General features: G+C 66.5%; 53 protein-coding genes and 1 riboswitch (1 of these 54 only partly in view). Of the genes, 31 read left to right on the forward strand and 22 right to left on the reverse strand.

The window, feature by feature from the left end; all coding sequences use genetic code 11:
• Nucleotides 1–22 precede the first annotated feature (22 nt).
• Entirely contained in the window at nt 23–913 is an 891-nt protein-coding gene (locus AC731_RS15780; protein ID WP_048707470.1) for a LysR substrate-binding domain-containing protein, read from the reverse strand.
• Between the two features lie 119 nt (nt 914–1,032).
• Here AC731_RS15780 and AC731_RS15785 point away from each other — a divergent pair, with 119 nt between their 5' ends.
• The 13 genes from AC731_RS15785 (at nt 1,033) to AC731_RS15845 (ending at nt 13,439) form a co-directional block, all read left to right on the forward strand.
• Nucleotides 1,033–2,205 carry an aromatic ring-hydroxylating oxygenase subunit alpha gene (locus AC731_RS15785; RefSeq protein WP_048707473.1) on the forward strand — a complete coding sequence of 391 codons (1,173 nt, stop codon included), beginning with the start codon at nt 1,033–1,035 and terminating at the stop codon, nt 2,203–2,205.
• Between the two features lie 12 nt (nt 2,206–2,217).
• The gene (locus tag AC731_RS15790; RefSeq protein ID WP_048707477.1) at nt 2,218–3,180 is read left to right on the forward strand and encodes a PDR/VanB family oxidoreductase; all 963 of its coding nucleotides are present in this window, start codon (nt 2,218–2,220) and stop codon (nt 3,178–3,180) included.
• 6 nt (nt 3,181–3,186) lie between these two features.
• Nucleotides 3,187–4,050: an NAD-dependent epimerase/dehydratase family protein gene (locus AC731_RS15795; RefSeq protein ID WP_048707480.1), complete on the forward strand. Its 864-nt coding sequence runs from the start codon at nt 3,187–3,189 to the stop codon at nt 4,048–4,050.
• 21 nt (nt 4,051–4,071) lie between these two features.
• Nucleotides 4,072–4,701: a hypothetical protein gene (locus AC731_RS15800; protein ID WP_205626601.1), complete on the forward strand. Its 630-nt coding sequence runs from the start codon at nt 4,072–4,074 to the stop codon at nt 4,699–4,701.
• Nucleotides 4,688–5,878 (forward strand): oxamate carbamoyltransferase subunit AllG family protein, encoded by a 1,191-nt coding sequence (locus AC731_RS15805; protein WP_048707484.1) that lies wholly within the window; start codon nt 4,688–4,690, stop codon nt 5,876–5,878. Before AC731_RS15800 ends, AC731_RS15805 begins: the two co-directional genes overlap by 14 nt.
• A gap of 10 nt (nt 5,879–5,888) precedes the next feature.
• Nucleotides 5,889–7,190, forward strand: a complete 1,302-nt coding sequence (locus tag AC731_RS15810; protein ID WP_048707488.1) for an amidase — start codon at nt 5,889–5,891, stop codon at nt 7,188–7,190.
• A gap of 149 nt (nt 7,191–7,339) precedes the next feature.
• Entirely contained in the window at nt 7,340–8,368 is a 1,029-nt protein-coding gene (locus AC731_RS15815; RefSeq protein WP_048707492.1) for a TRAP transporter substrate-binding protein, read from the forward strand.
• Nucleotides 8,369–8,370: 2 nt separating this feature from the next.
• Nucleotides 8,371–8,895 carry a TRAP transporter small permease subunit gene (locus AC731_RS15820; protein WP_004291485.1) on the forward strand — a complete coding sequence of 175 codons (525 nt, stop codon included), beginning with the start codon at nt 8,371–8,373 and terminating at the stop codon, nt 8,893–8,895.
• A gap of 10 nt (nt 8,896–8,905) precedes the next feature.
• The gene (locus AC731_RS15825) at nt 8,906–10,216 is read left to right on the forward strand and encodes a TRAP transporter large permease (protein ID WP_048707494.1); all 1,311 of its coding nucleotides are present in this window, start codon (nt 8,906–8,908) and stop codon (nt 10,214–10,216) included.
• A gap of 119 nt (nt 10,217–10,335) precedes the next feature.
• Nucleotides 10,336–11,250 (forward strand): DMT family transporter, encoded by a 915-nt coding sequence (locus AC731_RS15830; protein ID WP_237266546.1) that lies wholly within the window; start codon nt 10,336–10,338, stop codon nt 11,248–11,250.
• On the forward strand, nt 11,247–11,666 hold the full coding sequence (locus AC731_RS15835) for a VOC family protein (protein ID WP_048707499.1): 420 nt from the start codon (nt 11,247–11,249) through the stop codon (nt 11,664–11,666). The genes AC731_RS15830 and AC731_RS15835 overlap by 4 nt, the downstream gene beginning before the upstream one ends.
• A 140-nt stretch (nt 11,667–11,806) precedes the next feature.
• Nucleotides 11,807–12,724, forward strand: a complete 918-nt coding sequence (locus tag AC731_RS15840; protein ID WP_048707501.1) for a LysR family transcriptional regulator — start codon at nt 11,807–11,809, stop codon at nt 12,722–12,724.
• A gap of 106 nt (nt 12,725–12,830) precedes the next feature.
• Nucleotides 12,831–13,439 carry a 2-hydroxychromene-2-carboxylate isomerase gene (locus tag AC731_RS15845; protein ID WP_048707504.1) on the forward strand — a complete coding sequence of 203 codons (609 nt, stop codon included), beginning with the start codon at nt 12,831–12,833 and terminating at the stop codon, nt 13,437–13,439.
• A 71-nt stretch (nt 13,440–13,510) separates the two neighbouring features.
• On the opposite strand, the gene AC731_RS15850 is transcribed toward AC731_RS15845, so the two are convergent.
• Nucleotides 13,511–14,236, reverse strand: a complete 726-nt coding sequence (locus AC731_RS15850; RefSeq protein WP_048707509.1) for a hypothetical protein — start codon at nt 14,234–14,236, stop codon at nt 13,511–13,513.
• Nucleotides 14,237–14,322: 86 nt separating this feature from the next.
• Between AC731_RS15850 and AC731_RS15855 the strand changes: the two genes are divergently transcribed.
• Complete coding sequence (locus AC731_RS15855) at nt 14,323–16,266, forward strand: ATP-binding cassette domain-containing protein (protein ID WP_048710247.1); 1,944 nt, start codon at nt 14,323–14,325, stop codon at nt 16,264–16,266.
• A gap of 32 nt (nt 16,267–16,298) precedes the next feature.
• Here AC731_RS15855 and AC731_RS15860 read toward each other — a convergent pair whose 3' ends face one another.
• Nucleotides 16,299–17,501 carry an HD-GYP domain-containing protein gene (locus AC731_RS15860; protein ID WP_048707511.1) on the reverse strand — a complete coding sequence of 401 codons (1,203 nt, stop codon included), beginning with the start codon at nt 17,499–17,501 and terminating at the stop codon, nt 16,299–16,301.
• Nucleotides 17,502–17,680: 179 nt separating this feature from the next.
• Here AC731_RS15860 and thrH point away from each other — a divergent pair, with 179 nt between their 5' ends.
• From thrH to AC731_RS15875, 3 genes are all read left to right on the forward strand, one after another.
• Nucleotides 17,681–18,292 carry a bifunctional phosphoserine phosphatase/homoserine phosphotransferase ThrH gene (gene thrH / locus AC731_RS15865; RefSeq protein WP_004260169.1) on the forward strand — a complete coding sequence of 204 codons (612 nt, stop codon included), beginning with the start codon at nt 17,681–17,683 and terminating at the stop codon, nt 18,290–18,292.
• 14 nt (nt 18,293–18,306) lie between these two features.
• Entirely contained in the window at nt 18,307–19,182 is an 876-nt protein-coding gene (purU, locus tag AC731_RS15870) for a formyltetrahydrofolate deformylase (protein WP_004260172.1), read from the forward strand.
• A 123-nt stretch (nt 19,183–19,305) separates the two neighbouring features.
• Nucleotides 19,306–20,727 (forward strand): aspartate kinase, encoded by a 1,422-nt coding sequence (locus tag AC731_RS15875; RefSeq protein ID WP_237266547.1) that lies wholly within the window; start codon nt 19,306–19,308, stop codon nt 20,725–20,727.
• 167 nt (nt 20,728–20,894) lie between these two features.
• Here the strand turns inward: AC731_RS15875 and AC731_RS15880 are convergent, their stop codons facing one another.
• Genes AC731_RS15880 through AC731_RS15890 form a run of 3 tightly spaced genes read right to left on the reverse strand, consistent with a single transcriptional unit; the run spans nt 20,895 to nt 23,331 of the window.
• Nucleotides 20,895–22,226, reverse strand: coding sequence for an ammonium transporter (locus tag AC731_RS15880; protein ID WP_004260186.1), 1,332 nt, complete (start codon nt 22,224–22,226; stop codon nt 20,895–20,897).
• Nucleotides 22,227–22,240: 14 nt separating this feature from the next.
• A complete protein-coding gene (glnK, locus tag AC731_RS15885; protein ID WP_004260191.1) occupies nt 22,241–22,579 on the reverse strand; it encodes a P-II family nitrogen regulator in 339 nt (112 codons plus the stop codon).
• Between the two features lie 29 nt (nt 22,580–22,608).
• Nucleotides 22,609–23,331 (reverse strand): TorF family putative porin, encoded by a 723-nt coding sequence (locus AC731_RS15890; RefSeq protein WP_048707515.1) that lies wholly within the window; start codon nt 23,329–23,331, stop codon nt 22,609–22,611.
• A gap of 279 nt (nt 23,332–23,610) precedes the next feature.
• On the opposite strand from AC731_RS15890, the gene AC731_RS15895 reads away from it, so the two are divergent.
• Both AC731_RS15895 and AC731_RS15900 read left to right on the forward strand, forming a co-directional pair.
• Nucleotides 23,611–23,868: an accessory factor UbiK family protein gene (locus AC731_RS15895; RefSeq protein ID WP_004260204.1), complete on the forward strand. Its 258-nt coding sequence runs from the start codon at nt 23,611–23,613 to the stop codon at nt 23,866–23,868.
• A gap of 90 nt (nt 23,869–23,958) precedes the next feature.
• Nucleotides 23,959–25,461 carry a YifB family Mg chelatase-like AAA ATPase gene (locus tag AC731_RS15900; RefSeq protein ID WP_004260207.1) on the forward strand — a complete coding sequence of 501 codons (1,503 nt, stop codon included), beginning with the start codon at nt 23,959–23,961 and terminating at the stop codon, nt 25,459–25,461.
• 48 nt (nt 25,462–25,509) lie between these two features.
• On the opposite strand, the gene AC731_RS15905 is transcribed toward AC731_RS15900, so the two are convergent.
• The 7 genes from AC731_RS15905 to AC731_RS15935 form a co-directional block, all read right to left on the reverse strand.
• Complete coding sequence (locus AC731_RS15905) at nt 25,510–25,902, reverse strand: rhodanese-like domain-containing protein (protein ID WP_004260211.1); 393 nt, start codon at nt 25,900–25,902, stop codon at nt 25,510–25,512.
• A gap of 125 nt (nt 25,903–26,027) precedes the next feature.
• Nucleotides 26,028–26,762 carry an ABC transporter ATP-binding protein gene (locus tag AC731_RS15910; protein ID WP_004260215.1) on the reverse strand — a complete coding sequence of 245 codons (735 nt, stop codon included), beginning with the start codon at nt 26,760–26,762 and terminating at the stop codon, nt 26,028–26,030.
• Nucleotides 26,752–27,525, reverse strand: a complete 774-nt coding sequence (locus AC731_RS15915) for an ABC transporter ATP-binding protein (protein ID WP_048707519.1) — start codon at nt 27,523–27,525, stop codon at nt 26,752–26,754. The genes AC731_RS15910 and AC731_RS15915 overlap by 11 nt, the downstream gene beginning before the upstream one ends.
• On the reverse strand, nt 27,522–28,619 hold the full coding sequence (locus AC731_RS15920; RefSeq protein WP_004260221.1) for an ABC transporter permease subunit: 1,098 nt from the start codon (nt 28,617–28,619) through the stop codon (nt 27,522–27,524). Before AC731_RS15920 ends, AC731_RS15915 begins: the two co-directional genes overlap by 4 nt.
• A 15-nt stretch (nt 28,620–28,634) precedes the next feature.
• Nucleotides 28,635–29,567, reverse strand: a complete 933-nt coding sequence (locus AC731_RS15925; RefSeq protein WP_004260224.1) for a branched-chain amino acid ABC transporter permease — start codon at nt 29,565–29,567, stop codon at nt 28,635–28,637.
• 160 nt (nt 29,568–29,727) lie between these two features.
• On the reverse strand, nt 29,728–30,843 hold the full coding sequence (locus tag AC731_RS15930) for a branched-chain amino acid ABC transporter substrate-binding protein (RefSeq protein WP_048707521.1): 1,116 nt from the start codon (nt 30,841–30,843) through the stop codon (nt 29,728–29,730).
• A 472-nt stretch (nt 30,844–31,315) separates the two neighbouring features.
• Entirely contained in the window at nt 31,316–32,428 is a 1,113-nt protein-coding gene (locus tag AC731_RS15935) for a branched-chain amino acid ABC transporter substrate-binding protein (protein WP_004260273.1), read from the reverse strand.
• 123 nt (nt 32,429–32,551) lie between these two features.
• Between AC731_RS15935 and AC731_RS15940 the strand changes: the two genes are divergently transcribed.
• The 4 genes from AC731_RS15940 (at nt 32,552) to AC731_RS15955 (ending at nt 38,025) form a co-directional block, all read left to right on the forward strand.
• On the forward strand, nt 32,552–33,043 hold the full coding sequence (locus AC731_RS15940; RefSeq protein ID WP_004260277.1) for a hypothetical protein: 492 nt from the start codon (nt 32,552–32,554) through the stop codon (nt 33,041–33,043).
• A gap of 13 nt (nt 33,044–33,056) precedes the next feature.
• Nucleotides 33,057–33,650, forward strand: coding sequence for a hypothetical protein (locus AC731_RS15945; protein ID WP_156480735.1), 594 nt, complete (start codon nt 33,057–33,059; stop codon nt 33,648–33,650).
• A 63-nt stretch (nt 33,651–33,713) separates the two neighbouring features.
• A riboswitch (S-adenosyl-L-homocysteine riboswitch) is annotated at nt 33,714–33,790 on the forward strand.
• A gap of 76 nt (nt 33,791–33,866) precedes the next feature.
• The gene (metH, locus tag AC731_RS15950) at nt 33,867–37,565 is read left to right on the forward strand and encodes a methionine synthase (RefSeq protein WP_048707524.1); all 3,699 of its coding nucleotides are present in this window, start codon (nt 33,867–33,869) and stop codon (nt 37,563–37,565) included.
• Nucleotides 37,566–37,647: 82 nt separating this feature from the next.
• On the forward strand, nt 37,648–38,025 hold the full coding sequence (locus AC731_RS15955) for a thioredoxin family protein (RefSeq protein ID WP_004260287.1): 378 nt from the start codon (nt 37,648–37,650) through the stop codon (nt 38,023–38,025).
• A gap of 18 nt (nt 38,026–38,043) precedes the next feature.
• On the opposite strand, the gene AC731_RS15960 is transcribed toward AC731_RS15955, so the two are convergent.
• Nucleotides 38,044–38,937 (reverse strand): LysR family transcriptional regulator, encoded by an 894-nt coding sequence (locus AC731_RS15960; protein ID WP_048707527.1) that lies wholly within the window; start codon nt 38,935–38,937, stop codon nt 38,044–38,046.
• Between the two features lie 171 nt (nt 38,938–39,108).
• Here AC731_RS15960 and AC731_RS15965 point away from each other — a divergent pair, with 171 nt between their 5' ends.
• Both AC731_RS15965 and AC731_RS15970 read left to right on the forward strand, forming a co-directional pair.
• Nucleotides 39,109–39,516, forward strand: a complete 408-nt coding sequence (locus AC731_RS15965; protein ID WP_004260290.1) for a TerB family tellurite resistance protein — start codon at nt 39,109–39,111, stop codon at nt 39,514–39,516.
• A gap of 64 nt (nt 39,517–39,580) precedes the next feature.
• Entirely contained in the window at nt 39,581–40,054 is a 474-nt protein-coding gene (locus tag AC731_RS15970) for a phosphate-starvation-inducible PsiE family protein (protein WP_004260292.1), read from the forward strand.
• A gap of 33 nt (nt 40,055–40,087) precedes the next feature.
• On the opposite strand, the gene AC731_RS15975 is transcribed toward AC731_RS15970, so the two are convergent.
• From AC731_RS15975 to AC731_RS20170, 3 genes are all read right to left on the reverse strand, one after another.
• Nucleotides 40,088–41,725: a methyl-accepting chemotaxis protein gene (locus AC731_RS15975; protein ID WP_048707529.1), complete on the reverse strand. Its 1,638-nt coding sequence runs from the start codon at nt 41,723–41,725 to the stop codon at nt 40,088–40,090.
• A gap of 209 nt (nt 41,726–41,934) precedes the next feature.
• Nucleotides 41,935–42,879: a ribose-phosphate diphosphokinase gene (locus AC731_RS15980; protein WP_205626602.1), complete on the reverse strand. Its 945-nt coding sequence runs from the start codon at nt 42,877–42,879 to the stop codon at nt 41,935–41,937.
• Nucleotides 42,880–43,072: 193 nt separating this feature from the next.
• Complete coding sequence (locus AC731_RS20170; protein WP_205626603.1) at nt 43,073–44,032, reverse strand: THxN family PEP-CTERM protein; 960 nt, start codon at nt 44,030–44,032, stop codon at nt 43,073–43,075.
• A gap of 365 nt (nt 44,033–44,397) precedes the next feature.
• On the opposite strand from AC731_RS20170, the gene AC731_RS15990 reads away from it, so the two are divergent.
• Both AC731_RS15990 and AC731_RS15995 read left to right on the forward strand, forming a co-directional pair.
• Entirely contained in the window at nt 44,398–45,075 is a 678-nt protein-coding gene (locus AC731_RS15990; protein ID WP_048707535.1) for a PEP-CTERM/exosortase system-associated acyltransferase, read from the forward strand.
• An 84-nt stretch (nt 45,076–45,159) separates the two neighbouring features.
• Nucleotides 45,160–46,584 (forward strand): phenylacetate--CoA ligase family protein, encoded by a 1,425-nt coding sequence (locus AC731_RS15995; RefSeq protein ID WP_048707538.1) that lies wholly within the window; start codon nt 45,160–45,162, stop codon nt 46,582–46,584.
• Nucleotides 46,585–46,630: 46 nt separating this feature from the next.
• Here AC731_RS15995 and AC731_RS16000 read toward each other — a convergent pair whose 3' ends face one another.
• Complete coding sequence (locus AC731_RS16000; RefSeq protein WP_048707541.1) at nt 46,631–47,851, reverse strand: exo-beta-N-acetylmuramidase NamZ family protein; 1,221 nt, start codon at nt 47,849–47,851, stop codon at nt 46,631–46,633.
• Entirely contained in the window at nt 47,851–48,495 is a 645-nt protein-coding gene (locus tag AC731_RS16005; protein WP_048707544.1) for a DOMON-like domain-containing protein, read from the reverse strand. The genes AC731_RS16000 and AC731_RS16005 overlap by 1 nt, the downstream gene beginning before the upstream one ends.
• A gap of 238 nt (nt 48,496–48,733) precedes the next feature.
• Here AC731_RS16005 and AC731_RS16010 point away from each other — a divergent pair, with 238 nt between their 5' ends.
• Entirely contained in the window at nt 48,734–49,936 is a 1,203-nt protein-coding gene (locus AC731_RS16010; RefSeq protein WP_048707548.1) for an MFS transporter, read from the forward strand.
• Between the two features lie 18 nt (nt 49,937–49,954).
• On the opposite strand, the gene AC731_RS16015 is transcribed toward AC731_RS16010, so the two are convergent.
• On the reverse strand, nt 49,955–50,812 hold the full coding sequence (locus tag AC731_RS16015) for a mechanosensitive ion channel family protein (protein WP_004260338.1): 858 nt from the start codon (nt 50,810–50,812) through the stop codon (nt 49,955–49,957).
• 197 nt (nt 50,813–51,009) lie between these two features.
• On the opposite strand from AC731_RS16015, the gene AC731_RS16020 reads away from it, so the two are divergent.
• Together AC731_RS16020 and AC731_RS16025 are read left to right on the forward strand one after the other, a co-directional pair.
• Nucleotides 51,010–51,453, forward strand: a complete 444-nt coding sequence (locus AC731_RS16020; protein ID WP_048707552.1) for a hypothetical protein — start codon at nt 51,010–51,012, stop codon at nt 51,451–51,453.
• 79 nt (nt 51,454–51,532) lie between these two features.
• Nucleotides 51,533–52,840: a tryptophan--tRNA ligase gene (locus tag AC731_RS16025; protein ID WP_048707557.1), complete on the forward strand. Its 1,308-nt coding sequence runs from the start codon at nt 51,533–51,535 to the stop codon at nt 52,838–52,840.
• A 25-nt stretch (nt 52,841–52,865) separates the two neighbouring features.
• Here AC731_RS16025 and AC731_RS16030 read toward each other — a convergent pair whose 3' ends face one another.
• The gene (locus tag AC731_RS16030; RefSeq protein ID WP_048707560.1) at nt 52,866–53,705 is read right to left on the reverse strand and encodes a class I SAM-dependent methyltransferase; all 840 of its coding nucleotides are present in this window, start codon (nt 53,703–53,705) and stop codon (nt 52,866–52,868) included.
• Nucleotides 53,706–53,891: 186 nt separating this feature from the next.
• On the opposite strand from AC731_RS16030, the gene AC731_RS16035 reads away from it, so the two are divergent.
• On the forward strand, nt 53,892–54,959 hold the full coding sequence (locus AC731_RS16035; RefSeq protein ID WP_082794358.1) for an AraC family transcriptional regulator: 1,068 nt from the start codon (nt 53,892–53,894) through the stop codon (nt 54,957–54,959).
• Here the strand turns inward: AC731_RS16035 and AC731_RS16040 are convergent.
• On the reverse strand, nt 54,881–55,636 hold the 3' portion of the coding sequence (locus tag AC731_RS16040; protein ID WP_048707564.1) for a CysB family HTH-type transcriptional regulator. Its footprint extends 174 nt past the window's final position; 756 of the gene's 930 nt are visible here — the last part of the coding sequence; its start codon lies off the right edge, out of view; it ends in the stop codon at nt 54,881–54,883. The two genes, AC731_RS16035 and AC731_RS16040, sit on opposite strands and share 79 nt — an antisense overlap.

The raw sequence follows: 55,636 nt of genomic DNA on the forward strand, positions 1-55,636 counted from the left end.
CGGTTTAATCGAACAAGAGGCTTCAGCCCGAAGGCGGGAGCTGTGCGGCAAGCGCGAACAGGGCCGCGCTCAGGGGCGGCTGCGGATCGCGCGCCAGGGTGACGAGTCCGGTCCGCCATTCGACGCAGGGTGAGACCAGGCGCAGCGCGTGAAGGCCTTCCGAGGCGCCGATGAGGGAGAGCACGCTGCGCGGCAGGATGCCGTTCCACGGGCCGGCGCGGACGTGGGCGAGGATGCTGGTCAGGGAGTTGGTCTCGAGCCCCACGCGCGGCGCGCACCCCAGTTCGGCGAACACGCGGTCGACCGTCTGCCGGTGGTGCATGTCGCGCGACAGCAGGCAGAGCGGCTCGGCGGCGGCGTCGCGCCAGGCGATGTCGTCCGCTGCCGCCCGCGGGCCGCCGCTGCGGGTGATGAACACCAGGTCTTCCGCCCACAGCGGCAGGCAATGCAGGTCGGGCGAGGTGGCCGACTCGGTGTAGAGGACGCCGGCCTCGAGCTGGAAGTCGCGCAAGGCCCCGAGGATGGCCTGGGTGCTGGCCGAACGCACGTCGATGTCCACCCGTGGGTGCCGCAGCGCGAAGGGCGAGGTGAGCGAGGACACCACTGCGAGTGCCGTCGGGATCACGCCCAGGCGCAGCTGGCCGCCCAGGCCGCCGCGCAAGGCGTCCAGCGCCTGGTGCAGTTCTCCGGCGCCGGCAGCCGCGCGGCGGGCGTGCGCGAGCACGCATTCGCCTTCGGCGGTGAGGCGCACGAAGGATTTGCCACGCTCCACCAGGACAACCCCCAGCTCCTGCTCCAGCTCGCGAATCGCCGTGGACAAGGTGGAGGGCGACACGTGGCAAGCCGTTGCCGCGCGGCCGAAGTGGCGTTCATCGGCGAGCGAAATCAGGTAGAGATATTTGCGGGAAATCATGACGGGAAGGGGGGCGAAGGATTTTTCTAAGCGGCGCTCGAAAAACTGTAATGGCCCGATCGGATGCGAGTCCCTAGATTACGTCTCGCTCTCGAAACATTTTCATTACAGGAGACGACATGAGCAAGCGGGCGAGTATTCCAATTCAGATCTTCGATGCGAGCACGACCCAGTCGAATGCGACGGTCGCTTTGCCGCCAAAGGTTTTCAACGACCCGGAATTCTTCGATTTCGAAATGGATGCCGTTTGGGGCCACGAATGGTTCTGTATTGGCCATGTCAATGATATTCCGAATCCGGGCGATTACTACACGTTGTCGGTCGGCAAGGATCCGCTGATGATCGTCCGTCAGCAGGATGGTTCGGTGAAGGTGCTGGCGAACGTATGCCAGCACCGTGGCCTGCTGCTGGCCGAAGGCCGCGGCAATGTGCGCCGTATCCGCTGCCCCATGCATTCCTGGGTGTATGACCTGAGCGGAGCGCTGACTTCGGCGCCCGGGCTGAATGAAGATCCGACTTTCGACAAGAAGGAAGCCTGTCTGCCGGTCATTCGTTCCGAAATCTGGGAAGGTTTCCTGTTCATTACCTTCGACGAAAGCATCGCACCGCTGGCGCCCCGTCTGGAAAAGCTCAAGGGTCAATTGACGAATTACCAGATGTCCACCCTCCATGCCGCAGAGCCGCTGAACATGGAATTCAACGAGTGGAACTGGAAGCAGTACATGGACGAGTGCTATCACTGCCTCCATCTGCACGGCCAATCCTGGGGCAGCATGCACAAGATTTCTGCCGAGCGCCTGGACGAGGATGCAATCTACAACGATCCGCAGAACGGCATCATTGCTTACGACCTGGTGTCCGAGTTTCCTGATGCCAGCCCCACCAAATCGGGCAAGGCCGCGCATCCGATTCTTCCGTTGCTGACCGAAGAGCAGCGTTCGCGCCTGGCCTACATCACGGTGGCGCCCAATCTGCTGATCGTCGCGATGCCGGACAAGGTCAAGTATTTCCTCTGGTTGCCGCATTCGGCCAAGCAGTCCTGGTACAGCGCAACCTGGCTGTATCCGCAAGCGACCCTGGAGGATCCCGAATTCAAGGAACGCTGGCTGCGCGAGCGCGAGGAACTCTATCCGGTGATGGTCGAGGACTATTCCGCGTGGCGCCGTTATCAGGTCGGAGGGGAGTCCCGCTTCGCGCCGCGTGGCCGCCTCAGTGCGCATGAGCGTGTCATCGGGCGTTATCAGGACTGGCTTGTGGACAAGTATCGCAAGGCGGACGCCGCAAACGTCTGATCGGGGCTCTTGATGCAAGCACATCAGAACGCAATTGAAGTCGAGATTGCGGCCAGGACGGTCACCGGCGGGCGAAACGTCGCCTTCGATCTGGTGGCCGTCGATGGGGGCGATCTGCCCCCCTGGACCGCAGGATCGCATATCGAACTGCGGTGGACCGCCGATGGGCAGGAATACATTCGTCAGTATTCGTTGTGCGGCGAATCCTTTTCCGGACCCAGGTGGCGCATTACCGTGCTGCGGGAAAAGAAAAGCCGGGGCGGATCGGCTTTCCTGTGCGATCGCGCCGAGGTCGGCATGCGTCTGCAGGTCCGCGGGCCGCGCAACAACTTTCCGTTCGTACCCGACCAGCGTGTCACGCTGATCGGGGCCGGTATCGGCATCACGCCCATCCTGCCGATGGCATTCGAGGCCGAGGCGCAGGGTTGCGACTGGCGGCTGATCTATCTCGTCTGCGAGCGCCAGGATGTGAGTCTGCGCGAAACCCTGAACAAGCTGCCGCAGGAGCGGGTGTTTTACCGCTATGCAGCCGAGACGGGGCGCATGAATCTCGAGGAGTGGGCGAGCACGCTGGGGGCGGGCGATTCCGTGTTCGCCTGCGGTCCGCTGCGTCTGCTGGATGACCTGGTAGCCATCCATGAGGCCCGGCCGGCCTGGAAGCTGCACCTGGAGCGCTTCGAGAACCCGAACAAGACGGTGGGTGAAGCCGAGGCCTTCGATCTGGTCCTGGCGCGCAGCGGCAAGCAGTTCCGTGTCGAACCGGGCGAGACGATCCTCGAAGTGCTGCGCCGCGACGGCATGAACCTCGAATGGTCGTGCTGCGACGGCGTGTGCGGCACCTGCGAGCAAGTGGTGCTGGAGGGCGTGCCCGACCACCGGGACGCGGTCCTGTCGCCCGAGGAGCGGCAGGCGAACAGCCACATGATGATCTGTGTTTCGCGCGCATTGACGCCTTCATTAACTCTGGATCTCTGAAAGACCATGGCGACGATTAGAAAAGTGGTGGTGACCGGTGGCTCGGGCCGCGTCGGAACCTATGTGTTGCGCGAGCTGATGGCGCAATTCGATGTGACCAACGCCGATCTCGTGGCGGGTCGGGTGGATACCCGATACGTGCAGGCGGACGTGATGAATCTCGATTCCCTGCGTCAGGCCTTCAAGGGCGCGGATGCCGTGGTGCACCTGGCTGCCATCGACTTCGACTGGAAAGCCGCGCCCGAGAAGTACATCGACGTCAACGTGCGCGGTACCTGGCACGTGCTGCAGGCCGCTGCGGAAACAGGCGTCAGCAAGGTGGTGCTGTGTTCGAGCATTTCAGCCTGTGGCCTGTCCGAGATGCGCCCCGACTGGCGGCCGCAGAGCCTGCAGGTCGACGAGCGCCACGAATGCCGTCCGGTGCAGGCCTACAGCGTGAGCAAGCTGGTGATGGAGCAGATGGGCCTGAGCTTCGTCCATGGCAGCAACATGGACGTGATCTGCCTGCGGCCGCTGGCGGTCGTCATGCCGGAGAGCTTTGCCGAGTACGTGAAGTTCGTCGAAGCGCCCGACCGCAACTGGCTGTTCTACTACGTCACCGCCGCCGATGTGGCGCGCGGCTTTCGTGCCGCGCTCGAGGTCGAGGGGCTGCGCTACGGCACCTTCTTCCTCAGCGCCGACGACACCAGCCGTCCCGAGCCGACCCTGGAGTGGTATCGCAGCCGCTTCGGCGAGCTGCCCGAGCTCAACAACCCGCGTGTGTTCAAGCAGCAGCCGCGTGCCTCGATCTTCTCGTCGGCCAAGGCCCGGGATCTTCTGGGCTGGACACCGACGTCCGACTATCTGGAACTGCGCAAGACCTGGCTTTGACCTTTCTCGGGAGCACGAATCATGATCACAACCGTTAAACCCGGCGCGGTGGATTGGACCGGAGACAATCCGTTCGTCTACCTCAAGACCGACCCCGAAGGCGACTGGTGTGCCCTGGCGCTCTACTTCCGCATCGCACTGTCGCCGCATGGCGTCGGTCAGGCGATGCTGGTGCTCGAGGCGCCTTACCAGCCCGAGTACCCCAAGGCGCGACGCCTGATGCTGACCGACAACCCGGTCATGGCCCGCTACCTGGTCGATGACTTCGTCAAGCACTTCGGACTGTTCCGTCCCTGCACCGCGCTGCTCGACAGCGTCAGCATCGTCGGCGGTGCGCAGTTCTCCTGCCACGACGAGGGCAAGGGCCTGCACATCCAGCGCGCGACGCATGCGCAGGAAGGCCTGAGCCTGGAAATGCACTGGGAGGGCCTGCAGCGCCCCTTCATGGCAGCGGTGCCGGCCGACAAGACCCAGACCGGCGTGCACGAGATGTTCTCCGTCTTCCAGCCGGCCACGAGCGGCTGGGTGGCGGTCAATGGCGAGCGTCTGCCGGGCGCGACCGTGGAGCGGGACTTCTTCGGCAGCCGTGCGGCGTCTGCGGCGCTGGCCTTCAGCGAAACCTGGGTGCAGGCGTCCCATGGACAGGCTTGAGCATTCGGCGGCGGCCGCCGACACCCTCGCCGCAGAAAAGGTCATGGCCGTGCGTCCGCAGTGCATCGGCGTGCGCCGCCTGCGTGACGTGATCGCCGACTGTGCGCAGCGCATCTTCCATGCCGGCCCGGATTATCGGTCGCCACAGGAGATTCCCGCGCCGGTGCTGCATTCGGCGGCGCAGGCCGCGGTGTTCGAGGGCTGGAGCGCATCGGTCGACGAGGCGATCGCGGCCCTGCGCGCGGGGCGCATCCGCACCGCCTCGGCCCAGGCGCACCGGCTGCTGGTGCCCTTGTCGGGCGTGCTGAGCGCCTCGATGACGGTGTTCGAGATTGCCGATCCGGCGCAGGCGCTGGCGCCGGTGTGGGTTGCGCTCAACGAAGGGCAGACCCACGCCACCCGCCTGGGACGTCTCGACGACGGCCTGGTGCCGCATCTGCGCTGGCTCAACGGCGCGTTCGCCGACTGGCTGACGGGCGGCTTCGAGACGCCTCTCGATCTGCTGCCCTTGCTGGCCGAGGCGCGCGCGCAAGGCGATGACTGCCATGCCCGCACCGTGGTGGGCTCGCAGTTGGTGAGCGCGGCGCTGCTGCGACGCAGCCCCCCGGTCAGCGAGGATGTCCGCGCCTTCCTGTCCGAGTCGCCGGCCTTTGCGCTCAATGTGTGGATGGGGGCGACTGCCCTGGCGGCCAGTGCGGCAGAAGGGGTGGAAGGCGCCTCCATCGTCACCCGGGCGGGTGGCAACGGGGTCGAGTTCGGCATCCAGCTCGCGTCCCGTCCGGGGCAGTGGGTCTGCGTCCCGGCACCCGTTCCGCAAGGGACGATCGAGCCGGCACACCAGGGGCGGCAGGCCGTGGGCGCCCTGGGCGACAGCGCGGTGGTGGATTTCGCCGGCCTGGGCGGGCAGTCGCTGCAGTTTGCGCCGCTGGTCGCGCAAGGGGTGGCGGGGTCGCTGCCGGCCGATGCGGCACAGCGCGCCGTGCAGGTGCTGGCCAGCAAGGCGCCACCGCTGGTCCGGGGCCTGTGCGCGACGGCGGCGGCATCCTGTGTTGCGGCCGGCGTCGGACCGCTGGTGCTGATCGGCATGATCGACGCCCAGGGCGTGGCCGGACGGATCGGCGGGGGCGTGGTCGATGTACCCGCCACGCTGTTCGAACGCGCGCTGCAGGCACACTGAGGAGCGCCGCATGTCATCCCTGTACCGACTCGGCCTGACCGCAATGCGCGACGCGATCGCGCGTGGCGAGTGCTCGGCGGACGATGTCTGGCTCAGCTGCCGCGGACAGATCGAGCGTCATGAGCCCGCCGTGCGTGCCTGGCGGCAACTGTGGCCCGAAGCCGGGTTCGAGGCAGAAGTCAGGAAGGGCGCACTGCGCGGTCTCCCGATCGGCGTCAAGGACACCATCGACGTGTGCGGCCTGCGCGCCGAACGGGGCTCGGCGATCTGGCAGGGGCGCACGCCGCAGGCGGATGCGGCGTGTGTCAGCGCGCTGAAGCAGCTGGGTGCGCGGGTGATGGGCAAGACGGTCACCACCGAGTTTGCCTATTTCACGCCCGGCGCGACCGCCAATCCCCACCGCCTGACGCACACCCCGGGTGGCTCGTCCAGTGGCTCGGCGGCCGCCGTGGCGGCGGGCATGGTGCCACTGGCCCTGGGTTCGCAGACCGCGGCCTCGGTGATCCGGCCGGCCGCCTACTGTGGCGTGGTCGGCTACGTGGCTACCGTGGGCAACCACGCTTCGCGCGGCATCATGCCGCTGGCGCACAGTCTGGATTCGCTGGGTTTTCTTGCCCGCGACGTGGCGGACGTGCAGTACGTCCAGGCCTTGCTGGGCCGTGCCGCAAGCACGGCAGAACCGCCGAAACGTCCGCCACAAGCGGTGCTGGCGATCGACGGCAGCGCGTTTGGCACGGTCGCCCCCGAGATGCTGGCGCTGCATCAACGTGCGGTCGACACGCTGCGTGCCTGCGGCGTGCAGGTCGAGTGCGATGCCTCCGAATTGCTCGGGGCCGAGGGTGGCCTGGCATGGGTCGAGGCGCACCGGCGGCTGATGGCCTACGAAGCCGCTCAGACCCTGGCATTCGAATACGACACGCATCGCGATCAGCTGAGTCCGGCCCTGAGTGCCTTGATCGAGGAGGGCCTGGCGATCGACGGCGAGCAATACGACGCCTTGCGTACGCAGCGGGACAGTGCGCTGGCGCGGTTCGTGCTGGTCATGCGCCGCTACGACGCGATCCTGGCGCCGGCCGCGCCCGGCGCTGCGCCTGAAGGTCTGGCCGCGACCGGGCGTCCCGATCAGAGCCGGCCGTGGCAATGGCTGGGGGCCCCACAGGTGACCTTGCCTGCGGGCGTGTCGTCATGCGGCCTTCCTCTGGGGCTGCAACTGATCGGCGCGCATCGCAATGATCACGTGCTCCTCGGCCTTGCCCGCTGGATACAGGATGAATTGGGGTGGCGTGGACGAGTTCCACAGCCTTTTGATTAACCGCGTCAATTTTCAGGCCAGATCAGGTGGGCCAAACAACAAATTAAAACAGGTGACAAGAAGCACCGGTCTGCGCGTTTCACGCAGGGCGGATGAGTCGGTATTTCCATCGATCGTTCCCATCCCGTAAACCAAAGGAGTCATGAAGCATGAAAACCAAAGCAATCCGGCGTCTCGCCATTTCCGCATTGTTCGCGCTGAGCTCTGCAGCGAGTGCGCAGACTTATGTCTGGGACATGCCCAACGAGTACCCGGCGACGTCCGTGCAAGGGGAGGGTGACCGTCACTTCGCCGAACTGCTCAAGACCAAGAGCCAGGGCGACATCAAGATCGTGCATCACTTCGGTGCCTCGCTCGGTTTCCGGTCCAAGGATCAGCTCGATGCCGTGGCCGATGGCGCAGTCGTGATCGCCAACACCTTCGTGCCGCCCCTGGGCGGGATCAACCCCATCTTCGTGCTGTCGTCGCTGCCCTTCCTGGTGTCGAACGCGAGTGAAGCCTACATGCTGTACGAGGTCGCCCGGCCCTACTACGACAAGGAGCTTGCGCGCTACAACCAGAAGCTGCTGTACGCGTCGCCGTGGCCGGCCAGCGGACTCTGGGGTTCGCGCACGTACGACAAGCCCGAGGCGGTGAAGGGGCTGAAGATGCGGACCTATGACCCCAACGGCACGCTTGTCTTCAAGGCGGCAGGCGCCGCGCCGGTGCAGCTGAGCTGGGCCGACATCGTGCCGCAGCTGACCACGGGCGGGATCGAGGGCGTCCTGACCTCGATCGAGTCGGGTCTGAGCGCCAGTTTCAACGACTACGCCAAGCACTTCACCGCACTCAACTACGACACCACCATCAACATGGTGACGATGAACCTCGACACCTGGAACAAGCTGCCGGCCGCCGGCCAGAAGGCGGTGCTCGATGCGGCGAAGGAAACCGAGTTGTTCCTGTGGGGCAATATCGACAAGGTGATCCAGCGCAACTACGACACCGCCGCCAAGCGCGGGGTCACGATTGCGGAAAAGGTCGATCCGGCCTTCCGCCGCTATCTGCAGGAGCAGGCCGAGCCGGTGATTGCCGCGTGGGTGAAGCGCGCCGGCAAGGATGGTGAGGCCTTGATCGCCGAATACCGCCAGCGCCAGAAGGTGGCGACCACGGTGGCCGCCAACGGGAGTGCCAACTGATCATGCGCCATTTCCTCTCGCTGGTGGATCTTCTCACGCGTGCGGGGGCCATCATGGCGGCGGTGATCGTCGCCGCCATGGTTGGGCACATCCTGCTGGAAATCGTGCTGCGCGCGGTGTTCGACAGTTCGACCTACGTGCTCGACGAATTCGTCGGCTACGGCGTGGCGGCCAGTACCTTCCTCGGCCTGGGCTACACGCTGGAGCAGGGCGGGCTGATCCGGGTCAACATCCTGCTTGCCCGCATCCGCAGCCGCGCGATGCGTCAGCTGACCGAAGTGACCTGTGTCGCGGCCTGCTTCGGTGTGTTCGCGATGGTGTGGCTCTATTTCTGGAGCAGCATCTCGCGCAACTGGACGCGTGGCGCGGTCAGCGAAACGGTCGCCCAGGTGCCGTTGTGGATTCCCGAGGGGCTGTTGCTGCTAGGTCTCAGCATCTTTTTGCTGCAACTCGTGGCCTATGCCATACGTATCGTGTCCGGCGAACCGATGATCGGCGAGCGCGGCCCGGTCGCTGCGGCGGAGTGAGGAGACCGACATGGAAGCATTCATTTCTGCTGCGGTGGTGCTGGCGCTGATCTTCATCGCGCTCGGCTTCGGGGTCTGGATCTTTTCCGGGCTGTTGCTGGTGGCGGTGGCCAGCCTGGCGTTCGTGGCCGATTTCTCCGTCGACCGGATCGGTGTCATCGCCAAGTCGGTGATGTGGAAGAGCGCAAGTACCTGGGAGCTGGCGGCGATCCCGCTGTTCCTGTGGATGGGCGAGATCATCTTCCGCTCCGACATCTCCGAGCGCCTGTTCCGCGGTCTGACGCCGCTGGTCGAGTGGCTGCCGGGGCGCTTGCTCCACACCAACGTGATGGGCTGTACCTTGTTCGCCGCGGTCAGCGGTTCGACCTCGGCCACCACGGCAACGGTGGGCAAGATCACCACCACCGCGCTGGCCGAGCGCGGCTATGACCGCAGCCTCTCGCTCGGTTCGCTGGCGGGCGCCGGCAGTCTGGGTCTGCTGATTCCGCCGTCGATCATCATGATCATCTACGGCGTGCTGGCCGAGGTGTCGATCGCCAAGCTGTTTGCCGCCGGCGTGATTCCGGGGCTGATGGTGGCGGCCATCTTCTCGACCTACATCATGATCCGCTGCGTCATGCGGCCCGAACTGGCGCCGGCCAGCCTGGGGGGCATCACGCTGCGGAAGCTGATCGGTGCCTTCGTCGATCTGGTGCCGATCGGCATCCTGATCGTGGCGGTGCTGGGCGGGATCTACTCGGGCATCGTCACGCCGTCCGAGGCCGCGGCAGTCGGCGTGTTCGCGGCCATCGTGCTGACGGCGATCCTGCGCAAGCTGACGTGGTCGGTGATCACCGATTCCCTGATGGCGGCGGTGCGCACCTCGTGCATGGTGTGCTCGATCCTGGTGGCGGCGGCCGTGCTTGCGACCGCGATCGGCTACATGCACATTCCGGACGGGCTGACCAAGGCGATCGCGGCGATGGAGCTCTCGCCCTGGACCCTGCTGCTGTTGATCGCGGCGCTCTACATCGTGCTGGGCTTGTTCCTCGACGGGATCTCGATCGTGGTCATGAGCCTGCCGGTGACGCTGCCGATCATGGTTCAGGCGGGGTTCGATCCGGTCTGGTTCGGTGTGTTCCTCGTGCTGATGGTCGAACTGGGGCAGGTCACGCCGCCGGTGGGCTTCAACCTGTTCGTGCTGCAAGGCATCACCGGGTCGAACCTGAGCACGGTGGTGTATGCCGCCTTCCCCTTCTTCCTGCTGATGTGCCTGGCGGTCGTGATCATCAGTTTCGCGCCGTCGATCGTGCTCTATCTGCCCGATCTGCTCGTGAAGTAGGGGGCACTGCGTCTGTATGCGGCGCGGCAGGCGGCCTTCGCAAGTCCGCCTGCCGTACTGCCTCGGGAGCGTCTCGGTCTTGCGGGATGCTTCGGGGTGAGGTCAGGGTGAGGCGGGGCGTGACAAGGGTCGATTCATTGCAGGGCTGGAGCGGGAACTTCCTGGGCATCGTCGCAATGGTGTTCGGCGTGGCGATGTTCGCGCTCGTCGATGCCATCCTGAAGCTGCTGGTCGCGCATTACCCACCCTTGCAGGTGGCCGGCCTGCGAGGCCTTGTCGCCCTGCCTGTACTGCTCGTCTGGATTCATCGGCGGCGCGCGTGGCGGTCGCTGATCCGGGTCCGTGTGCCGCTCCAGCTCATGCGAGGGATGTTGGCCGTGGGCATGCTCGTGCTCCTGACCCTCGGTTATCGCGATCTGCCGCTGGCCAACGCCTACACCCTGTATTTCGTCGCGCCCCTGCTGATGACCTTGCTCGCCGGCCCCCTGCTCGGCGAAAGGGGGGCGGCGGTGCACTGGTATGCCCTGGTCGGTGGCCTGCTCGGCGTACTGATCGCGCTGCGCCCGGGGGGAGAGGCGTTCTTCAACTGGGCGGGACTGTTCATCGTGGGCGCGGCCTTCTGCTATGCCGGTGTCGCCGTTCTGACCCGCCTGGGAAGCCGGACCGACTCCAAGGAGAGCCTGATGTTCTGGATGATGGCGATGATGGCGGTTCTGCCCAGTGCGCTCGCCCTTCCAGACTGGATGCCCATTCGAGACGAGCACGTGTGGTTGCTGGTCGCACTGGCGCTGGTCGGCTTCCTGGCGCAACTGGGCATCACCGAGGCCTTCCGCCATGGCCAGGCTTCGGTGGTGGCCCCCTTTGAATACACCGCGCTGGCCTGGGGTGTCGGCGTGGACTGGCTGATCTGGAGCGTGCTCCCGGGGGTGCATACCCTGGTGGGCGGTGTGGTGATCCTGCTGTCGGGACTCTATGTCCTCAGGCACGAACTGCGGCGCTCAGACGCTGCAATCGGAGAAGGTGAAAGGAAATGAAATATCTGCATGCAATGGTACGTGTCTCCAACCCGGACGAATCCCTGCGTTTCTACTGCGATGCGCTCGGGCTCGAACTCATCCGCAAGCGCGAATCGGAAAAGGGGCAATTCACGAACTACTATCTGTCTGCGCCGGGCGATCATTCCGTCCAGATTGAATTGACCCACAATTGGGCACCCGAAACGTATTCCGGAGGGCGTAATTTTGGTCATCTGGCATTCGGGGTTGACGATATCTATGCCGTTTGCGAAAGACTGAAGACGCATGGCGTGACGATCAATCGGCCTCCCCGTGACGGGTACATGGCTTTCGTGCGTTCTCCGGACGGGATTTCGATCGAGCTTCTCCAGAATGGCGAGCCCCTGCCGCCGCGGCAGCCATGGGTAGACATGCCCAACACGGGGAGCTGGTGAGCTTCGCTGCTAAACTCCGGTCTGGGTCACGGGCCTGTCGCGCCATCGCTGGCGTGTATTCAGGCGATGGCAGGTGCCGTGATTTGTCCGGGATGATGGTGTTCCGGACGGCCGAACGGATCAGGAGCGCTTAGCAGCATATGCGGTACACCTTCAAGCAGCTTGAGTATTTTGTCGCTGTCGCCGAATGCGGGACGATTGCGGGTGCGGCGGAGAAGGTACATGTCTCGCCGCCCTCGATATCCGTCGCAATCGCTCAGCTCGAGGAGGCGCTCGAGGTACGGCTCTTCGTACGTCAGCCCAGTGGACTTCAATTGACCGATGCCGGCAGCGAGGTCCTGAGCCATACGCGTGCGCTGCTCGAGAAGGCGCACGGACTGCAGGATTTCAGCGGTCTGGCCAAGGGGGAATTGCGGGGAAAGGTCACGCTGGGCTCGTTCATCACGCTGGCGCCCCTCGTATTGCCCGAGATCTGCCAGTCCTTTGCCGAACGGCATCCGGCTGTGAGCATCGAGTTGCTCGAGGGGAGCCAGGACCAATTGATCGGGTATTTGCGGCGCGGCATCATCGACCTTGCGATCACCTACGAGATGCACATCCCTCAGGATCTCTGGTTCGAACCCCTTGCCGGCCTGCCGCCGGTGGTGATGGTAGATGCGAATCACCGCCTGGCGACCATGTCGTCAGTGGATATCAAGGAGCTGGAGGGCGACCCCTACATTCTTCTCGACCTCCCGATCAGCCGGGATTATTTCCTGTCCATTTTCGAGAAGTCGGGCGTCTCGCCGAACGTCCGGATGAAGACGACGCATTTCGAGGTCGTCCGCTCGATGGTCGCGAACGGCATCGGCGTCTCGATTGGCGTCGTGCGTCCGGTCAACAATGCCGCGCTTGACGGCAAGCCCATCGTTTCGGTGCCGATCTCCAATCCGCTTCCTGTCCTCAATATCGGCGTCCTTTCCCGGCGCTCGGACTTCAGTCAGCTGGCCTCGGCCCTGAAGAAGCAGATTCAGCAACTCGTCACGCCCAGCCACGTGCCGGGCATGACCCCGCTCTGAGTGGCGATGACGCTTCGTTGACGCTTCAAGCGAACGAGCCGTGTTCCGGCTCCCGGGAGTCGGTGGGCTATATTCTCAGTCTGTCCACGCGCTGATGGAGTCCGTCATGTCCCGTCCCGTCGTCGAATTCTGGTACGAGTTTGCCAGCACCTATTCCTGGCTGTCGGTGATGCGCATCGAGCCGCTGGCCGAGGCGGCGGGTGTCGAGCTGGTGTGGAGGCCCTTCCTGCTCGGGCCGGTGTTCATGGCGCTGGGCTGGAACGACTCGCCGTTCAACATCTATCCGCCCAAGGGGCGCTACATGTGGCGCGATCTGGAGCGCCTGGCGGCCAAGCACCACCTGCCGTTCCGCAAGCCCAGCGGCTTTCCGCGCAACAGCGTGCTGGCGGCGCGGGTGGCGCTGGTCGGTGTGGGCGAAGGCTGGGTGGCGCCGTTCTCGCGTGCGGTGATGAACGCGAACTTTGCCGAGGATCGGGACATCGGCCAGCGCGAGGTGATTGCCGACATCCTCGCGGCGCAGGGGCTGGATGCCGAGGCGGTGATCGGCCGCGCGCTGGCCGATGCCAACAAGCTCGCACTGCGCTGCCAGACCGAGCGCGCGGCGGAGCTGGGTCTGTTCGGCGCACCGAGCTTCCGCGTCGACGACGAGCTGTTCTGGGGCAACGACCGCCTCGAGGATGCGCTGGACTGGGCGCGCGGCGTTCGAGCGCTGTAAGACGGCTGCGGACAGCGCCGCCAACCGGGGCACACAGGCGGCTTCGCTGCCTGCGTCGGTCCGCGACGTTCCTACTTCTTCTTCGCCGCCTGCTCTTCTTCGTACTTGCGCAGGCGCTCTTCGTAGCGCGCGCGGTCGCGTGCCGCGGCTTCGGCGCGGGCGGCGGCTTCTGCCTCGGTATCCGCACGCTTGGCGGCGCGTTCGGCATCGCGCGCGGCGCGTTGCGCCTCGGCCGTGGCCGCAGCGTCGTTTGCCGATCGAGCGCGGTCGCGACGGATGCGATCGGCTTCGGGGGTCGGCGCGATGTCGACATCCGGCGCGGGCACGGGGATCACGGTCGGCGCGCGGCGGGCCGCCTCGGGGTCCGGCGCGGGGGCGGCAGGCTCGGAGGGCGGGGCGAGACGCTGGCTGGCTTGCACCTCGGCCGCAGCGCGCTGACGTTGCGCGAGGTCGATCTGGCGCGCCTCGGCTTCCAGCGCGCGGGCACGCTGGATGGTGTCGAGTCGCTGGCGCTTGGCCTTGTCGATGCAGTGATTGACCATGAACGTGTCGTAGCAGCCCGCCTCGGTGGCCTTGAAGGTGGCCTCGGCCTCGTCGCGCAAGGCTTTCGCCTGCGCTTCGAGTTCGGCCCGGCGCGCATCCTCGGCGACGCGCCGCGTGCGTTCGGCCGCTTCGGCTTCGGCCTGCGGCGTGGGGGCCGGCTGGGCAAGGGCGGCCGGCGACAGCGACAGCAGGGCGACGGCGGACAGGGACAGGATGCTGCGGGGCAGGGCGGGGAAGACGCTGGGGCGGGACATGCGCGCAAGGTTCCGGGGACGATTCGCTTGGCGCGTAGAATAGCGCCTTTACCTGCTTTCGCGGCCCTGCGGCCGTGTATCCGTTCGTGATCAGTCTTCGCAATTTGCGCCTCGCGCGCGGCGCCAGGGTCCTCATCGAGGGCGCCACGCTGCAGATCCACCCCGGCTGGAAGGTCGGCCTCACCGGTGCCAACGGCAGCGGCAAGTCCAGCCTGTTCGCCATGCTGCGCGACCAACTCCACCCCGACCAGGGCGACCTCGACATGCCGCCCGGCTGGGTGATCGCGCACGTCGCGCAGGAAACGCCCGGTTTGCCGCAGCCGGCGATCGACTACGTGCTCGACGGCGACGCCGAGTTGCGCCGCATCGAGGCCGAACTGGCTGCCGCCGAGGCCGCCCACGATGGCGAGCACATCGGCGCGCATATCGGTGAACTCCACGCCCGCCTGCACGAGATCGGCGGCTATGCGGCGCGTTCGCGCGCGGCAGCGCTGCTCGACGGTCTCGGCTTCCTGCCCGCGGACATCGAGCGTCCGGTGTCCGATTTCTCCGGCGGCTGGCGCATGCGCCTGAACCTGGCGCAGGCGCTGATGTGCCGTTCCGACCTGCTGCTGCTCGACGAGCCCACCAACCACCTCGACCTCGACGCGGTGATCTGGCTCGAGGCCTGGCTGCGCGACTACCGCGGCACGCTGTTGCTGATCTCGCACGACCGCGAGTTCCTCGACGCCTGCGTCACCCACATTGCCCACATCGAGCAGCAGAGGCTCGCGCTCTATACCGGCGGCTATTCCGACTTCGAGCGCCAGCGCGGCGAGCGCCTGCTGCAGCAGCAGGCGATGTTCGACAAGCAGCAGCGCGAGATCGCGCACATGGAAGACTACATCCGCCGCTTCCGCGCCAAGGCCACCAAGGCCCGCCAGGCGCAGAGCCGGATCAAGGCGCTCGAGCGCATGGAGCGCATCGCCGCGGCGCATGTGGACACGCCCTTCACCTTCGGCTTCCGTGACGCGCCGCCGGCGCCCGACCCGCTGCTGCAGATCGAGGACGGCGCAGTCGGCTACGGCGACAAGACGGTGCTCGAGCGCATCACGCTGACCCTGCGCCCCGGCGAGCGCGTCGGCCTGCTCGGGCGCAATGGCGCCGGCAAGTCGACGCTGATCAAGCTGCTCGCCCACGAGTTGCAGCTCGCCAGCGGCCGCCGGCTGGAAGGCAAGGGGCTGGCCACCGGCTACTTCGCCCAGCATCAGCTCGAGACCCTGCGCCCGGACGAGTCGGCGCTGCAGCACATGGTCCGCCTCGACCCGCAGACGCGCGAGCAGGAGCTGCGCGACTATCTCGGCGGCTTCGACTTCCGCGGCGACGGCGTGGGCGGCACCTCCACGCCGGCGACCACCCCCTGCGGCCCGTTCTCCGGCGGCGAGAAGTCGCGCCTGGCGCTGGCGCTGCTGATCTGGCAGCGGCCCAACCTGCTGCTGCTCGACGAGCCGACCAACCACCTCGACCTCGAGATGCGCCACGCACTGACGATGGCGCTGCAGGACTACGAGGGCGCAATGGTGCTGGTGTCGCACGATCGCGCGCTGCTGCGTGCCACCTGCGATCGTTTCCTGCTGGTCGACGGCGGGTGTATCCAGCCCTTCGATGGCGACCTCGACGACTACCGCGACTGGCTCGCCACCCGCCGGGCGGAAGTCGCCGCTGCCGCAGCCTGCCCCGATCAGGCCGCCGACAAGGCTGCGCGCAAGGCCGACCGCGCCCAGGCCGCGGCCGACCGCCAGGCGCGGCTGGCCGCGCGCCGGCCGCTGGTGAAGGAGATCGAGCAGATCGACAAGCGCCTGGCCGCCTGGAACAAGGAAAAGGCCGAGATCGACGCGCAGCTTGCCGACCCGGCGCTCTACACCGGCCCGCAGGCGGGCGAGGTGCCGGCGCTCAACAAGCGCCAGGCCGAACTTGCCGGGCGCATCGAGGAGGCCGAGCTGCGCTGGCTGGAACTGCACGAGGCGTTGGAGGCGATTCCCGCCGACTGAAGCGGGCGACCTCGCAGCCTGCTGCCGATCGCCTATTCCGGCAGCCAGCGCGCGGGGTCGATGTTCCAGGCCTCGAAGTCCTCGTGGCCGACGATGCGGTCCTGCGAGCGGCGCAGATCCACGATCTCGGGCGTCATGTAGTAGCCACGGGAGTGGAACATCACCTTCACCACCGGCTGCATGAGGTTCTCGGGGTTCTGCGCCTGCACCACGGCGAGGCGGCGGCTCTCCAGGCGCACCAGCGAACCGGTGGGGTAGATGCCGACGGCGCGGATGAAGGCCTGCACCAGCGTCGGGTTGAAGTGGAACTTGCTCCACTCTAGCAGCTTGCGCAGCGCTTCGGTCGGCGCCATGCCCTTGTGATAGACGCGGTTGGAGGTGATCGCGTCATACACGTCGACGATCGCCCCCATCTGGCCGTACAGGCTGATCTCGTCGCCCTTGAGCTTGTTCGGGTAGCCAGTGCCGTCGAAGCGCTCGTGGTGCTGCGCCGCCACGTCCAGCGCGACCTGGCTGATGCCCGGCGTGCCCTGCAGGATGATCTTGCTCTGCACGACGTGGCTCTTCATCTTCAGGAACTCGGCGTCTGTGAGCTTGGCCGGCTTGTTCAGGATCTCGTCGGGTACCTTGGCCTTGCCCACGTCGTGCAGCAGGGCGCCGACGGCGATCTCGTGGATGATGTCGCGCGGCAGCTTCAGCGTGCGCGCGAACGAGGTCATCAGCGCGCACACCGAGACCGAGTGCTGGAAGGTGTACTCGTCGTGCTCCTTGAGCCGCGCCAGCGGCAGCATCGCATCCTGCTGGCGGAAGATCGAGTCGACGATGCGTTCGACCAGCGGCTCGATCTGCTCGAGCTGGATCTGCTTGCCGAGCCGGATGTCGCCCATCATGTCGCGCACGATGCGGTTGGCTTCGTTGTGCAGGCTGTGGGCACGTCCCACTTCGCGCTGCACCGCGTCGTGCCGGGGCGGTGTCGCGGTGTTCTTGGCGATCGCCTCCAGCGCCTCGTTGACCTGATGGGCGGCCTCTTCCTGTGTCGGCGCCTGCTCGACATCGAGCCCTTGGCCGATGTCGATGTAGATCTCATGCACGCCCAGTTCGCGCACCTTGGTGACGTCCTCGTCGGACTTCACCGCGAAGCGGTTGCGCAGAAAGTTATGTTCCATCCACCCGCAGTTCAGGTCGTGGATGTACATGCCGGGCTGGAGCTTCTCGATGGGGATGAGCTTGATCATCTGAATTTTGGAGTGAATTTGCCGGAATTATCCGATTCGCGTGCCGTGCCTGCCACCGGGATGTTGCCCGCTTCGAGAAGTTGACCACACTGACCGTGCTTGTCGTCGCCCGACCGACAGTGCCGGAGGCGAATGCTAGAATCGCGGCCTTGGCCAAATATTGTCTGCAGGAGTGTGCAGTGCGTATCGTCTGTCTCGACCTCGAAGGTGTGCTGGTCCCCGAAATCTGGATCGAATTCGCCGAGCGTACCGGCATCCCCGAGCTGCGCCGCACCACGCGTGACGAGCCCAACTACGACACGCTGATGAAGTACCGCCTGAACATCCTGGCGGAGAAGAAGCTGGGCCTGCCCGACATTCAGGACGTGATCGCCAGCATGGGGCCGATGGAGGGTGCGCGCGCCTTCCTCGACGATCTGCGCGACACCTACCAGGTGGTGATCCTGTCCGACACCTTCTACGAGTTCGCCAAGCCGCTGATGAAGCAGCTCGGCCTGCCGACCCTGTTCTGCCACAGTCTCGAAGCCAACGCCGAGGGCATCCTGGTCAACTACCACCTGCGCATGCCCGACCAGAAGCGCGAGGCCGTCAAGCGCTTCAAGGAACTGAACTTCAAGGTCGTGGCCGCGGGCGACTCGTACAACGATACCGCGATGCTGGGCGAGGCCCACGGCGGCATCCTGTTCCACCCGCCGGAGAACGTGGTGCGCGAGTTCCCGCAGTATCCGGTGGTGCGCGACTACGCCGCCCTGCGCGCCGAGATCGACAAAGCATTTGCCCGCGCCGGCTGAGGCACCCACACGCCATGCACCGCGAACGCTTCTACACCCTGTCCGCCTCCTGCCCCGACCGCGTCGGCATCGTCGCCAAGGTCTCCGGCTTCATCGCCGAGCACAAGGGCTGGATCCTCGAGACCTCGCTGCACGCCGAGCAACCGGCCGAAGGCGAGTCGGTCGGTCGCTACTTCATGCGCATCGAGATCAAGGCCGACTCGCTGCCCTTTCACCTTGCCGAGTTCCGCGAGCGCTTCCGCCCGCTGGCGGAGGAACTCGAGATGGAGTGGAAGATCAGCGACTCCGCGGTCAAGAAGCGCGTCGTGATGCTGGTCAGCAAGCAGGAGCACTGCCTGTACGACCTGCTCGCACGCTGGCAGTCGAAGGAACTCGACATCGAGATCCCGTGCGTGATCTCCAACCATGACGCCTTCCGCGGCTTCGTCGAGTGGCACGGCATTCCCTTCCATCACGTGCCGGTCACCGCCGACAACAAGGCTTCGGCCTACGCCGAAGTGCAGCGCATCTTCGAGGAAGTGCGCGGCGACACCATGGTGCTGGCGCGCTACATGCAGATCCTGTCGCCGGAGCTGTGTGCCGCCTACCCCGGCCGCATCATCAACATCCATCACAGCTTCCTGCCCAGCTTCGTCGGCGCCAAGCCCTACCACCAGGCCTGGGCCAAGGGCGTCAAGCTCATCGGCGCCACCTGCCATTACGTCACCGCCGACCTGGACCAGGGGCCGATCATCGAGCAGGACGTGATCCGCATCGACCACTCGGACGCGGTCGAGGACATGGTCCGCTACGGCAAGGACATCGAGAAGACGGTGCTCGCCCGCGGCCTGCGCTACCACCTTGAAGACCGGGTGCTGGTGCACGGCAACAAGACCATCGTGTTCCGCTGAGCGATCGGGGCGCTCGCCCCGCCCGGCGAGGCCGGGACCGTGGCCCGCCTATGTCCAAATCCCCATCAAGACAATACGATGTCGGGTTTCGGGCGGTCCGCAAAAAGAACTGGGATACACCTCATGCACAACTCGGGAAAGAACATGCTCACGGTCGAGAAAATCGGTGGCACTTCGATGTCGGCATTCGGCGATGTGCTGCGCCACATCATGCTCCACGACAAGTCGCGCATCTACGGGCGCATCTACGTGGTGTCCGCCTATTCGGGCGTGACGAACCAGCTGCTGGAACACAAGAAGACCGGTGAGCCGGGCATCTACGCGCTGTTCGCCGACGGTGCGAACTACCACGCCGCGCTGGATGGCCTGGCGGCCAGCCTGAAGAAGCTCAACGCCGGTTTCGCCGATCTCGGCCTGCCGCTGGATGTGGCCGACGCCTTCGTCGATACCCGTATCGGCGAGGTCAAGAAGTACCTCGAGGCCATGCACCACGTCCTCGCCAGCGGCTACATCAGTCGCAAGGACGTGCTGCTCGCCGCGCGCGAGGTGCTGGCCTCGATCGGTGAGTCGCACAGCGCGTTCAACAGTGTCGAGATGCTCAAGGCCAATGGCGTCAAGGCCATCCTGCTCGATCTCGCGGGCTTCCACGACGACGAAGCCTGGACCATCGACGAGCGCATCCAGAACAGCTTCAAGGGCCTGGATCTCGCCAACAACGTCATCGTCGCCACCGGCTACACCAAGGGCACCGAAGGCATCATGCGCGAGTTCGACCGCGGCTATTCCGAGGTCACCTTCAGCAAGATCGCCGTCGAGCTGCGCCCCGCCGAAGCCGTCATCCACAAGGAGTTCCACCTGTCCTCCGCCGACCCCAATCTGGTCGGCCTCGAGAATGCGGTGGTCGTGGGGGCGACCAACTACGACGTCGCCGACCAGCTCGCCGACGTCGGCATGGAGGCCATCCACCCGAAGGCGGCCAAGCCGATCGAGCTGGCCGGCATCGCGATCCGCCTGAAGAACACCTTCGAGCCCGACCATCCGGGCACGCTGATCACCAAGGACTACGTGGGCGAACGCGCCCGCGTCGAGATGGTGACCGGCAGCGACAAGGTCACGCTGGTCGAGATCCACGACCCGAGCATGGTCGGCACCGTTGGCTTCGACCTGGGGCTGATGGAGATCTTCTGCAGGCACGGCATCTCCTACATCCTGAAGGCCACCAACGCCAACTCGATCGCCCACGTGCTGTGGGAAAGCTCGGTGACGGCCGAGCTCATCGCCGAGCTGGAGGCGCGCTACGAAGTGGTGACGGTGAAGCCCAGCGCCATCGTGTGCGCGATCGGCTCCAACATCAGCATTCCCGGCGTGCTCGCGCGCGCGGCGCAGACGCTGGCGGACGCGGGCGTCAACGTCAACTGCGTGTCGCAGACCCTGCGCCAGGTGAACATGCAGTTCATCATCGAGCGCAGCGACTACAAGAAGGCGATCGTCGCCCTCAACCAGGCGCTGTGCGTCAATCCCGGCGTGCCGGTGCCCCGGGCCTGAGCGTCCTGCTCCCGCGTTCGCGCAGGGCGAGGAATGCGATCGGGGCGGCCTTCGGGCCGCCCCGCTTTCTTTGCGCACACCCGGCGCGAAAAAAAACGGCGCTCCGTGGAGCGCCGCGTTAAAACGAAGCCGGGGAGGACCGGCTCCGCAGGTGACATCGTTCCCGCTTACATCCGGTAGGCGGTTTCGCCGTGGGCGGTGATATCCAGGCCCTCGCGCTCTTCCTCTTCCGGCACGCGCAGGCCGACCAGGACGTCCGCGATCTTGTAGGCGACGAAGGCGACCACGGCGGACCACACGATGGTGATGATCACGCTCCAGGTCTGGATCCACACCTGCGCACCCATCGCGAAGTCCTCGCCGCCGGTGCCGCCCAGCGACGGGGCCGCGAACACGCCGGTCAGGATGGCGCCGACGATGCCGCCCACGCCATGCACCCCGAACACGTCGAGTGCGTCGTCCGCGCCGAGCATGTGCTTCAGGCCATTCACGCCCCACAGGCAGATGAAGCCCGACAGCAGGCCGATGACGATGGCGCCCATCGGGCCGACCGAACCGCAGGCCGGGGTGATGGCGACCAGGCCGGCCACCGCGCCCGACGCCGCACCCAGCATCGAGGGCTTGCCCTTCAGCAGTGCCTCACCCAGCGACCAGGCCAGCACCGCGGCAGCCGTGGCCACCAGCGTGTTGATGAAGGCCAGCGCGGCGCCCGAGGTGGCTTCGAGGTTGGAGCCGGCGTTGAAGCCGAACCAGCCCACCCACAGCAGCGAGGCACCGACCATGGTCAGCGTCAGGCTGTGCGGCGCCATCGATTCGCGACCGAAGCCGATGCGCTTGCCCACCATGTAGGCGCCCACCAGGCCGGCGACGCCGGCGTTGATGTGCACCACGGTGCCGCCGGCGAAGTCGAGCGCGCCGTCCTCCAGCAGGTAGCCGCCCGGGCCCCATACCATGTGGCAGATAGGCAGGTAGCAGAAGGTGAACCAGATCACCGAGAAGATCAGCACCGCGGAGAACTTCATGCGTTCGGCGAAGGCGCCGACGATGAGCGCACCGGTGATGCCGGCGAAGGTGGCCTGGAACGCGATGAAGGCGAACTCGGGCAGCTTCACGGTCTCGGTGAAGGTGTCGGCGAGCGTGTCGATCGTCACCCCGGACAGGAAGATCTTGTCCAGCGAGCCGATGAAGGGGCTGGCTTCGGTGAAGGCCAGGCTGTAGCCGTAGATGGCGAACAGCAGGGCATTCAGCGAGAACACGGTCATGACCTGCATCAGCACCGACAGCATGTTCTTGGCGCGTACCAGGCCACCATAGAACAGTGCGAGGCCGGGCAGGGCCATCATCAGCACGAGCAGGGTGGCCGTCATGATCCAGGCCACATCGCCCTTGTTGACCTCGACCGCAGCGGCGGCGGCCTCCTGGGCGAAGGCGCCGCCCGATGCGCCGGCAAGCGCGCCACCGAGGGCCAGCGCCGGCAGAAGTGCAAAGCGTTTCTTCATTTTGATGATCTCCCTTACAGCGCGTCCGGGCCGGTCTCGCCGGTGCGGATGCGGATGGCCTGTTCCAGTTCGAAGACGAAGATCTTGCCGTCGCCGATCTTGCCGGTGGCGGCGGACTTCTCGATGGCCTCGATCGCCTGGTCCAGGAGGTCGTCGGACACGGCTGCCTCGACTTTCACCTTGGGCAGGAAATCGACGACGTACTCGGCGCCGCGGTAGAGCTCGGTGTGGCCCTTCTGGCGGCCGAAGCCCTTGACCTCGGTGACGGTGATGCCCTGCACACCGATGGCGGACAGCGCTTCGCGCACCTCGTCGAGCTTGAAGGGCTTGATGATCGCAGCGATGAATTTCATGGTTTTCTCCCGTTCAGCTGGCGGGGTGATCAGAAGGACTTGCTGACCGACACGATGAAGCGGTCATCGGCGAGGTCGACGTCCTTGATGTCGGTATCGACGTAGTGCAGACCGAACTCGAAGCCGCCGAGCTCCTTGGTCACGCCGAGCTTCCAGTCCTTGTAGTCGTCACCGCCCTTGAGGTCGTTGTAGCCGTAGTGCGCGTCGAGGTTGAATCCGCCGCCCAGTTCGTAGGACACGCCCAGGTCGTAGTACTGGCTGCCTTCCGAGTCCGGCAGGCCGAACAGGTCGGTGAACGAGTAGGAGTACTTGAACGACAGGAACTCCCACGACAGCCCGATGTAGCCCTCCAGCGTGTTCGGCTTGGTCAGGCCGGTCTCGGTCTTCCACGTCGAGCTGTAGCTGCCCGGGTAGTAGTACTGCAGCAGGCCGACGTCGTAGCCGATCGGGCCGGCTTCGCCGCTGTAGCCGGCGTAGAGGTCGATCTCGAGGCTGTTGCCGGTCGAGTCGGTGGTGTCGACGTCATTGAGCCAGGAGACGTTCGAGCCCCACACGCCGACGTAGAAGCCGCTCGAGTGCGCATAATCGAAGCCGCCCTGCAGGGCCGGACGCTCGTCGGTCTGGCTGATGCCGCGGTAGGCATAGTCCGACACGATGCCCACGTTGGCGGAGAAGGGGCTCTCTTCGGCGTGGGCTGCCCCCGCGAAGGGAAGGGCGACGGCGAGGGCGGCGGCGACAAGGGTCTTGTGCATGGTTGTTTTCTCCTGAGACAGATGAGGGGTTCCGACGAACAACCTTTAGCAGGCCGCGTGCCAGATTCGTGAAATCCAGTGTTCATGCGGGGTTCACGTGCGCCGATGGCGCTTTTCGGGCGGCGTTGCTGCGGTGCGAGATGAAATCGCGCACGAAAGCGGGACGTGATGCACCGATGTGGTGCATCGGCATCGGCGCGGTGTCCGCGGCCGACGCCGGGCAGTCTTGGCGGGCGTGCTAGACTTCGACCGTCTACAACCGGCACTTCACTACCGATCATGGCTACTCCGCGCTTTCTCGACGAAATCGGCTCCAAACTCTCCGAACTGGCGGCCAACAGCCCCGCCCGCGACATCGAGAAGAACGTCAAGGCCATGCTCGGCAGCGCCTTCGGCAAGCTCGACCTCGTGACCCGCGAGGAATTCGAGGTGCAGCGCGAAGTGCTGGCCCATGCGCGCCAGAAGGTTGCCGATCTGGAAGCCCGCGTTGTCGAGCTCGAGCGCCGCCTCGCCGGCGAGGGTGACAAGCCGGCCTGATCTCCGGTGCCGGACATGTCGTCCGGCTTATCTGTTTGTCATTAGTGTGTTCTCCGCTAGACTGGCCCCCCGCCCAGTCTGGAGAGCCGCATGTCGCTTGCACTCGTGCGCAGCCGCGCACTCGATGGTCTCGACGCGCCGGAGGTCACGGTCGAGGTGCATCTGGCCAACGGCCTGCCCGCCTTCAGTCTCGTCGGCCTGCCCGACACCGAGGTACGCGAGGCGCGCGACCGGGTGCGTGCGGCCCTTCAGACCTCGCAGTTCGAGTTCCCGCAGCGGCGCATCACGGTCAATCTGGCGCCTGCCGATCTGCCGAAGGAGGGCGGGCGCTTCGATCTGGCGATCGCCGTGGGCATTCTTGTCGCTTCCGGCCAGGTCGCCGGCAGGCTGCTCGACGGGCTGGAGTTCTGCGGCGAGCTGTCGCTCAATGGCGAGCTGCGCGCGGTGCGCGGCGTGCTTGCCGTGGCGCTGGCCGCAGGGCGTGCGCGGCGCAGTCTCGTGGTGGCGACGGCCAACGCGCCCGAAGCGGCGCTGGCGCGTACCGCGACCGTGTTGCCGGCGGCCAGCCTGTGTGCGGTGGCGGCGCACCTCAATGGCCACACGCCGCTGCCGCCGACCGTGCTCGACAATCCGGCCGCTGCCGCCACGGCGTGCGCGCCCGACCTTGCCGATGTGCGCGGGCAGCTCCAGGCGCGCCGTGCGCTGGAAGTAGCCGCCGCGGGCGCGCACTCGCTGCTGCTGTTCGGTCCGCCGGGCACGGGCAAGTCCATGCTGGCGCAGCGGCTGCCCGGCCTGCTGCCACCCATGCTCGAACATGAAGCGCTCGAGACCGCGGCCGTGTGTTCACTCGAAGGCAGTTTCGATGCGTCGCGCTGGGCCCAGCGCCCCTTCCGCAGTCCGCATCACTCGGCCTCGGCGGCGGCACTGGTGGGCGGCGGGGCGACGCCGCGGCCGGGCGAGATCTCGCTGGCCCACAACGGGGTGCTCTACCTCGACGAGTTGCCCGAGTTCGACCGCCGTGTGCTCGAATCCCTGCGCGAACCGCTGGAAACAGGCCATATCAGCGTCTCGCGCGCCCGCAGACGTGCGGAGTTCCCCGCCCGGTTCCAGTTGGTGGCAGCGATGAATCCCTGTCCCTGCGGCTATGCGGGACACCCGCGAAAGCCCTGCAGGTGCACGCCCGAACAGGTTGCCCGCTATCGCGGAAAACTCTCCGGGCCGCTGCTGGACCGCATCGACCTGGTGGTCGAGGTTCCGGTGCTGGCGCACGAGGAGCTCGCCACGGCGGTCCCGGCGCCCTCGTCAGCGGACGTGCGGGCGCGCGTGGTGCAGGCGCGGGCGCAGCAGATGGAACGCCAGGGCGACGTGAATGCGCGGCTCGACAGCCGCGGTGTGGAACGTTTCTGCCTGCCGGATGCGGCGGGCGCAGCCCTGCTGCAGCAGGCGATGAATCGTCTGGATCTCTCGGCGCGCGCCTATCACCGCATCCTGCGGGTGGCGCGCACGCTGGCCGACATGGCAGGTGCCGCGCAGCCGGGCGCGGCGCATGTGGCGGAGGCGATCCAGTACCGCCGCAGTCTGGACGGTCGCTGAGGCGACGGCTGCGCCGAACGCGGTCCGGTCAGCGCGGTGGTGCGCGCCTCAGCACTGCTCCCACGGCAGACCGTCGAAACGCCAGCCATTCACCGAGTTGCGGTGGTGGCGCTCGTCGAGTTCGCCCTCGAAGCCATGCTGCACGTTGTAGACCTCTTCGAAGCCGGCCTCGATCAGCGTATGGCCTGCCGTCTCGGAACGGTTACCCGAGCGGCAGATCAGCAGGATCGGGCGCTTGCCGCCGTTGCCGGCCAGCTTTCTGACCTCGCCGACGAAGTGCGGGTTCACCTCCCAGTCCGGGCCGTCGTTCCACGAGACGTGGATCGCGCCGACGGGATGGCCGACGAACAGGTACTCGATCTCGCTGCGCACATCGATCAGCAGCGCTTCCGGGTTTGCCTGCAGGAAGGCATAGGCTTCCTTGGGGGGGATGTGCTTCATGCGTTGTTCTCCTTGGGCGAAGGATTATATTCGGAACAACGAATGCACTGCCTGCCGGCTGTTTCCAGCGCGGCCAGGGCCAAGGCCAGCGCCAGGACGGCGAGCGTTCGGGTCGGGCGCCGGGGTCAGGCGATCTCGCCCAGATAGGCGGCGCGCACCTTCGGGTTGGCCAGCAGCTCGTCTCCGGTGCCGGTCAGCGTGATCTTGCCCGATTCCATCACGTAGCCGCGCTGGGCGAACTCCAGTGCCAGGTTGGCATTCTGCTCGACCAGCAGGATGGTGACGCCTTCACGGGCCACCGACTGCACGACCTCGAAGATCTTCTCGACCACCAGCGGCGCCAGGCCCATCGACGGCTCGTCCAGCAGTAGCAGCTTGGGGCGCGACAGCAGCGCACGGCCGATGGCCACCATCTGCTGCTCCCCGCCCGACAGCGTGCCGGCCACCTGGTGCAGACGCTCCTTGACCCGCGGCAGCATGGTGTAGACGCGCTCCAGATCGGTCTCGATGCCCGCCTTGTCGTTGCGGGTGTAGGCGCCCATGCGCAGGTTCTCTTCTACCGTCAGGCGGGTGAAGATGCCACGCCCCTCGGGCACCAGTGCAATCCCCTTGCGCAGGCGCTTGTGGGCCGGCACGGTGTTCATCCGGTCGCCGCCATACAGGATGTCGCCGCCGGCGACCGGCAGCACGCCGGCGATGGCGTTGAGCGTGGTGGTCTTGCCGGCGCCGTTGGCGCCGATCAGGCAGACGAGTTCGCCCGCCCACAGGTCGAGGTCGATGCCCTTGACGGCCTGGATGCCGCCGTAGGCGATCTGCAGGTTCTGCAGCTGCAGCAGCGGGGAGGTGGGATTAGTGTGCATGCTTGCCTCCGCCCAGGTAGGCGGCGATGACTGCTTCGTTCTTCTGCACCACCGCGGGCACGTCCTCGGCGATCTTCTTGCCGAAGTCCAGCACCGCGACGCGGTCGCACAGGCCCATCACCAGCTTCACGTCGTGCTCGATCAGCATCACCGTGATGCCGTCGTGACGGATCTGCTCGATCAGCAGCTTGAGCTGCGCGGTTTCGGTGGCGTTCATGCCGGCGGCGGGTTCGTCGAGCGCCAGCAGCTGCGGCTCGGTGGCGAGCGCGCGGGCGATCTCCAGCCGGCGCTGGTCGCCGTAGGACAGGTTCTTCGACACCACGTCGGCGAAGCGGCCAATGCCCACGTAATTGAGCAGCTCGTAGGCGCGCTGCGTGGTCAGTCGCTCTTCCTCGCGGGTGAAGCGGTTCCACGTCAGGATGCCCCACACGCCCGCCTTGGTGCGGATGTGGTGGCCGGCCATGACGTTCTCGAGCGCGGTGAGGTCGCGGAACAGGCGGATGTTCTGGAAGGTGCGGGCAATGCCGCGGCCGACGATCTTGTGTGGCTTGCCGGCGGGCAGTTCGCTGCCGTTGAACACGAACTCGCCGCCGTCCGGCGTGTAGGCGCCGGTCAGCACGTTGAAGAAGGTGGTCTTGCCGGCGCCGTTGGGGCCGATCAGGCCATAGATCTCGCCCTTGCGGATGGTCAGCGATACGTCGGTCAACGCCTGCAGGCCACCGAAGCGCTTGCCGATGTTACGGGCTTCGAGCAGGGTGATCACTGCGCACCTCCCTGCTTCATGTTCTCGGGGTGGGCGTAGCGGGCGCGGGCGGGGATCATGCCCGAGGGGCGGAGCAGCATCATCAGGATCATGGCGAGCGACAACAGCAGCATGCGGAGCACTTCGGGGTCGAGGATCACGGTGCCGAACAGCGTCTGCTGCAGCGGCACGGCGACGTCGCGCAGGATCTCGGGCAGCAGGGCGAGCACGAAGGCGCCGATGATGGCGCCGGCGATGTTGCCCATGCCGCCGAACACCACCATCGTCAGCACGGCGATGGATTCCATCAGGCTGAAGCTCTCGGGGCTGACGAAGCCCTGGAAGGCGCCGAACAGCGCGCCCGCCACGCCGCCGAAGGTGGCGCCGAGCGAGAATGCCAGCAGCTTCATGTTGCGCGTGTTGATGCCGATGGCCTTGGCCGCCAGCTCGTCGTCACGCATCGCCGCCCAGGCGCGGCCGACGCGCGAGATCTGCAGGCGCTGGATGAACAGGATCGAGCCCGCCACGCACAGCAGGAAGAAGTAGTAGTACAGGAACAGCGAGTTGATCGAGAAGGTTTCGGTGACCTGCAGGTTGCGCGACAGATCCCAGCCGAACAGGTTGATCGGGTCGATCATGTTGATGCCCTGCGGCCCGTTGGTGATGTTGATCGGGTAGTTCAGGTTCAGCATGAAGATGCGGATGATCTCGCCGAAGCCGAGGGTCACGATCGCGAGGTAGTCCCCTCGTAATCGCAGGACCGGAAAGCCCAGCATGATCCCCGCGAGTGCGGCGAAGGCCGCCCCGAGCGGCAGTACCAGCCAGAACGGCAGGTGGATGTCGAAGTGCGGCGAGGCGAGGAAGGCGAAGGTGTAGGCCCCGACGGCGTAGAACGCGATGTAGCCCAGGTCGAGCAGGCCGGCGAAGCCCACCACCAGGTTCAGGCCCAGCGCCAGCATCATGTACAGCAGCGCGAAGTCGAGGATGCGCACCCAGCTCTTGCCGAACTGCCAGGCGATGATCGGCGCCACCAGGGCGATGATGATGATGAGCCAGCGCGCAGCCATCGGGTTGCGCTTGCCCAGGTAGGGGACGGCGGAGACGAGTTCGTTCATGGTTGTGCGGCCCCCTTAGGCCCGATCCGACACGCGTTCGCCGAGCAGGCCGGTGGGCTTGAAGATCAGCACCAGGCCCAGGATGATGAAGGCGAAGATGTCCTGGTAGGACGAGTTCAGGAAGCCGAAGGTCATGTGTTCGATGTAGCCGGCACCGAAGGACTCGACCAGGCCGAGCACGATGCCGCCGAGCATGGCGCCGCCCAGGTTGCCGATGCCGCCCAGCACCGCGGCGGTGAAGGCCTTGAGGCCGGGCATGAAGCCCATGCCGTAGTGGGCGATGCCGTAGTTGCTGGCGAACATCACGCCCGCTACCGCGGCCAGTGCGGCGCCGACGACGAAGGTGAAGGCGATCACCGCGTTGGTGTCGACCCCCATCAGGCTGGCGACGCGGTGGTTCTCGGCGGTGGCGCGCATCGCGCGGCCGATCTTGGTGCGGGTCACGAGCAGCGTCAGCCCGATCATGATCGCGGCCGAGGCCAGGATGATGACGACCTGCACCGGGGTGATGAATACCCCCGGGATTGGTTCCAGCGGCGTGGTCGAGATCAGCTGCGGGAAGGTGTGGTAGTTGCGTCCCCAGATGATCATCGCCACGGTTTGTAGCAGGAAGGACATGCCGATCGCGGTGATCAGCGGCGCCAGGCGGGGGGCATTGCGCAATCGCCGGTAGGCGAGACGTTCCATCAGGAAGCCCAGCGTCATGCACACGGGGATGGCGACCATCAACGCGATGGTGAGCATGTAGATGGGCGACATTCCGGGTGCGACGCCCATCAGGAACATCATGGTCTGCAGTGCGGTCAGGGCGCCGACCATCAGCACGTCGCCGTGGGCGAAGTTGATGAGGCCGAGGATGCCATAGACCATCGTGTAGCCCAGTGCGATCAGCGCATACACGCTGCCGATCACCAGACCGTTGATGAGTTGTTGGATGAGGGTTTCCATTTTGGACGGGTCGCTGAGCAGGTGAGGCCTTGGGAAGGAGCCTGTTGGTCCGGGTGGCGGTCAGGCAGGACGACTCTGAGGGGCAAGGTCTGGAGGCTGCGCGGCGAAGCACTCTCCAGGCCTTGCCCCTCACGCGGGGCGCGTGAGGGGCTGCCGATGCTTACAGCGCGACCCAGGTACCGTCCTTGAACTGGTACATCGTGACCGCGCCTTCCTTGATGTCGCCCTTGTCGTCGAAGGAGACATTGCCGGTGACACCGTCGAAGTTGATCTTCTTCAGCTCGGGCAGATACTTGGACGGCTCGACCGAGCCCGCCTTTTCCATCGCCTTCACGATCGCCATCGCGGCGTCGTAGGCATAGGGCGCGTAGAGCTGCACTTCGCCGTTGAAGCGTGCCTTGTAGTCGGCACGGAACTTGGCGCCGCCAGGCATCTTGTCCAGCGGCAGGCCAGCCATCGAGCAATAGGTGGTCGCATTGATGGCGTCGCCCGCGAGCTTGATCATTTCCGGGCTGCAGCCGCCGTCGCCAGTCAGGAACTTGGCGTTGATGCCGAGTTGCTTGATCTGGCGCAGCATCGGGCCGGCCTGGGCGTCCATGCCGCCGAAGAAGATCACGTCCGGGTTGGTGGCGCGGATCTTCGTCAGGATGGCGTTGAAGTCGGTGGCCTTGTCGGTGGTGAATTCACGCGCGACGACCTGGGCGCCGGCCGCCTTCACCGCCTTGTCGGTCTCGTCCGCCAGGCCCTGGCCGTAGGCGGTGCGGTCGTCGATGATCGCGACCTTGGCGGCGCCCAGCGTCTTCACCGCGAAAGTGCCCAGTGCACCGCCCTGCTGCACGTCGTTGGCGATGGTGCGGAACACGCCCTTGAAGTTCTGCTGCGTCAGCTTGGGGTTGGTCGATGCCGGCGAGATCTGTGGCACGCCGCCCTGGTCGTAGATGCGCGAAGCCGGAATCGAGGTGCCCGAGTTCAGGTGTCCGATCACGCCCTTGACGCCCGCATCCACCAGACGCTGCGCCACCGTGGTGCCGGTACGCGGGTCGGCCTGATCGTCCTCGCCGATCAGCTCGAACTTGATCTTCTTGCCGCCGATATCGGCGCCGCCCTGGGCGTTGATCGCATCGACCGCCATGCGGCTGCCGTTTTCCAGATCCTTGCCAAGGTGCGAGATGGTGCCGGTCAGCGGCGCTGCGCTGCCGAGCTTGACGACTTCCTGGGCGTGGGCAGCGCCCAGACCGATGCTCATGACCGCGACTGCAACGATGCTTTTCTTCATGCTCGATTCTCCAGCGATATCAATGGATGACGATGTTGTTGTCCGACGCATCTGCGAGGTCTTGTCTCCCCTCGTCGGAGCCGTTGTCCCTGGCCCCTTCTCCTCCTGCCACGCCGGCCAGAACCGGCTCTGTGACAAAGGTTTTCGTATTCTGCACAAAAACGGGGCGCCGGAACGTGCGGCCGTTTGAGGACGCACGGCCTTTTCCTGGTGCGTTGCAGCAACAAAAAGCCTCGTTAGTCGGCAAACTCGCAATCAATCGCTGCAATGGAGCTCATCCGAGCCTTTCTGTGTGTCGGACAACGATGATGCAATGCACAATCCGTGCCAGTTGCGGATAACCCTGATCACGGTCATCGCCTCGGGTCATCCAGCGCGTAAACGCAGACGGGGGCGCTGATTGCGCCCCCGTCTTGTTGCACCCATCGTGTGCGTGGGCACCATCATGGCGCCCTCGTTCGCGTTGTCGTGCTTACTTCAGCGGCTCCCACTTGCCATTGGCGAAGCCGTACAGGCTCACCCCGCCTTCCTTGATGTCGCCCTTGGGATCGAAGGCGATGTTGCCGGTGACGCCCTTGAAGTTCACCTTCTGCATCGCCGGCAGGTATTTGGCCGGATCGGTGGAGTCGGCGGCCTTCATGCCTTCGATCAGCGCGGTGGCGGCGTCGTAGGCATACGGGGCGTAGAGCAGCACGTCGACGTTGAAGCGCTGCTTGAAGCGCGACAGGAACTCGCCGCCGCCGGGCATCATCGACAGCGGGATGCCGGCCTGGGTGCAAAACACCTTGTCGTTGATCGCGTCGCCGGCCAGTTTCAGCATTTCGCCGGTGCAGGTGCCGTCGCCGCCGAGGAAGGTGGAGGCGATGCCGAGCTGGCGCATCTGGCGCAGCATCGGCGCACCCTGGGCGTCCATGCCACCGTAGAACACCGCGTCGGGGGTGCGGCCCTTGATCTTGGTGAGAATGGCGGTGAAGTCGGTGGCCTTGTCGTTGGTGAACTCACGGCCCACCACTTCGCCGCCCTGCTTCTTGACGCTTTCGGCAAAGGCGTCGGCCAGGCCCTGACCGTAAGCAGTACGGTCGTCGATGATGGCGAACTTCTTCACCTGCAGCTTCTCGACCGCGTACTTCGCCATGGCCTCGCCCTGCTGCAGGTCGTTGGCGATGACGCGGTAGGTGACCTTGTAGTTCTGCTGCGTCAGCTTGGGGCTGGTGGACGAGGGCGTGATCACCGGCACGCCCGCTTGTTCATACACGCGCGAGGCAGGAATCGAGGCGCCGGAGGTGGTGTGGCCGACGACGCCGACCACGCCCGCGTCGGTCAGGCGTTGTGCAGCGGTGGTGGCCGTGCGCGGGTCGCCCTGGTCGTCCTCGCTGAGCAGCTCGAACTTGACCGGCTTGCCGCCGATGGTGAGGCCTTTGGCATTGGCGTCCTCCAGTGCCAGGCGGGCGCCGAATTCGCCGTCCTTGCCGAAATGCGCGATCGGGCCGGTCAGCGGGCCGGCGTGGCCGATCTTGACGACCGTCTGGGCGTGAGCGGCAAAGCCTGCGCTGACCAGGGCGAGAGCAAGCAGGGTCTTCTTCATGGGGCGTGTCTCCGAAGGTTGCAAAGAGTCACCGCGTGGGCGTTGCAAATCCCGGGGTGATGATCGATTCTAGCCCAGTGGCCTGTCGTCCGGCAGGTGCGAGGGATTGGGGAATACGGAAGGATGAAACGCCTGCTTGCCTGGTTGTGCGCGATGCTCTCTGCGCTAGGCATCACCGCCTGCGACTACTTCAATCTGCGCGAGCTCAAGCCAGGCGTGTCGACGGCGACGGAGGTGCGCGAACGCTTCGGGCCGCCAAGGATGGAGTGGAAGAACGAGGACGGTTCGGTCACCTGGGAGTACACCCGTCAGCCCGAGGGCATCGAATGCTTCATGATCACGATCGGGCCGGACGATATCCTGCGCCAGATCGACCAGGTCCTGAACGAACAGAACTTCGCCCGGGTGGTCAATGGCATGAGCGGCGACGAGGTGCGCCGCCTGCTCGGCAAGCCGGCGCGCAGCCAGTTCTTCCAGCTCAAGCATGAAACCGTGTGGGAATGGAAGGTCAGCCATGGTGTGGGCACGGCAAGCGAACCGGAGTTCTTCACCGTGTCTTTCAATACCGAGGGCCGTGTCGTCGGCTCCGGCCGTTACACGCAATATCGACGCTGACCGGAGGAAGGTCATGAATGTCTTCAAGCTGTTGCCACTGCGGCGGCTGCGCGGGGTCGGCATGTTGCTGGCGATGCTGGGGGCGTTGCAGTTGGCCGGCTGCGTGACGTACGCGCCGCCGCGCCCCTTCACCACCGAGGCCGAGACTCTGGCGGCCAAGGGCGAGCCCACGCGGCGCTGGCAGAACGACGACGGTACCACTACGCTCGAGTACGCCACGCAACCCTACGGGCGCAGCTGCCTGATGGTGCAGGTCGACGCGGGCGGCATCGTGTTGCGGCAGTGGGATGCGCTCGACGAAGAGAACCTGGCGCGCGTGCAGAAGGGCATGACGCGCGAGGAAGTCGACCGTCTGCTCGGCGAGCATCGCTCGGAACAGATCTTCCGCCTGTCGGGTGAAGAGGTGTGGGACTGGAACGTGCGCAACTACGGTCCGGGCATCGCCACGCTGTTCAACGTGCACTTCATCGACGGCAAGGTGGTGCGGACGAGCCAGACCTACGTCTATCCGCGCGAAGGGCCGTTCTGGGGCGGGTGGGGCTACCCGCACCCCTCCTATTACCGCCACCCGTTCTTTCCGCCGCACCCCTACTTTCCCTACTGGTAAGTCCCTGTCGCCAAGTCGCTTTTGCGCTTGGCAAGTCTCGGCGTGAGTCGATACAATTCGCCCCCTGCCGAGGAGCGCTGCGACCCCGACTGAACCTGCGAGGGCCAGGCTCGGCAACCGATCAACGGCGCTCACAAACCTTCAGCCGGTTTGTGGCGCCGTTCGCTTTTGTGCGTGGCGTTGCCCGGCAGCCGTCGAACGACCGAGGACCCCGCCATGCAAGCCGATCGCAGCACCGAACTCCGCCAGCTTCTCGCCGAGCGCATCCTGATCCTGGACGGCGCGATGGGCACGATGATCCAGCAGGAAAAGCTGGGCGAAGCGGACTACCGTGGCGATCGCTTCATCGATCACCCCAAGGATCTCAAGGGCAACAACGACCTGCTGGTGCTGACCCGCCCCGACGTGGTCGCCGGCATCCACCGCGCCTATCTCGAGGCCGGTGCGGACATCATCGAGACCAACACCTTCAACGCCACCCGCGTGTCGCAGGCGGAGTACGGGCTGGAGGCGCTGGCCTACGAGCTCAACGTCGAGGGTGCCCGCCTGGTGCGCGAGCTGTGCGACGAATACACCGCGAAGAACCCCGCCAGGCCGCGTTACTGCGCCGGCGTGCTCGGGCCGACCTCGCGCACGCTGTCGATCTCGCCGGATGTGAACGACCCCGGTTTTCGCAACATCAGCTTCGATGCGCTTGCCGACGACTACTACGACTCGGCCAAGGGGCTGCTGGAAGGTGGCGCCGACATCCTGCTGATCGAGACCGTGTTCGACACCTTGAACGCCAAGGCCGCGGTGTTCGCGATCGAGAAGCTCTTTGACGACCTCGGCAAGCGCTGGCCGGTGATGATCTCGGGCACGATCACCGACGCCTCGGGCCGCACGCTGTCGGGCCAGACTGCCGAAGCCTTCTGGAACTCGCTGTCACATGCGCAACCGATCAGCTTCGGTCTCAACTGCGCGCTCGGCGCCGACCAGCTGCGCCAGTACGTCGAGGAGCTGTCCAACGCCTGCGACACCCATGTGTCGGCCCACCCCAACGCCGGCCTGCCCAACCCGCTGTCGCCCACCGGCTACGACGAGACGCCCGAGCACCTCGCGGGCCAGATCCGCGAGTGGGCGCAGAGCGGCCTGGTGAACATCGTCGGCGGCTGCTGCGGCACCACGCCGGCGCATATCGCGGCGCTCGCCGAAGTTGTCCAGGGCCTCGCGCCGCGTGCCGTGCCCGTCATCGACAAGAAGCTGCGCCTGTCCGGCCTCGAGCCCTTCAACGTCGGCAGCGACGCCCTGTTCGTCAACGTCGGCGAACGCACCAACGTCACCGGCTCCAAGGCCTTCGCACGCATGATCCTCGAGGGCCGCTTCGACGACGCGCTCGCGGTGGCGCGCCAGCAGGTCGAGAACGGCGCCCAGGTCATCGACATCAACATGGACGAGGCGATGCTGGACTCGGTCGCCGCCATGGACCGCTTCTGCAAGCTCATCGCAACCGAGCCGGACATCTCGCGCGTGCCGATCATGCTCGATTCGTCGAAGTGGTCGGTGATCGAGGCCGGCCTCAAATGCATCCAGGGCAAGGGCGTGGTCAACTCCATCTCGATGAAGGAGGGCGAGGCCGAGTTCCTGCGCCAGGCGCGCCTCGCGCGCCGCTACGGTGCGGCGGTGATCGTGATGGCCTTCGACGAGCAGGGCCAGGCCGACACCTTCCGCCGCAAGACCGAGATCTGCGAGCGCGCCTACACGCTGCTCACCAAGCCGGTGGCCGAGGGCGGCGCCGGCTTCCCGCCGGAAGACATCATCTTCGACCCCAACATCTTCGCCATCGCCACCGGCATCGAGGAGCACGACAACTACGCGGTCGACTTCATCAACGCCGTGGCCTGGATCAAGGAGAACCTGCCGTACGCCAAGACCTCGGGCGGGGTGTCGAACGTGTCCTTCAGCTTCCGCGGCAACGACCCGGTGCGCGAGGCGATCCACACCGTGTTCCTGTACCACGCGATCAAGGCCGGGCTGTCGATGGGCATCGTCAACGCCGGCCAGCTCGGCGTGTATGACGAACTCGATCCGGCGCTGCGCGACAAGGTCGAGGACGTGGTGATGAACCGCAAGCCCGGGGCGGGCGAGGCCTTGGTCGAGCTGGCGCAGACGGTGAAGGGCCAGGCCAAGGAATCCGCGCAGGACCTGGCCTGGCGCGCGTGGTCGGTGGAAGAGCGCCTGTCGCACGCGCTGGTGAAGGGCATCACCGAGTTCGTCGTTGCCGACACCGAGGAGGTGCGTGCCAAGCTCGAGGCCGAGGGCAAGCCGCCGCTGGCCGTGATCGAAGGGCCGCTGATGGCGGGCATGAGCGTGGTCGGCGACCTCTTCGGCGCGGGCAAGATGTTCCTGCCCCAGGTGGTGAAGTCGGCGCGCGTGATGAAGCAGGCGGTCGCGCACCTCATCCCCTACATCGAGGCCGAGAAGCTGCGCACCGGCGCCAGCAGCAAGGGCCGCATCATCATGGCGACGGTGAAGGGCGACGTGCACGACATCGGCAAGAACATCGTCGGCGTGGTGCTCGGCTGCAACGGCTACGAGGTGATCGACCTCGGCGTGATGGTGCCGGCAGCCAAGATCCTGGAGGCGGCCAAGGAGCACGGCGCGCAGGCGATCGGCCTGTCCGGCCTGATCACCCCGTCGCTGGAGGAGATGAGCCATGTCGCCGCCGAGATGAAGCGCCAGGGCTTTTCCGTGCCGCTGCTGATCGGCGGCGCCACCACCAGCCGCAACCACACCGCGATCAAGATCGCGCCGCACTACGATCAGGCGGTGGTGTACGTGCCCGACGCCTCGCGCGCGGTGGGCGTGGTCACGGCGCTGCTGTCGGAGGGGCAGAGCGAGTCGTTCAAGGCCGAGGTGGCCGCCGACTACGAGAAGATCCGCGCCCTGCACGCCAACAAGAAGGGCGTGCAGTTGGTCGGCGTCGAGGCCGCGCGCGCCAACGCTTTCCGCGTCGCCGCCGACTATGAACCGCCGCGTCCGAACATGCTCGGCGTGCAGGCGATCGACGTCGAACTCGGCGAGCTGGTGAATTACATCGACTGGGGCCCCTTCTTCCAGACCTGGGACCTCGCCGGCCGCTTCCCCGCCATCCTCGACGACGAGGTGGTGGGGGAGACCGCGCGCAGTGTCTTTGCCGACGGCAAGGCCATGCTCGACAAGCTCGTCGCCGAGAACTGGCTGCAGGCCAAGGCGGTGTTCGGCCTGTTCCCGGCCAATGCGGTGGGCGACGACATCGAGATCTACACCGGCGAGGATCGCAAGCACCTGGCCATGGTGTGGCACGGCCTGCGGCAGCAGCACGAGCGCCCGGCGGGCAAACCGCACTGGTGCCTGGCGGACTTCGTGGCGCCCAAGGCGTCGGGTGTGGCGGACTGGGTCGGCGCTTTCGCCGTGACCGCCGGGCTGGGCATCGAGGCCAAGCTTGCCGAGTTCGAGGCCGCGCACGACGACTACCACGCCATCATGCTCAAGAGCCTGGCCGACCGCCTGGCCGAGGCCTGCGCCGAATGGCTGCACGAGCGCGTGCGCCGCGAATGCTGGGGCTATGCCGCCGACGAGACCCTCGACAACGAGGCGCTCATCGCCGAGCAGTACCGCGGCATCCGCCCGGCGCCGGGCTACCCGGCCTGCCCGGATCACACGGTCAAGGGGCCGCTGTTCGAGCTGCTGGGCGTGCGCGAGCGCATCGGCATGGACCTCACCGAGAGCTACGCGATGACCCCGGCCGCCGCGGTCAGCGGCTTCTACTTCGCGCATCCGGAAAGCCACTACTTCGCCATCCCGAAAATCGGCCGTGACCAGCTCGAGGACTGGGCGCGGCGTACCGGCATGGAGGTGGAGGAAGCGGCGCGCTGGCTGGCGCCGCTGCTGTAATCGCGGTCTGTTATGTGCGCGGCGCTTGGGGAGTGAGGCTGCCTCCGGTAGCATCACGGGCTTCAATTCCCGGGAGCCCGACATGGCCAGCCTCGAAATCACCGCCGACAACTTCAACGATGTTCTGGAGAACAACCCGATCGTGTTCCTGGACTTCTGGGCGGCATGGTGCGGCCCGTGCCGCAACTTTGCCCCCACGTACGAGGCGGCCTCCGAAGCCAACCCGGACATCGTCTTCGGCAAGATCGACACCGAGGCTCAGCAGGAGCTGGCCGCGACCTTCCAGATCCGCTCCATTCCGACCATCGCGGTGATCCGCGAGGGCATCATGGTGTTCCGTGAGTCCGGCGCCCTGCCGGCCAATGCCTTGAACCAGGTCATCGAAGGCGTGCGCGGCCTGGACATGGAGCAGGTGCGGGCCGAGATCGCTGCGCAGCAAGCGGGCCAGGCAGAGGCCTGAACCGCCCGCTTCAGGGCATCAGCCCAGCGTGCCGGCCCGATCGCGGATCGCCTGCATGGCCGGATGCGATAGCCGGCGCTCGGTGGTGATGGCATAGACGCGGCTCACCACCGCGTCGATCTCGCCGATCACCACCAGCCCATACTGGCGACAGACATAGTCGGCAATCGAGGTGGGCGCCACGATGGCGCCCGCGCCCCCCTGGGCGAAAGACTTCATCAGCGCGCTGTCGTCGAATTCGGCCACGACAGAAGGCTGCACGCGCTCGCGCTCGAACCATTGCAGCAGCGCCCCGCGGTGGGCGACGTCCTCGCCCGGCAGCAGGAAGGGCGCACCATCCAGCGTCGCCGGAAATCCCTCGACCAATTGCGCTGACAATGCGGGCGTGGCGAACACGGTCAGCGTGCTCTCGCTCAGCAGCGTGCTGTAGCCGCGTACGCTGACCTCGGGTGGCACCGCACGGTCGGCGATCACCAGGTCGAGCCGATGCACTGCCAGTTCGGCGAGCAGTTCGGCCAGCGGCGCCTCGCGGCACACCAGCCGGCCGGGGCGCTCGACGTGCAGCGCCGGCTCGATCAGGTGGTAGATGACGGACTTGGGCATCGAGTCCGGAATGCCGATGCGAAACGGCAGGCTGCGGCGCAGGCTGTCGTCGCGCACCACGTCGACGATCTGGTCGCCCAGCGCGAAGATTTCCTCGGCGTGACCCAGGATGCGTTCGCCCGCTTCGGTGACGACCAGCCGGCGCCTGGCACGGCGAAACAGGCTGACGCCGAGTGCGGCTTCGAAGGTGGCGAGCTGGGTGCTGATCGAGTGCGGCGCAAGATTCAACAGTCGGCCGGCCTCGGCAATCGTGCCCACACGCGCCACGGTCCAGAAGTAGCGCAGGTGCTTGTAGTTGAGTTCGGTCATCTCGCACCCTCCTTTGTTCCGTCTAAAAAATCGATTGTATTGCTAATCGAGATCGACTTTTTGAGAGATCGCTTCTCCTTTAGTCTGCAGCTGTCTGCCGCGCTCCCCGGTGTGCCAAACCGGTTGTCCGGGTCGCAGCAGCCATCCCGACACAAGAAAGGAGACAGCACCATGCGCCACTACGAAACCGACAGCAGCCCGGCTGCCGCCCGCCTGCTTGCCCTCACCGTGCTTGCCGACGGCGGCCTCGACCGCAACGAGCTCGACGCGATGATGCAGGCCGACCTCGCACGTCGCCTCAGCATCGGTCGGGTGGAGTTCGAGCGCATCCTGCGCGAGTACTGCGACGATCTGCTGCTGAGCGCGAACTACCTCGATGGCGTGCGCCTGAAGGTGGCCGACGAAGTGCTCGACCTGCTGCTCGAGGACATCACCGATCCGGCCCTGCAGCGGGCGCTGCTGCGGACGATGCAGGACATCGTCAGCGCCGATGGCGTGGAAACCTCGGCCGAGGTCGAGGTCCTTGCCCGCGCGCTGCAGAAGTGGGGTGCGTACCCGGATGGCGGGGCGCTGAACTGAAGCTTGCGGCACGCAGGCCCATCCGGATGCGGGCCTGCGTGCCGCGAACGCATCGGGGGGCGACATGGACAACACGAAACTCGTGCGCAGCATCGACCACGACAATCACCTCGGCGATCGCGTCGATGACCCGCTGATCGATCGTCTGCACTGGATCATCCGCCAGGCGATCCGCCTGCTGGCGGTGCTGATGGTGGCGGTGATCCTGTGGACCGTGGCCGATGTCGTCCTGGTGCTCTACGAGAAGCTGTCGGATCCGCCTTTCCTGCTGCTGGATCTCAACGACATCTTCGTGGTGTTCGCCGCCTTCCTGGCGGTGCTGATCGCGATCGAGATCTTCGTCAACATCACCCTCTACCTGCGCGACGACGTCATCCACGTCAAGCTGGTGATCGCCACCGCGCTGATGGCGATCGCGCGCAAGGTCATCGTGCTCGATCTGTCGGCACTGGCGCCCATGTACCTGTTCGGCATCGGGGTGGTCGTGCTCGCCCTCGGCGTGACCTACTGGCTGGTGTCGACACGGCCCGGCGACTGAGCGCCCCGCCGCCGAGGGCGAGGCGCGCGGTCCTCACAGGCTGAAGCGGCTCACGTTGTGCTGCATGCGTCCGGCCATGGCCTGCAGGGCCTCGGCGGAGCGCTTGGTCTCGGTGGTGACCGTGTGGATCTCCTCGGCATTGCTGGCAATCTGCTCGACGGTTCGGGCGACGTCGTTCGAGGCTTCGGCCTGCTCCCTGAGCGCGAGGTCGATGTCGCCGATCAGTTCGGACACCTGGCGCGCGATCGCCAGCAGCGACTCGATGCTCTCGCCGGCGTCACGAGCGTGGGCGACGCTGCGACCGACGGCGGACACGCCCTCGTCGATGCGGGTGACGACCTGCGCGGTCGAGGCCTGGATGGTGCCGACCATCTCGGTGATCTCGCCCGTCGAGTGCGCGGTGCGCTCGGCCAGCTTGCGCACCTCGTCGGCCACGACCGCGAAGCCGCGTCCCTGTTCGCCCGCGCGGGCGGCTTCGATCGCCGCGTTGAGGGCCAGCAGGTTGGTCTGGTCGGCAATCTCCTTGATGACATTGACGATCGCGGAGATCTTCTTGGAGTCCTCGGCGAGGTTACCGATGCCCTCCGATGCCGTTCGCACCACGTCGGCAACACGGTCGATCTCCTGTTCCAGCTTGCGCAACACTTCGCGGCCATCGCGCGCCTTGGTGTCGGACTCCCGCGCTGCGGCGCTGGCTTCGTTGGTGCGGTTCGCCACCTCGCCGATCGATACCGTGACTTCCTCGACGCGGGCGGCGATGTTGGACGCGGCCGTGCTCTGCGCGTCGACACTGGACTCGAGATGCGTCACGCCTGCGCCCAGTCCTGCGGCCGACTCGGACAGCCGCATCGATTCGTCGCGGGTTTCGCGGATGGTGCCGTGCAGCGATTCGCGCATCGCATCGATGGCACTCTGAAGGTCGCCGATCTCGTCGGTGTTCCTCGCCCCGACACTGCCCGCTCTGGAGGCCAGGCGACCGGCCGCGATCTCGCTCGCGACCTCGACGACCCGGTTCAGGCGCGAGCCAATCCGGCGTGCCAGCAGCACCGAGAGCAGGCCCGCCACCAGCGTGCCGATCACCAAAGCGCCGATCGCGATCCGTTCTGCGTGGACGGCGGCCTGGGCGCTGGCCTCGCGCACCGCGTCACCCTGTTCGTTGACGTGCTTCAGCAAGGCGCTCGTGGTGGAGGCGACACGCGAACCCGCGGCGAACCATTCCGTTTTCTGCAATTGCACTGCCTCGGATTCGCGGCCGTCCTTGACGAGCTTCACTGCGGCCATCACGGCGTTGCGATACTCGGCAACGGCCTTGGTGAAGGCATCGAGCAAGCCGCGCGCTTCGGGCGTCGTGGCGTACTTGCGGTAATCCTCGATCGACTTGGCGAGCTTGGCGTCGATGTCGACCAGCGAGGCCTCGAGCTTGTCGCGCTCCGCGGCACTGTCGGCGAGCATGTACTCGAGGCTGCGGATGCGATAGCGCATGCGGCCTTCGCTCAGGCTCGCAGCCTGCGTGACCGAGGGCACGGTGTGGTCGGACATCGCGTGCGAGAGCGCGTCCATGCGATCGATCTGGACGTAGCAGATGATGATCGCGGCGATGAGAATGCCGCTGGACGCGACGAAATTGAACAGCAGCTTCGTGCGCAGCCTGAGATTGTCGAACCAGACCATGATGACCTCGGCAAACGGAATTGGAGGGCCCCGGCAAGCCCGGAGCCATGACGCCTAACGGCGGTACGCGCCGGGAGCTTGAGCGGAATCGAAAGATTTGATCGATGATAAGCAGGAGAAGGCTCGAATCATCGGGAAATCGACGTCTTCGTGTGAAATTGCACAGCGCACGATGTACTGACGGGCTGTGCTTTCGCTGAGTCGGGCCTTTACTCGAACAACGCGCCGACGCTCTGGCCGCTGTGGATGCGCTCGATCGCTGCTGCGAACAGCGGCGCCACGCTCAGGGTCGTGATCTTGGGCAGCCGCTTCTCCGCTGGAAGTGCCACGGTGTTGCTGATCACCACCGAGTCGATCTCGGCATCGCGCAGGCGCTCGATGGCCGGACCGCACAGCACGCCGTGCACCGCGCCGGCATGGATGCTGCGCGCGCCGGCGGCCTTCAGCGTCGCGACGGTCGAGACGAGCGTGCCGCCGGTCGAAATCTCGTCCTCGAAGATCACCACGTCGCGGCCGCGGACGTCGCCCACGACTTCGCCATGCTTGACGTCGGTGTCGCTGACGCGGCGCTTGTCGATGATCGCCATCGGGATGCCGAGCCGTTCCGAGAAGCGGCCCACGCGCTTGGCGCCGCCGGCATCGGTGGCCACCGCGACCATGTTGGACAGGTCGTGGTGGCGGCGGAAATGCTCGGCAATCGTCGGAATGGCTGTTAGGTGATCCACCGGTACGCTGAAGAAGCCATGTACCTGATCGGCATGCAGGTCCATCGTCAGTACGCGATCCGCACCCGCGGTCTTGAGCATGTCGGCGATCAGCCGGCCGGTGATCGAGATGCGGGGCGCGTCCTTCTTGTCCGAGCGCGCATAGGAATAGTAGGGAATCACCGCCGTGATGCGCTGCGCTGACGCGCTGCGCATCGCGTCGAGCGTGATCAGCAGTTCCATGATGTGTTCGCTGACCGGCTCGGTGAAGGACTGCACGACATACACGTCGCGTTCGCGCACGTTCTCCTGGATCTGTACCCGCAGGTTGTCGTTGGAGAAACGCGAAATGTCGAGCTGGCCAAGGCGGATGCCGAGGCGGTGGCAGATCTCGCTGGCGAGCTCGCGGCTGGCGTTGCAGGCAAAGATCTGGAGGCCGTGCTTCATCATGGGACTGTCTCTGGGCGGGTGGCGGAGATCTTCCTTTTATCCCCTGTCGGCGTGGAGGGAAAGAGGAAAATCGCTGCTCATGCGCACGCGGCAACCCGCCCCGGAAAAAGAAACGGCCCCCGATTCCAGGAGCCGTTTCGTTTCAGATGCCGTCGCCGCGCGCTAGCCTGCGGCCGACACTTCCCGGGTTGAGTCAGGCGGCAGTCGCCTTGCGACGACGAGCGCTCAGGCCCATGCCCATCAGACCGATGCCGAGCAGGCCGAGGACGCCCGGCTCGGGAATCCTGGTGGCGGTCCAGGCGGCCGCGACGAAGATCTCGCTGTCGAAGCCTTCAGCCGCGTAGACCTTGAACAGCTCGCCCTCGCCAGGCTGGGAGCCAGCCTCGGCCAGGCACGCAGGCACGGGGCTGCCGTCGCAAATCAGCGTGGTCTCGCCCGGCTCGAGGCGGAACGAAATCTCGTACTTGTAGCCATCAAGGATGAACGAGATCGGCGCCAGCGACAGCTCCATCACGGTGTAGATGTCGTCGCACACCGAGCCCACCGGATTCGGCGACCCCGAGCATCCGGCCGTGTTGCTCGTTTCCCAGTACTTGACCGTCGTGACGCTGTCGAGGTCGTCCTTCAGCAGGGTGCTGAAGCCGGCGTCGGAGAACACGCGGAAGTTGCCGAGAATGTTGGCGATCCACAGCGGATTCGGGTTGGCAACACCGGACGGAACGGCCAGCACCTGGTTCTCTTGGAACAGTTTGTCGATGCGGAACCAGTCGCCGGCATTCCACCCGTCGACGTCAGCGTTGGGGCTGGACGATGAATCGTAGGACTCGATGGTCAGGCTGCTGGTGTTGCCGTTGCCTACTGTCGGGTGATTCGAGGTCCAGGCTAGCTGTTCGACAGTGTTCGTCGACCCCGGCGGGCTTGCGATCGGGCCGTTATACGCCAGCGTCAGACCTTGCGGGCCGCCGTTGAACTCAATCACCGGATTCGAGAATCCGGACGTCTGCGTGAAATAGAGCGTATCCAGCGGTGCTGCGCTTGCGGCACCACTCATCGCTGCGAGTGCAATCATTGTCGCGCCGATTGCTGGCTTGAGTGCGATTCTCATGATTCCCTCCGTCAGGAAGTCCGGCATCTGCCGCGAATCGTCATGCATCGAGCGTGCCATCATATGTTTTTAGATAAAAAACAATGGCTTAATGTCTATGCTTGAGATCGTATTGGGTGTCTGTGTAAAAAAAACCGACACTGACCAGTGCGGTCGTCATGGCCGAGAGGCGCGAGTGACGCAGCTTCTTACACTTGGCCAAATGCATTCTCGGTCTGAAGACCTAAAATCACGCGGATTTGTGACGCATTTCCTTTGTCTGCCGACCGGATTTCATTCCTTTTGCGCCTCTTCCTGTGTGTCGGGTGTTGCCGCACGTGTTAACCTCTGCTTGTCCACTGAGGCTGAAGGCGAGGTGCGCCATGGAATCCACTGGAAATGCCATTTTTGACGCATTGACGAGATATTTTTCCATGCACACCTACGAAGTGGGCTGCCGAGAGCAGGAACTCGTCGAGATCTACGCGCTGCGTTACCAGACCTATTGCCTCGAGTGCGGATTCCTGCCGCCGGCTGAGTACCCCGCCGGGCTGGAACGTGACGAGTTCGATGCACGTTCGGCTCATTTCGCCGCCCATAACGTCGATGGTGCGGTCGTGGGTACCGCGAGGCTGGTGTTGAGCGCACAGGACGAACCGTTTCCCTTCGTGCGCCATTGCCCGGTGTTCGACGACGTCGCATTGCCCCCGCCGGAGCAGACGGCCGAGGTTTCACGTCTTGCGGTCAAGAAGGACTATCGGCGCCGGACCGGCGATACCTGGTTCGGGGTGAATACGGCGAACGGTAACGGGGAGGCTGCTGCGGACGACGCTGCACGGGAGCGCCGGACGAATGCGCCCGTGGTCGTGCTGGGGCTGTATCGTCAGATGTATCGATACAGCCGCGAGAAGGGCATCCGTTACTGGTACGCGGCGATGGAGCGGCCGCTCGCACGCGCACTGGCCCGGTTCGATTTCATCTTCGTGCCGATCGGTGCCGAACATGACTACTACGGGCCGGTTACGCCTTACCTCGCGGATCTCAAGGAGATCGAGGACAGGCTCAAGGTGACCAAGCCCGAGTTGCTCGACTGGTTCCAGTACGGGCCCTGAACTGTTCGACCCGATCTGCGACCCAGGATGTCTTTTGGCGCTGTCGTGGGGCGTTGAGCGTCGTGCCGAGGGAGGGGGTCGTTCATGTCGCCGTTGTCCCGTGTGCGCCGAATCGGGCGCAAGTTCATGTTGCAGCAACTGTCGCGGCAGACGCCGGACAAGCTGCTGGCCCTGTCGCGCGGGCGCCTCGAGCGCTGCTTCGAGCGCGCGGCGCGCGTGTCGCCGGCCTATCGGACGCTGCTCGCTGAAGCCGGCCTCGCAGGCACTGCCGCACTTTCCGCCAAGGACATCGTCGCGCGTGCGCCGCTGCTGGACAAATCGAACACCTTCGCGCGCTTCACGATCACGGAGCTTCTCGCAGAGGACATTCCGCCGTCGTCCATCGCCGGGGTGCTGACGAGTTCCGGGCAGGGCGGAAAGACCTTCGGTTTTGGCCTGAGCACGCGGGCGCAGATGGATGCGAGCGCGGGTGCCATCGATCTGGGCCTGCAACTCGCATTCGGCATCGACGAGCGCAGCACCCTGCTCGTCAACTGCCTGCCGATGGGGGTGGTGTTCAGCTCGCGCACCGTCGCGGTGGCGAACGTCAGCGTGCGCGAGGACATGGCGCTGGCCATCGTGCGCCAGGCGATGCCCCTGTACGAGCAGCTGATCCTCTGTGTCGATCCCCTGTTCTGCAAGCGTCTGCTCGACCACGCGCAGCAGCAGGGCTTCGACTGGTCGGGCCTCCGGACCCATGTGATCCTCGGCGAGGAGACCTTTTCCGAGGATTTCCGCAGCTATGTCGCTGACCGGCTGCACGTCGAGGTCGATGCCGGCGGTGCTGACGACCCCCTGATCGGCAGTTCGATGGGGGCGGGCGAACTGGGCCTGAACCTGTTTTTCGAGACGCGCGAGACGATTTCGCTGCGAAGGGCGCACCACAGGCGGGATCCGGGAGCGGTGCTGCCGGTGTTCTTCTGCTACGACCCGCTGCGGACTTTCGTCGAGATCCATGCGCCCGACGCCGAGGGCGTGGGCGAGCTGGTCATCACAGTCCTCGACGCCAAGGCGACGATTCCCTTGATCCGCTATTGCACGGGCGATCTGGCGCGCTGGCTGACCGAGAGCGATTACGCCCTCGTGCCCGCCGACGTGAGGGTGCGGCTGCGCGCGCAGCCCCTGCCGATGATCGCCATGCTGGGCCGCAAACGCGACTGGGTCGATGCGCGCTGGCACGTCGACCATTTCAAGTCGCTGCTCTACCGCCGCCCGGCGCTGGCGGATCAGCTGTCCGGGGCGTTCCGCGTCCTTGCTGGCGAGCCTGCGCCGGTTTGGGAGGTCCAGTTGCGGCGCGACGCGGCGGCAGACCCGCAGGCCATGGCCGAGGCGCTAGCGTCGCTCGTGTGCGAACAGTGCGGGGTGCCGGCTGAGGCTGCTCCTGCCGTGCACTGTCATCGATACGAGGCCTTCCCCTACGGCATGGGCCTCGACTACGAGCGCAAGTTCGCCTATCTCGGCGCCCGCTAGCGGCGCAAGGGCTGTATCCGGCGGTGTGGCTCTCCGCCGGGCGCGCTTAGGCGGGATAGCGCAGGAAGGCGCGGCGCGCCTCCCGCCAGGCCGCCTCGTCGGCGCCGGCGAGCACATCCAGATCGGCCGGTGTCGCGGCAGGGTCGTCCACCCATTCGCGCAGCAGCGGCGAGCCGTTGATGAGGTCGATCGCCAGGCGCTCGAATTCGTACTCGTAGCCGAAGTCGCGCCACAGCGGGTAGTCCGGCCACAGCCGGCGGATGGCCTTGAAGGCCAGCGCCTGCACCCGCCACGGGCGGAACGCGGCGTGGTCGTAGTGGGCCGGATCCTCGACGTGGATCTGCACGCCGTTGCACAGCTTGCCGGCGTGCTTGTGGAAGGTGGGCTCGAACCAGCAGTCGCGCAGCACGCAGCCGCGCAGCCAGTCCGGCGCCAGGGTACGCATGTCGGCGATGATCGCGCGGGCGTCGAGGTCGGGCGCGCCGAACAGCTCCAGCGGCCGGGTGGTGCCGCGGCCTTCGGACAGCGTCGTGCCTTCCAGCATCACGGTGCCGGCGTAAGCGCGCGCCATCGACAGGTTGGGCGCGTTGGGGCTGGGGTTGATCCAGCTGCGCTCGCCCAGCGGCCAGCCGTAGCCGGGCGCAGCCTCGGGCTGCCAGCCTTCCATGTCGATCACCCGGCAGTCGACGTCGAGCTTCAGCGTGGCGACGAACCAGCGCGCCAGTTCGCCCATCGTCAGGCCGTGGCGCATCGGCAGGGGGCCGGCGCCGACGAAGCTTTCCCAGCCTTCGCGCAGCAGGGTGCCTTCCACCGGCCGGCCGGCGGGGTTGGGGCGGTCCAGCACCCAGACCGACTTGCCGTGTCTGGCCGCTTCTTCCAGCACGTAGCGCAGCGTGGTGATGAAGGTGTAGATGCGGCAGCCCAGGTCCTGCAGGTCGACCAGCAGCACGTCGAAGCTGTCCATCATCGCCGTGGTGGGGCGGCGGACTTCGCCGTACAGGCTGAACACTGGAATGCCCAGTAGCGGATCGGTGTAGTCGGAGGACTCCACCATGTTGTCCTGCTTGTCGCCGCGCAGCCCGTGCTGCGGGCCGAAGGCGGCCGACAGCGTGATGTCGGGCAGCGCGGCCAAGGCGTCGAGCGAGTGCGTCAGGTCGCGGGTCACCGAGGCCGGATGGGCGAGCAGGGCGACACGCTTGCCCGCCAGCGGGCGGCGCAGTGCGGGGTCGGCGAGCAGGCGGTCGAGACCGAAGCGGATCGAAGACATCACTTCTTGCAGTCCGGCTCGGCCCAGGTCTTCAGCATCAGCACGAAGCTGTTGCGGGCGTGGAAGTCGGGCTGCTCGGCGACGTGCTGCACGGCCCAGTACTCCAGTTCGCCGTCCTTGCGTTCGATCACGGCAGCGAGGCCGATCTCGAGTTCGGTGCCCGGCGGCACCGCGGGCAGGGCCGCCGACGGCACGCGTGCCTCGAGCCAGGCAGCGTTGTCGTCCTGTGCGAAACGGAGTTCGGGGGCTGCGTCCGCTGCGTAATCCTCGCTGCGTTCGCGGCAGGCCCGGAAATCGTAGATGGCCCACTGCCCGGACGGCGAGAAGTTGAACTCGCGGTAGCCCGGTTCGCCCTTCACGCCCATGAAGACCTCGAAACAGGTGTGCTGCCACAGCGCGTCGGCCGGACGGGGTTCGGTCGCGGCCGGAATGCGGATGGCCTCGATGCGGCTGTCCTCGAGCTTGAACTCGAATACCGCCGCGCCATCGGGCGCGGCGTACATCGTGGCCAGCAGCATGCCGACGGGCGAGCTCACGGCGGGCCTGTCGTCGGTGGCGGGCTGGAGCGGGGCGGTCGTGGGATGGGCGCGCAGGCCGATGGTGATGGTCGGCACGCGGGGGCGTTCGGGGGAGGGCAGGCTCACGATGGAATCGACGCTGAGTGATCAAGGGGGCGGAGGGTACGCGAGGGTGCATGTGTCCGCCGGCACAGGCGCAATGGTATCCCGATCGCGCGGAAGACGGGCGTGCAGGCGCCCCCTCGCCTCGGGGTTGGGCCGCGGCGGCAGGCGCTGGCAGAACGTGCCTGGCGTCGATCGGCTGCTGCGGCGCGTCATGCATGGCGCTTGAATCGGCCGTTCGCCGCCTGCAGACTCGACGCCCATGTCCATCCCGTTCCCGCCGTCGCCCGTGCGCCTCCCGCCTTTGTTCCTGATCGTCGTCGCGCAGCTCTTCGGTACCTCGCTGTGGTTCTCCGCCAACAGCGCCGGCGAGGACCTGATGCGGACCTGGGCGCTGCAGGCAGCGGACATCGGGCGGCTGACGAATGCCGTGCAGCTCGGTTTCATCCTCGGCACGCTGGGTTTCTCGCTCAGCGGCCTGGCCGACCGTTTCGCTGCCAGCCGCATCTTCGCTGTCTGCGCGGTGCTCGGCGCGGGCGCCAACGCCGGCTTCGCGCTGCTGGCGCAAGGGCTGGCGGACGGCCTGGCGTGGCGCTTCGCGGTCGGACTGGCGCTCGCCGGCGTCTATCCGCTGGGCATGAAGCTGGTGGTGAGCTGGGTGCCGCAGCAGGCCGGGGCCGCGCTGGCCTGGCTGGTTGGCATGCTGACCCTGGGCACCGCGCTGCCGCATGGGGTGCGCATGTTCGATGCCGGCTGGGGCTGGCAGGCGACCATCCTGGTGTCGTCGGTGCTGGCGCTGCTGGCCGCGGTGATGATCTTCGCGCTCGGTGACGGCCCGCACCTGGTGCGTCGCCCGGGTGCGCCGCGGCTGCGGCTGGGCGAGGGCTTGTACGCCATGCGCGAGCCGCGCTTCCGGGCCTCGGCGCTGGGGTACTTCGGTCATCAATGGGAGCTTTACGCCTTCTGGACCCTGGTGCCCCTGCTGGTGGTCGCAGCGCGTGGCACCGAGGCCGGCTCGCCTTCGGGGCCGGCGTTCGCGGTGATCGGCATCGGTGCCGTGGGCTGCGTGCTGGGCGGGTGGCTCAGCCGGCGCATCGGCAGCGCGCGCGTCGCAGCGCTGGCGCTGGCGGTGTCCGCGCTGTGCTGTGCGGTCTACCCGTTTGCCGCCGGCTGGCCGCCGTTGCTTCTGGCGGCGCTGATGCTGGTGTGGGGCGCGAGCGTGGTGGCGGATTCCCCCCACTTCTCGGCGCTGTCGGCACGCGCCTGCCCGCCCGAGAGAGTGGGCAGCGCGCTGGCCTTCCAGAACGCGATCGGCTTCGCCATCACCATGGGCTCGATCGAACTCACCACCCGCCTGTGGCCCCTGATCGGCGACCGCGTGGCCTGGGTGCTGCTGCCCGGACCGGTGTTCGGGCTGATCGCGCTGGCGCCGTTGTGGCGGCGCGCGGAATCGCAGCCGGGCTGAACCCGTTTGCCGCCGCGCTCAGGCCCCGGTCCGGGTCTCGACGTTCTGCCCCGAGGGGACATGGATCACGTGCTGGTACATGTCCATCTGCGGATACGGAATGGTGATGCCGTTCTCGTCGAAGGCGATCTTCACCTTTTCCTTCAGGCTGCACATCGTATCGAAGTAATCCGCAGTGGCGACCCACGGTCGGACGTGGATGTTCACGCTGCTGTCGGCCAGGTCGGCGACACCGATGAAGGGCGCGGGATCGGCCAGCACGCGCGGGTCGTCCTTCAGCACCTGCTCGATGATGCCCTTGACCTTGCGGATGTCGTCGTCGTAGCTGATGCCGAACAGCAGGTCGATGCGCCGCGTCGCGCGCGCCGAGAAGTTGGTGATCACGCCGGAGTAGATCGCGCCGTTGGGGACGATGATCTCGCGGTTGTCGACGGTGCGGAAGGTGGAGCTGAAGATGTTGATCTTCTCGACCACGCCCGAGGTGCCGCCGGCCTCGACGAAGTCGCCGGCCTTGAACGGGCGGAACACGATCAGCATCACCCCGGCGGCGAAGTTCTTCAGCGAGTCCTGCAGCGCCAGGCCGATCGCCAGGCCCGCCGCACCGATCAGCGCGACCAGCGAGGTGGTGTCGACGCCCAGGCGGTCGAGCGCGGCGATGATGACGACGAGCAGCAGCACGCCCTGCAGGATCGACAGGATGAAGTTCACCAGGATCACGTCGAGCTTGGCGTGGGTGAGCACCCTGCGCGCCACGGCGACTACACCGCGGGCGACCCAGCGGCCGACGATGAAGGTGCCGAGCGCGAACAGCAGGTTGATGCCCCAGGGCAGGGCATAGGTGTCGATCCAGTCCAGGTTGGTCAGCGTTTCGAGCATGCGGGGGGGTGTCCTCTTGTCCGGTGGGTGAAGGGCGTTCGGCGGCGGACCTGGCACAGGGTAGGCACCGTGCGGAGGGCGCCGAAGGGGCTCCTGTTTGTCGCCCGCAGGCCGGCCTTGTTCCCCGGCGGTCGCGCGACGACAATCGCAACCTTAGCCCAAGGCCGTGTCGAACGCATGTCCGTAGGAGTGTCACGATGAGCAGGCTCCGCCGTGTTTCCCTTCGCCTCCTTTCCGCCCTCGCCCTGTTGGCCGCGGCGCCCGTCCACGCGCAACAGGCGGTCGCACCAGATGTCGCCGGGCCCGCGGCGATTGCCGCCGAAGCCGGCGAGCTGCGCCTCCAGTGCGGCGGCATCGGCCTCGACGAGTCGCTGCGCATGCGGGTCGAGGGCGGGCTGCATGCCCTGCTGATCTTCTTCGTCAGCGTCGATGGCAGCTATCTGGCCGACGTCGCCATCCGCATCGACGACCCGCTCGGCGACCGCCGCGTCGAAGCGAGCTGCGGGCCCATCGGCCTGGTCGACGTACCGGCGCCGGGGCGCTACCGCATCACCGCCGCCTACGGCGGCATCACGCAGGAACACTGGATGGACCTGAAGCCGGGTGGCGGCGCGCGCATCCAGCTGCGCTGGCTGGAGTAGATCGCCGGCGGCGCCTGATCGCGGCCGGCTGAAAGCCGTTAAACTCGCGGTCTTTGTCCAGTTTCCGCCGGAGCGATCCATGACTGTCCAGCGCGTTCTTACCGGGATCAAACCCTCGGGCACGCCCCACCTCGGCAACTACGCCGGCGCCATCCGCCCGGCCATCGCCGCCAGCCGTCATCCTGGGGTGGAGAGCTTCTACTTCCTGGCCGACTACCATGCGCTGATCTCGACCACCGATCCGCTGCGGGTGCAGCGCTCGACGCTGGAAATCGCCGCGACCTGGCTCGCCGCGGGGCTCGATACCGAGCGCGTGTGGTTCTACCGCCAGTCCGACATCCCCGAAATCACCGAACTGACCTGGCTGATCACCTGTGTTGCGGGCAAGGGCTTGCTGAACCGCGCCCATGCCTACAAGGCCGCGGTGGACCGCAACACCGCCGAAGGTCTCGATCCCGATGCCGGCGTCAACATGGGCCTCTACATGTACCCGGTGCTGATGGCGGCCGACATCCTGATGTTCAAGGCGCACTCGGTGCCGGTGGGGCGCGACCAGATCCAGCACATCGAGATGGCGCGCGACATCGCCGGCAGCTTCAATCACCTGTACGGCGAGCACTTCGTGCTGCCCGAGGCCGCCATCGACGCTTCGGTCGCCACGCTGCCCGGGCTGGACGGGCGCAAGATGAGCAAGAGCTACGACAACGTCATTCCTCTGTTCGCCGCGCCGGCGGAGATGAAGAAGCAGATCTTCTCCATCGTCACCGATTCGAAGGCGCCAGGCGAGCCGAAGGACGCCGACGGCTCGGCGCTGTTCGAGTTGTATCAGGCGTTCGCCACCGCCGAGGAAACGCGCGCCATGCGCACCGCCTTCGACGAGGGCATCGCCTGGGGCGAAGCCAAACAGGCGTTGTTCGAGAAGATCGAGTCCACGCTCGCCCCGATGCGCGAGAAATACCAGGCGCTGATCGCCGAACCCATGCAGATCGAGCGCTTGCTGCATGAAGGCGCGGCCAAGGCGCGCGCGATCGCCACGCCTTTCCTGGCCGAATTGCGCCACGCCGTCGGCCTGCGCAACCTGGCCGCGGTCGCCACGCCCGCTGCGGTGGACAAGGTGAAGGCCGCATTGCCGCAGTTCAAGCAGTACCGCGAGGCCGATGGCCGCTTCCACTTCAAGCTGGTTGCGGCCGACGGCAAGCTGCTGCTGCAGGGCGAGGGCTTCGCCTCGCCGCGCGAGGCCGGCAGCGTCGTGTCAGCGCTCAAGCAGGGCGCCGCGTTCGCCGTGGACGGCACCCGGATCGTGGTCGACGGGCAGGCCGTGGCCGCGCTCGCCGAAGACGTCACCCCGGACGAGCTGCGCGAGGCCCTGGCCGCGTTTGCGGCCTGATCCCTCGCGCCCGCGGCCGGCCCCGTCACTGCCGGGTGATGACCGCTTCCACGTATTCGCCCGGCACCACCAGCGAGTCCGCGCCGCCGACATTCATCGACTCGAGCAGCGCCGTCAGGTCGGCCTCTAGGCGCGCCTGACCAGCCTCGTCGAGCGCGGCGAAGGCCTTGTGCGTGGGCCCGTAATAGTTGCGGAAGATCTCGATCCAGTGTGCCGGCGAGCGGTAGCGGAAGTTGAAGGTGCGTCGCGCGCACTGAATGTCTTCGGCATGGGCGCCGAACAGCTCCACCAGGTAGGGCTCGTCGCCCCATTTCACCGGTGAGCGCAGCCCGGCCGGCGGCGGCACGTGGGCCGAAATGACGCGGAACAGGCGCCCGATGAAGCCTTCCGGCGTCCACGCAGCGATGCCGATCCGTCCGCCGGGACGCACGACGCGCAGCAGTTCGCTGGCGGTGCGCTCGTGATCGGGTGCGAACATCGCACCGAAGGTCGACAGCGCGGCGTCGAAATGGCCATCGGCGAAGGGCAGGGCCTCGACGTCGGCGACCTGGAACCGGACCGACAGGCCTTCGGCGCGTGCGCGGTCGGCGGCCTTGTCGAGCAGCGGCCCCACGTAATCGGTGGACGTGACCTCGGCAAACCGGCGCGCCGCGGCGAGCGTGGCATTGCCGTTGCCGGCGGCGACGTCGAGCACGCGTTCGCCGGCGCGCACGTCGGCTGCTTCGGCGAGGTTCTCGCCGACGATCTGCAGGGTCGTGCCGATCACCGCATAGTCGCCGCTGGCCCAGGTGGCCTGCTGACGCAGCTTGATCGCGGCGAGGTCCGGGGTGGCGGGGGGCATGCGCAGTTCGGTGGGGGCGTTCATGATGGGGGTCTCCTTGCCTTTGGGGTTGGGGTGGGCCTCTGCGGGCCCGTGCCGGAGGGGGCTCCTTCCGACGCCTTCATTCTTTCGCTGTCGCGGATTCGGTGCTTCACTGGAAATCCGGCAGATCTGCTCGTGCGTCCGCCATTGGCGCGCGCAGGCCTGCCCGATTGACGGAGGTCCTGCCCCATGGGCCGCGACACCCTGTCCGACCTGCTCGGCGCCGTGCGCCTGCGCGGTGCCGTGTTCTACTACGTGAGCTGCTGGCGCGACTGGGCGACCGAGGCGCCACCGGCGTGCGAGATCGCGGCGGCGGTGATGCCCGGCGCCGACCAGGTCATGGCCTTCCACATGGTCGCGCGCGGCAGCGCCTGGGCGGCGGTCAGCGGCGATGCGCCGCTGCGACTGGAAGCGGGCGACATCGTCGTGCTGCCGCACGGCGATGCGCATGTGATGTCGAGTGCGCCCGGCCTGGCGGCCGAGCGCCAGCAGCCGGAGTGGGTGTTCGCCAACCGCGACGCTCCGCGCCCGATGCCGATCAGCTTCCGCGACGGCATCGGCGTGCCGACGCCGGATGCGCCCAGCGTCGATGCCGATGCCGTGCTGGTGTGCGGCTTTCTCGGCTGCGACCTGCGACCCTTCAACCCGCTCGTCACCACCTTGCCCCGCCTGTTGCACCTGCCGGCGGCGCGCGCCGGCGGCTGGATGGCGAACGTCATCGACCAGGCCGCGCAGGAGTCCGCCGAACGGCGGGCGGGCGGCGATGCGGTGCTCGAACGGTTGGCGGAGATGATGTTCGTCGATACCGTGAGACGCTATCTCGAGGACTTGCCTGCCGACGCCCGTGGCTGGCTGGCGGGATTGCGTGACCGCCACGTCGGCCGTGCGCTGGCACTGCTGCACGGCGACCCGGCGCACCCGTGGACCATCGACGAACTCGGCCGCCACGCCGGCCTGTCGCGCTCGGCCCTGCACGAGCGCTTCGTCCAGTTTCTCGGCCAGCCGCCGATGCACTACCTTGCCAGCTGGCGCATCCAGATCGGTTCGCGCCTGCTGCGCGAGACCGGTCATACGGTCGCGTCGATCGCGGTGGAGGTCGGCTACGAGTCGGAAGCCGCGTTCTCGCGCATGTTCAAGCGGCTGGTCGGTGTTCCGCCGGCGGCCTGGCGGCGCCAGGCTCAGCCGGCCGTGCCGCCGACCGCATCGGCCACCGCGGCCTCGGTCAGCTCGGGCGCGCACAGCTCGATGAAGCGGTAGGCGAAGCCGCGCAGGTAATGGCCGCGCCGCACCGCGATGCGGGTGACGTTCTCGGGGAAGAGGTGGCTGCTGTCGAGCTGCCTCAGCCCGGGGTCGCGTTGCGGGCTGAAGGCCATCGAGGCGAGGATGCCGACGCCGAGCCCCAGTTCCACGTAGGTCTTGATCACGTCGGCGTCCAGCGCCGACATCACCACGTCGGGCTTCAGCCCGGCCTGGGCGAAGGCCTTGTCGATGCGCGTGCGGCCGGTGAAGCCCTCGTGGTAGGTGATGACCGGGTAGGCGGCGATCGCTTCCAGCGTCAGCGGCCGGACCGCTTCCAGCGGATGCCCGGCCGGCACCACGACCGCGTGCTGCCAGCCGTAGTAGGGAAAGGAGGCCAGCTCGGGCACGTCCGCCAGCGCCTCGGTGGCGACGCCGATGTCGGCCTCGCCGTCGAGCAGCATCTGCACGATCTCCTGCGGGCTGCCCTGGTGCAGGTGCAGCACGACCCGCGGGTAGGCCTGCTTGAAGGCCGCCACCACCTTCGGCAGCGCATAGCGCGCCTGCGTGTGGGTGGTGACGACGGTGAGCTGGCCCGCATCCACATTGCTGTATTGCTCGGCCAGGCGCTTGATGTTGCCGGCGTCGAGCAGCATGCGCTCGACCATCACCACCAGCTCCTTGCCCGGATCGGTGAG

Source organism: Thauera humireducens (assembly GCF_001051995.2).
Lineage (GTDB): Bacteria > Pseudomonadota > Gammaproteobacteria > Burkholderiales > Rhodocyclaceae > Thauera > Thauera humireducens.

What these genes read in the sequence shown, in the direction of transcription:
- AC731_RS15780 (WP_048707470.1), bottom strand. Translation starts at nt 913, where the DNA reads ATGATTTCCCGCAAATATCTCTACCTGATTTCGCTCGCCGATGAACGC.
- AC731_RS15785 (WP_048707473.1), top strand. Translation starts at nt 1,033, where the DNA reads ATGAGCAAGCGGGCGAGTATTCCAATTCAGATCTTCGATGCGAGCACG.
- AC731_RS15790 (WP_048707477.1), top strand. Translation starts at nt 2,218, where the DNA reads ATGCAAGCACATCAGAACGCAATTGAAGTCGAGATTGCGGCCAGGACG.
- AC731_RS15795 (WP_048707480.1), top strand. Translation starts at nt 3,187, where the DNA reads ATGGCGACGATTAGAAAAGTGGTGGTGACCGGTGGCTCGGGCCGCGTC.
- AC731_RS15800 (WP_205626601.1), top strand. Translation starts at nt 4,072, where the DNA reads ATGATCACAACCGTTAAACCCGGCGCGGTGGATTGGACCGGAGACAAT.
- AC731_RS15805 (WP_048707484.1), top strand. Translation starts at nt 4,688, where the DNA reads ATGGACAGGCTTGAGCATTCGGCGGCGGCCGCCGACACCCTCGCCGCA.
- AC731_RS15810 (WP_048707488.1), top strand. Translation starts at nt 5,889, where the DNA reads ATGTCATCCCTGTACCGACTCGGCCTGACCGCAATGCGCGACGCGATC.
- AC731_RS15815 (WP_048707492.1), top strand. Translation starts at nt 7,340, where the DNA reads ATGAAAACCAAAGCAATCCGGCGTCTCGCCATTTCCGCATTGTTCGCG.
- AC731_RS15820 (WP_004291485.1), top strand. Translation starts at nt 8,371, where the DNA reads ATGCGCCATTTCCTCTCGCTGGTGGATCTTCTCACGCGTGCGGGGGCC.
- AC731_RS15825 (WP_048707494.1), top strand. Translation starts at nt 8,906, where the DNA reads ATGGAAGCATTCATTTCTGCTGCGGTGGTGCTGGCGCTGATCTTCATC.
- AC731_RS15835 (WP_048707499.1), top strand. Translation starts at nt 11,247, where the DNA reads ATGAAATATCTGCATGCAATGGTACGTGTCTCCAACCCGGACGAATCC.
- AC731_RS15840 (WP_048707501.1), top strand. Translation starts at nt 11,807, where the DNA reads ATGCGGTACACCTTCAAGCAGCTTGAGTATTTTGTCGCTGTCGCCGAA.
- AC731_RS15845 (WP_048707504.1), top strand. Translation starts at nt 12,831, where the DNA reads ATGTCCCGTCCCGTCGTCGAATTCTGGTACGAGTTTGCCAGCACCTAT.
- AC731_RS15850 (WP_048707509.1), bottom strand. Translation starts at nt 14,236, where the DNA reads ATGTCCCGCCCCAGCGTCTTCCCCGCCCTGCCCCGCAGCATCCTGTCC.
- AC731_RS15860 (WP_048707511.1), bottom strand. Translation starts at nt 17,501, where the DNA reads ATGATCAAGCTCATCCCCATCGAGAAGCTCCAGCCCGGCATGTACATC.
- purU (WP_004260172.1), top strand. Translation starts at nt 18,307, where the DNA reads ATGCACCGCGAACGCTTCTACACCCTGTCCGCCTCCTGCCCCGACCGC.
- AC731_RS15875 (WP_237266547.1), top strand. Translation starts at nt 19,306, where the DNA reads ATGCACAACTCGGGAAAGAACATGCTCACGGTCGAGAAAATCGGTGGC.
- AC731_RS15880 (WP_004260186.1), bottom strand. Translation starts at nt 22,226, where the DNA reads ATGAAGAAACGCTTTGCACTTCTGCCGGCGCTGGCCCTCGGTGGCGCG.
- glnK (WP_004260191.1), bottom strand. Translation starts at nt 22,579, where the DNA reads ATGAAATTCATCGCTGCGATCATCAAGCCCTTCAAGCTCGACGAGGTG.
- AC731_RS15890 (WP_048707515.1), bottom strand. Translation starts at nt 23,331, where the DNA reads ATGCACAAGACCCTTGTCGCCGCCGCCCTCGCCGTCGCCCTTCCCTTC.
- AC731_RS15895 (WP_004260204.1), top strand. Translation starts at nt 23,611, where the DNA reads ATGGCTACTCCGCGCTTTCTCGACGAAATCGGCTCCAAACTCTCCGAA.
- AC731_RS15900 (WP_004260207.1), top strand. Translation starts at nt 23,959, where the DNA reads ATGTCGCTTGCACTCGTGCGCAGCCGCGCACTCGATGGTCTCGACGCG.
- AC731_RS15905 (WP_004260211.1), bottom strand. Translation starts at nt 25,902, where the DNA reads ATGAAGCACATCCCCCCCAAGGAAGCCTATGCCTTCCTGCAGGCAAAC.
- AC731_RS15910 (WP_004260215.1), bottom strand. Translation starts at nt 26,762, where the DNA reads ATGCACACTAATCCCACCTCCCCGCTGCTGCAGCTGCAGAACCTGCAG.
- AC731_RS15920 (WP_004260221.1), bottom strand. Translation starts at nt 28,619, where the DNA reads ATGAACGAACTCGTCTCCGCCGTCCCCTACCTGGGCAAGCGCAACCCG.
- AC731_RS15925 (WP_004260224.1), bottom strand. Translation starts at nt 29,567, where the DNA reads ATGGAAACCCTCATCCAACAACTCATCAACGGTCTGGTGATCGGCAGC.
- AC731_RS15930 (WP_048707521.1), bottom strand. Translation starts at nt 30,843, where the DNA reads ATGAAGAAAAGCATCGTTGCAGTCGCGGTCATGAGCATCGGTCTGGGC.
- AC731_RS15935 (WP_004260273.1), bottom strand. Translation starts at nt 32,428, where the DNA reads ATGAAGAAGACCCTGCTTGCTCTCGCCCTGGTCAGCGCAGGCTTTGCC.
- AC731_RS15940 (WP_004260277.1), top strand. Translation starts at nt 32,552, where the DNA reads ATGAAACGCCTGCTTGCCTGGTTGTGCGCGATGCTCTCTGCGCTAGGC.
- AC731_RS15945 (WP_156480735.1), top strand. Translation starts at nt 33,057, where the DNA reads ATGAATGTCTTCAAGCTGTTGCCACTGCGGCGGCTGCGCGGGGTCGGC.
- metH (WP_048707524.1), top strand. Translation starts at nt 33,867, where the DNA reads ATGCAAGCCGATCGCAGCACCGAACTCCGCCAGCTTCTCGCCGAGCGC.
- AC731_RS15955 (WP_004260287.1), top strand. Translation starts at nt 37,648, where the DNA reads ATGGCCAGCCTCGAAATCACCGCCGACAACTTCAACGATGTTCTGGAG.
- AC731_RS15960 (WP_048707527.1), bottom strand. Translation starts at nt 38,937, where the DNA reads ATGACCGAACTCAACTACAAGCACCTGCGCTACTTCTGGACCGTGGCG.
- AC731_RS15965 (WP_004260290.1), top strand. Translation starts at nt 39,109, where the DNA reads ATGCGCCACTACGAAACCGACAGCAGCCCGGCTGCCGCCCGCCTGCTT.
- AC731_RS15970 (WP_004260292.1), top strand. Translation starts at nt 39,581, where the DNA reads ATGGACAACACGAAACTCGTGCGCAGCATCGACCACGACAATCACCTC.
- AC731_RS15975 (WP_048707529.1), bottom strand. Translation starts at nt 41,725, where the DNA reads ATGGTCTGGTTCGACAATCTCAGGCTGCGCACGAAGCTGCTGTTCAAT.
- AC731_RS15980 (WP_205626602.1), bottom strand. Translation starts at nt 42,879, where the DNA reads ATGATGAAGCACGGCCTCCAGATCTTTGCCTGCAACGCCAGCCGCGAG.
- AC731_RS20170 (WP_205626603.1), bottom strand. Translation starts at nt 44,032, where the DNA reads ATGCATGACGATTCGCGGCAGATGCCGGACTTCCTGACGGAGGGAATC.
- AC731_RS15990 (WP_048707535.1), top strand. Translation starts at nt 44,398, where the DNA reads ATGCACACCTACGAAGTGGGCTGCCGAGAGCAGGAACTCGTCGAGATC.
- AC731_RS15995 (WP_048707538.1), top strand. Translation starts at nt 45,160, where the DNA reads ATGTCGCCGTTGTCCCGTGTGCGCCGAATCGGGCGCAAGTTCATGTTG.
- AC731_RS16000 (WP_048707541.1), bottom strand. Translation starts at nt 47,851, where the DNA reads ATGTCTTCGATCCGCTTCGGTCTCGACCGCCTGCTCGCCGACCCCGCA.
- AC731_RS16010 (WP_048707548.1), top strand. Translation starts at nt 48,734, where the DNA reads ATGTCCATCCCGTTCCCGCCGTCGCCCGTGCGCCTCCCGCCTTTGTTC.
- AC731_RS16015 (WP_004260338.1), bottom strand. Translation starts at nt 50,812, where the DNA reads ATGCTCGAAACGCTGACCAACCTGGACTGGATCGACACCTATGCCCTG.
- AC731_RS16020 (WP_048707552.1), top strand. Translation starts at nt 51,010, where the DNA reads ATGAGCAGGCTCCGCCGTGTTTCCCTTCGCCTCCTTTCCGCCCTCGCC.
- AC731_RS16025 (WP_048707557.1), top strand. Translation starts at nt 51,533, where the DNA reads ATGACTGTCCAGCGCGTTCTTACCGGGATCAAACCCTCGGGCACGCCC.
- AC731_RS16030 (WP_048707560.1), bottom strand. Translation starts at nt 53,705, where the DNA reads ATGAACGCCCCCACCGAACTGCGCATGCCCCCCGCCACCCCGGACCTC.
- AC731_RS16035 (WP_082794358.1), top strand. Translation starts at nt 53,892, where the DNA reads ATGGGCCGCGACACCCTGTCCGACCTGCTCGGCGCCGTGCGCCTGCGC.